Annotated in this window: 47 protein-coding genes and 1 pseudogene (2 of these 48 running past the window's edge); 12 read left to right on the forward strand and 36 right to left on the reverse strand. The window is 66.7% G+C overall.

Translation table 11 applies throughout. From position 1 onward, the window contains the following. Nucleotides 1-1182 carry the 5' end (the start) of an exonuclease domain-containing protein gene (locus ACZ9GM_RS05945; RefSeq protein WP_476037410.1) on the reverse strand. Its footprint begins 1944 nt before the window's first position, so the window shows 1182 of its 3126 coding nt (coding positions 1-1182); it begins with the start codon at nucleotides 1180-1182; the stop codon falls past the left edge of the window. Between the two features lie 117 nt (nucleotides 1183-1299). Between ACZ9GM_RS05945 and ACZ9GM_RS05950 the strand changes: the two genes are divergently transcribed. Further along, nucleotides 1300-3777 carry a DUF262 domain-containing protein gene (locus ACZ9GM_RS05950; RefSeq protein WP_291476664.1) on the forward strand — a complete coding sequence of 826 codons (2478 nt, stop codon included), beginning with the start codon at nucleotides 1300-1302 and terminating at the stop codon, nucleotides 3775-3777. Here the strand turns inward: ACZ9GM_RS05950 and ACZ9GM_RS05955 are convergent. From ACZ9GM_RS05955 to ACZ9GM_RS05970, 4 genes are all read right to left on the reverse strand, one after another. Next, nucleotides 3747-4514, reverse strand: coding sequence for a TSUP family transporter (locus ACZ9GM_RS05955; protein WP_476037411.1), 768 nt, complete (start codon nucleotides 4512-4514; stop codon nucleotides 3747-3749). The genes ACZ9GM_RS05950 and ACZ9GM_RS05955 overlap by 31 nt on opposite strands. Next, entirely contained in the window at nucleotides 4511-5782 is a 1272-nt protein-coding gene (locus ACZ9GM_RS05960) for an amidohydrolase family protein (RefSeq protein WP_291476668.1), read from the reverse strand. Before ACZ9GM_RS05960 ends, ACZ9GM_RS05955 begins: the two co-directional genes overlap by 4 nt. 89 nt (nucleotides 5783-5871) lie before the next feature. Continuing rightward, nucleotides 5872-7197, reverse strand: a complete 1326-nt coding sequence (locus ACZ9GM_RS05965; protein WP_291476669.1) for a uracil-xanthine permease family protein — start codon at nucleotides 7195-7197, stop codon at nucleotides 5872-5874. 88 nt (nucleotides 7198-7285) lie between these two features. After that, on the reverse strand, nucleotides 7286-8335 hold the full coding sequence (locus ACZ9GM_RS05970) for a LacI family DNA-binding transcriptional regulator (protein ID WP_476037412.1): 1050 nt from the start codon (nucleotides 8333-8335) through the stop codon (nucleotides 7286-7288). Between the two features lie 284 nt (nucleotides 8336-8619). Here ACZ9GM_RS05970 and ACZ9GM_RS05975 point away from each other — a divergent pair, with 284 nt between their 5' ends. Together ACZ9GM_RS05975 and ACZ9GM_RS05980 are read left to right on the forward strand one after the other, a co-directional pair. After that, nucleotides 8620-10617 (forward strand): DNA/RNA helicase domain-containing protein, encoded by a 1998-nt coding sequence (locus ACZ9GM_RS05975; RefSeq protein WP_476037413.1) that lies wholly within the window; start codon nucleotides 8620-8622, stop codon nucleotides 10615-10617. 235 nt (nucleotides 10618-10852) lie between these two features. Further along, a complete protein-coding gene (locus ACZ9GM_RS05980; protein WP_476038317.1) occupies nucleotides 10853-12724 on the forward strand; it encodes a DNA/RNA helicase domain-containing protein in 1872 nt (623 codons plus the stop codon). 170 nt (nucleotides 12725-12894) lie between these two features. Here the strand turns inward: ACZ9GM_RS05980 and ACZ9GM_RS05985 are convergent. The 3 genes and pseudogenes from ACZ9GM_RS05985 to ACZ9GM_RS05995 all read right to left on the reverse strand — a co-directional run bounded on the left by ACZ9GM_RS05985 (nucleotide 12895) and on the right by ACZ9GM_RS05995 (nucleotide 17869). Continuing rightward, nucleotides 12895-14216, reverse strand: a pseudogene (locus tag ACZ9GM_RS05985) (IS256 family transposase). Nucleotides 14217-14601: 385 nt separating this feature from the next. Next, nucleotides 14602-16347, reverse strand: a complete 1746-nt coding sequence (locus ACZ9GM_RS05990) for an amidohydrolase (protein ID WP_476037414.1) — start codon at nucleotides 16345-16347, stop codon at nucleotides 14602-14604. A 1-nt stretch (nucleotide 16348) separates the two neighbouring features. Continuing rightward, on the reverse strand, nucleotides 16349-17869 hold the full coding sequence (locus ACZ9GM_RS05995; protein ID WP_476037415.1) for a sodium/glutamate symporter family protein: 1521 nt from the start codon (nucleotides 17867-17869) through the stop codon (nucleotides 16349-16351). A gap of 176 nt (nucleotides 17870-18045) precedes the next feature. Here ACZ9GM_RS05995 and ACZ9GM_RS06000 point away from each other — a divergent pair, with 176 nt between their 5' ends. Further along, entirely contained in the window at nucleotides 18046-18966 is a 921-nt protein-coding gene (locus tag ACZ9GM_RS06000; protein WP_291473194.1) for an SMP-30/gluconolactonase/LRE family protein, read from the forward strand. Nucleotides 18967-19020: 54 nt separating this feature from the next. Here ACZ9GM_RS06000 and xylB read toward each other — a convergent pair whose 3' ends face one another. Then, nucleotides 19021-20442: a xylulokinase gene (xylB, locus tag ACZ9GM_RS06005; protein WP_291473195.1), complete on the reverse strand. Its 1422-nt coding sequence runs from the start codon at nucleotides 20440-20442 to the stop codon at nucleotides 19021-19023. Next, complete coding sequence (locus tag ACZ9GM_RS06010) at nucleotides 20442-21272, reverse strand: DeoR/GlpR family DNA-binding transcription regulator (RefSeq protein ID WP_291473196.1); 831 nt, start codon at nucleotides 21270-21272, stop codon at nucleotides 20442-20444. Before ACZ9GM_RS06010 ends, xylB begins: the two co-directional genes overlap by 1 nt. Nucleotides 21273-21434: 162 nt before the next feature. Between ACZ9GM_RS06010 and ACZ9GM_RS06015 the strand changes: the two genes are divergently transcribed. From ACZ9GM_RS06015 to ACZ9GM_RS06025, 3 genes are all read left to right on the forward strand, one after another. Then, nucleotides 21435-22790: an RbtT/DalT/CsbX family MFS transporter gene (locus ACZ9GM_RS06015; RefSeq protein ID WP_291473197.1), complete on the forward strand. Its 1356-nt coding sequence runs from the start codon at nucleotides 21435-21437 to the stop codon at nucleotides 22788-22790. Beyond that, entirely contained in the window at nucleotides 22787-24301 is a 1515-nt protein-coding gene (locus ACZ9GM_RS06020; RefSeq protein ID WP_291473198.1) for a mannitol dehydrogenase family protein, read from the forward strand. Before ACZ9GM_RS06015 ends, ACZ9GM_RS06020 begins: the two co-directional genes overlap by 4 nt. Nucleotides 24302-24476: 175 nt before the next feature. Further along, nucleotides 24477-25496 (forward strand): ABC transporter substrate-binding protein, encoded by a 1020-nt coding sequence (locus tag ACZ9GM_RS06025; RefSeq protein WP_291473199.1) that lies wholly within the window; start codon nucleotides 24477-24479, stop codon nucleotides 25494-25496. Between the two features lie 19 nt (nucleotides 25497-25515). Here the strand turns inward: ACZ9GM_RS06025 and ACZ9GM_RS06030 are convergent, their stop codons facing one another. Both ACZ9GM_RS06030 and ACZ9GM_RS06035 read right to left on the reverse strand, forming a co-directional pair. Further along, on the reverse strand, nucleotides 25516-26175 hold the full coding sequence (locus ACZ9GM_RS06030; protein ID WP_476037416.1) for a TM2 domain-containing protein: 660 nt from the start codon (nucleotides 26173-26175) through the stop codon (nucleotides 25516-25518). Between the two features lie 100 nt (nucleotides 26176-26275). Beyond that, nucleotides 26276-26872 carry an NINE protein gene (locus tag ACZ9GM_RS06035; protein ID WP_476037417.1) on the reverse strand — a complete coding sequence of 199 codons (597 nt, stop codon included), beginning with the start codon at nucleotides 26870-26872 and terminating at the stop codon, nucleotides 26276-26278. Nucleotides 26873-27648: 776 nt separating this feature from the next. Here ACZ9GM_RS06035 and ACZ9GM_RS06040 point away from each other — a divergent pair. Beyond that, nucleotides 27649-29100 carry an alanine/glycine:cation symporter family protein gene (locus tag ACZ9GM_RS06040; RefSeq protein ID WP_291473202.1) on the forward strand — a complete coding sequence of 484 codons (1452 nt, stop codon included), beginning with the start codon at nucleotides 27649-27651 and terminating at the stop codon, nucleotides 29098-29100. Nucleotides 29101-29150: 50 nt separating this feature from the next. Here the strand turns inward: ACZ9GM_RS06040 and ACZ9GM_RS06045 are convergent, their stop codons facing one another. The 5 genes from ACZ9GM_RS06045 to dxr all read right to left on the reverse strand — a co-directional run bounded on the left by ACZ9GM_RS06045 (nucleotide 29151) and on the right by dxr (nucleotide 35040). Then, nucleotides 29151-29735, reverse strand: coding sequence for a carboxymuconolactone decarboxylase family protein (locus tag ACZ9GM_RS06045; RefSeq protein WP_291473203.1), 585 nt, complete (start codon nucleotides 29733-29735; stop codon nucleotides 29151-29153). A gap of 20 nt (nucleotides 29736-29755) precedes the next feature. Then, nucleotides 29756-30640, reverse strand: coding sequence for a type I methionyl aminopeptidase (map, locus tag ACZ9GM_RS06050; RefSeq protein ID WP_291473204.1), 885 nt, complete (start codon nucleotides 30638-30640; stop codon nucleotides 29756-29758). Nucleotides 30641-30651: 11 nt separating this feature from the next. Further along, a complete protein-coding gene (locus ACZ9GM_RS06055; protein WP_291473205.1) occupies nucleotides 30652-32547 on the reverse strand; it encodes a penicillin-binding transpeptidase domain-containing protein in 1896 nt (631 codons plus the stop codon). Between the two features lie 67 nt (nucleotides 32548-32614). Then, the gene (locus tag ACZ9GM_RS06060; RefSeq protein WP_291473206.1) at nucleotides 32615-33871 is read right to left on the reverse strand and encodes a M50 family metallopeptidase; all 1257 of its coding nucleotides are present in this window, start codon (nucleotides 33869-33871) and stop codon (nucleotides 32615-32617) included. Then, the gene (dxr, locus tag ACZ9GM_RS06065; RefSeq protein WP_476037418.1) at nucleotides 33856-35040 is read right to left on the reverse strand and encodes a 1-deoxy-D-xylulose-5-phosphate reductoisomerase; all 1185 of its coding nucleotides are present in this window, start codon (nucleotides 35038-35040) and stop codon (nucleotides 33856-33858) included. The genes ACZ9GM_RS06060 and dxr overlap by 16 nt, the downstream gene beginning before the upstream one ends. Nucleotides 35041-35263: 223 nt before the next feature. Between dxr and ACZ9GM_RS06070 the strand changes: the two genes are divergently transcribed. Next, nucleotides 35264-35725, forward strand: coding sequence for a DUF2631 domain-containing protein (locus tag ACZ9GM_RS06070; protein ID WP_291473208.1), 462 nt, complete (start codon nucleotides 35264-35266; stop codon nucleotides 35723-35725). Nucleotides 35726-36163: 438 nt separating this feature from the next. On the opposite strand, the gene rlmN is transcribed toward ACZ9GM_RS06070, so the two are convergent. Then, nucleotides 36164-37276 (reverse strand): dual-specificity RNA methyltransferase RlmN, encoded by a 1113-nt coding sequence (rlmN, locus tag ACZ9GM_RS06075; RefSeq protein ID WP_476037419.1) that lies wholly within the window; start codon nucleotides 37274-37276, stop codon nucleotides 36164-36166. Nucleotides 37277-37370: 94 nt separating this feature from the next. Here rlmN and ACZ9GM_RS06080 point away from each other — a divergent pair, with 94 nt between their 5' ends. Beyond that, complete coding sequence (locus ACZ9GM_RS06080) at nucleotides 37371-37850, forward strand: lipopolysaccharide assembly protein LapA domain-containing protein (protein WP_476037420.1); 480 nt, start codon at nucleotides 37371-37373, stop codon at nucleotides 37848-37850. A 43-nt stretch (nucleotides 37851-37893) separates the two neighbouring features. Here the strand turns inward: ACZ9GM_RS06080 and ACZ9GM_RS06085 are convergent, their stop codons facing one another. From ACZ9GM_RS06085 to rpsB, 5 genes are all read right to left on the reverse strand, one after another. Then, entirely contained in the window at nucleotides 37894-38778 is an 885-nt protein-coding gene (locus ACZ9GM_RS06085; protein ID WP_291473211.1) for a phosphatidate cytidylyltransferase, read from the reverse strand. After that, nucleotides 38778-39335: a ribosome recycling factor gene (gene frr, locus ACZ9GM_RS06090; protein WP_291473212.1), complete on the reverse strand. Its 558-nt coding sequence runs from the start codon at nucleotides 39333-39335 to the stop codon at nucleotides 38778-38780. Before frr ends, ACZ9GM_RS06085 begins: the two co-directional genes overlap by 1 nt. A gap of 81 nt (nucleotides 39336-39416) precedes the next feature. After that, on the reverse strand, nucleotides 39417-40118 hold the full coding sequence (gene pyrH / locus ACZ9GM_RS06095; protein ID WP_476038318.1) for a UMP kinase: 702 nt from the start codon (nucleotides 40116-40118) through the stop codon (nucleotides 39417-39419). Nucleotides 40119-40358: 240 nt separating this feature from the next. Then, nucleotides 40359-41177, reverse strand: a complete 819-nt coding sequence (gene tsf, locus ACZ9GM_RS06100) for a translation elongation factor Ts (protein WP_291473214.1) — start codon at nucleotides 41175-41177, stop codon at nucleotides 40359-40361. A gap of 80 nt (nucleotides 41178-41257) precedes the next feature. After that, the gene (gene rpsB, locus ACZ9GM_RS06105; RefSeq protein WP_291473215.1) at nucleotides 41258-42097 is read right to left on the reverse strand and encodes a 30S ribosomal protein S2; all 840 of its coding nucleotides are present in this window, start codon (nucleotides 42095-42097) and stop codon (nucleotides 41258-41260) included. A gap of 492 nt (nucleotides 42098-42589) precedes the next feature. On the opposite strand from rpsB, the gene ACZ9GM_RS06110 reads away from it, so the two are divergent. Beyond that, the gene (locus ACZ9GM_RS06110; RefSeq protein WP_291473216.1) at nucleotides 42590-43144 is read left to right on the forward strand and encodes a M23 family metallopeptidase; all 555 of its coding nucleotides are present in this window, start codon (nucleotides 42590-42592) and stop codon (nucleotides 43142-43144) included. A gap of 18 nt (nucleotides 43145-43162) precedes the next feature. On the opposite strand, the gene ACZ9GM_RS06115 is transcribed toward ACZ9GM_RS06110, so the two are convergent. The 4 genes from ACZ9GM_RS06115 to ACZ9GM_RS06130 form a co-directional block, all read right to left on the reverse strand. After that, the gene (locus ACZ9GM_RS06115) at nucleotides 43163-44104 is read right to left on the reverse strand and encodes a tyrosine recombinase XerC (protein WP_367273298.1); all 942 of its coding nucleotides are present in this window, start codon (nucleotides 44102-44104) and stop codon (nucleotides 43163-43165) included. Nucleotides 44105-44317: 213 nt separating this feature from the next. Beyond that, the gene (gene dprA / locus ACZ9GM_RS06120) at nucleotides 44318-45586 is read right to left on the reverse strand and encodes a DNA-processing protein DprA (RefSeq protein WP_476037421.1); all 1269 of its coding nucleotides are present in this window, start codon (nucleotides 45584-45586) and stop codon (nucleotides 44318-44320) included. Next, nucleotides 45573-47150: a YifB family Mg chelatase-like AAA ATPase gene (locus tag ACZ9GM_RS06125; RefSeq protein ID WP_476037422.1), complete on the reverse strand. Its 1578-nt coding sequence runs from the start codon at nucleotides 47148-47150 to the stop codon at nucleotides 45573-45575. Before ACZ9GM_RS06125 ends, dprA begins: the two co-directional genes overlap by 14 nt. Then, nucleotides 47150-47560 carry a YraN family protein gene (locus ACZ9GM_RS06130; RefSeq protein ID WP_291473220.1) on the reverse strand — a complete coding sequence of 137 codons (411 nt, stop codon included), beginning with the start codon at nucleotides 47558-47560 and terminating at the stop codon, nucleotides 47150-47152. Before ACZ9GM_RS06130 ends, ACZ9GM_RS06125 begins: the two co-directional genes overlap by 1 nt. A gap of 191 nt (nucleotides 47561-47751) precedes the next feature. On the opposite strand from ACZ9GM_RS06130, the gene ACZ9GM_RS06135 reads away from it, so the two are divergent. After that, on the forward strand, nucleotides 47752-49041 hold the full coding sequence (locus ACZ9GM_RS06135; protein ID WP_476037423.1) for an MFS transporter: 1290 nt from the start codon (nucleotides 47752-47754) through the stop codon (nucleotides 49039-49041). On the opposite strand, the gene ACZ9GM_RS06140 is transcribed toward ACZ9GM_RS06135, so the two are convergent. The 9 genes from ACZ9GM_RS06140 to gdhA form a co-directional block, all read right to left on the reverse strand. Then, nucleotides 49025-49330 (reverse strand): DUF2469 domain-containing protein, encoded by a 306-nt coding sequence (locus ACZ9GM_RS06140; RefSeq protein ID WP_014010227.1) that lies wholly within the window; start codon nucleotides 49328-49330, stop codon nucleotides 49025-49027. The genes ACZ9GM_RS06135 and ACZ9GM_RS06140 overlap by 17 nt on opposite strands. A 10-nt stretch (nucleotides 49331-49340) precedes the next feature. Next, complete coding sequence (locus tag ACZ9GM_RS06145; protein WP_291473271.1) at nucleotides 49341-50000, reverse strand: ribonuclease HII; 660 nt, start codon at nucleotides 49998-50000, stop codon at nucleotides 49341-49343. Nucleotides 50001-50044: 44 nt separating this feature from the next. Further along, a complete protein-coding gene (gene lepB / locus ACZ9GM_RS06150) occupies nucleotides 50045-50842 on the reverse strand; it encodes a signal peptidase I (protein WP_476038319.1) in 798 nt (265 codons plus the stop codon). Between the two features lie 232 nt (nucleotides 50843-51074). After that, nucleotides 51075-51416 (reverse strand): 50S ribosomal protein L19, encoded by a 342-nt coding sequence (gene rplS / locus ACZ9GM_RS06155; RefSeq protein ID WP_291473222.1) that lies wholly within the window; start codon nucleotides 51414-51416, stop codon nucleotides 51075-51077. Nucleotides 51417-51563: 147 nt separating this feature from the next. After that, on the reverse strand, nucleotides 51564-53972 hold the full coding sequence (locus ACZ9GM_RS06160; protein ID WP_476037424.1) for a Tex family protein: 2409 nt from the start codon (nucleotides 53970-53972) through the stop codon (nucleotides 51564-51566). 30 nt (nucleotides 53973-54002) lie between these two features. Continuing rightward, nucleotides 54003-54974: a hypothetical protein gene (locus ACZ9GM_RS06165; protein WP_476037425.1), complete on the reverse strand. Its 972-nt coding sequence runs from the start codon at nucleotides 54972-54974 to the stop codon at nucleotides 54003-54005. Between the two features lie 138 nt (nucleotides 54975-55112). Beyond that, nucleotides 55113-56048 (reverse strand): tRNA (guanosine(37)-N1)-methyltransferase TrmD, encoded by a 936-nt coding sequence (gene trmD / locus ACZ9GM_RS06170; protein WP_476037426.1) that lies wholly within the window; start codon nucleotides 56046-56048, stop codon nucleotides 55113-55115. Between the two features lie 21 nt (nucleotides 56049-56069). Beyond that, on the reverse strand, nucleotides 56070-56678 hold the full coding sequence (locus ACZ9GM_RS06175) for a ribosome maturation factor RimM (protein ID WP_291473226.1): 609 nt from the start codon (nucleotides 56676-56678) through the stop codon (nucleotides 56070-56072). A gap of 10 nt (nucleotides 56679-56688) precedes the next feature. Then, nucleotides 56689-57671, reverse strand: partial view of an NADP-specific glutamate dehydrogenase gene (gdhA, locus tag ACZ9GM_RS06180; RefSeq protein WP_291473227.1) — the 3' portion only. 361 nt of this gene lie beyond the right edge of the window; the window shows 983 of its 1344 coding nt (coding positions 362-1344); its start codon lies beyond the right edge, outside the window — the gene reads right to left on this strand; its stop codon occupies nucleotides 56689-56691.

Raw genomic sequence — 57671 nt, forward strand, 5'->3', positions numbered from 1 at the left:
CTTGGAGCTGAGGGAATCCGGGTCGGCGGCGACAAGTAGGACTGACTTCTTGATCACTCCGCCGACGTCCAGGCCGGCGTCGACCGCGCGTGCCTCCCACACGGCGCGCGGGATCTCGGTCTCCCCGGTGAAGGTGATGCGATCCCCGGGGGACAGACGCAACCCGGTACCGGCCGACTGCCCGGGCCCGTCGTCACCGCCTGTGACCGGAGAATCAAGCAGTGCGTCGACCGCTGCGGCTGCGACGCCGAGGGCACGGGCCACCGCGTGCAGTTCCTCGCGCTCCTCCTCGGTGACGATGCCGTCCGCCCAGGCCAGCACTGCGAGCTGCCGGACGAAACCGGCGTGCAGGTCCAGGGCTTCGTCCCGGCCGATGCCGAGGGTGGCGGCACAGTCGGTGAGTTCACCGATCTCGTGGACGGAGAGTTCGCGGTCGAGCATCGCCGTGGCCAGCAGGTCGAGGTAGGCATCCACGTTCGGTTGTCCGACGACCGGGACGCCGGTGGCGAGCTGGTTGAGCCACCGGCCGTCCGGTGCGGTGGCCTTCGTCGTGCGGCGGTGGAGGATCGCCGGCGAATCCGAGACGTGGGACGCCGGTGCAGTCAGATCGGCACGGGATATCGACACCGGATGGACGCCCCGGAGCAACTGTGCGACGGTCTCCGGGGCACGGTGGAGATAGTGGCCCAGCAGTTCGGCGGTGGCTTCGGCGTCGCCGAGTGCGGCGTGGGCGTGGGCGTTGACGATCCCGGCTGCCGACAGTGCGGCAGACAGCCCCCGGCCGGAGCCGGGGAGCAGCCGACCGGTCAGCGTGAGTGTGCACAGGCTGGCGCCTGTGAACGGGGTGTCGGTAAGCCCCAGCCTCCCGAATTCCGCTGCGAGAAGCCGGGAATCGAAGGCGGCGTTGTGCGCGACGAAGATCCGCCCGTTGAGCTGGTCGGAGAGTTCTCCGGCGATGTCGGCGAAGGTCGGTGCGCCGACGACATCGGCGGCGCTGATGCCGTGGATCCGGGTGTTGGGGATGTCCCGGTCCGGGTTGACCAGCGTGCTCCAGGTCCCGGTGACGGTCCCGTCGGCCTCTGCGTGGACGACGGCCACTTCCAGGACGCGGTCGCGGTTGGTGAAGCCGGTGGTCTCCACATCGACCACGGCGAAGGAGAGTCCCTGATTCTCATTAGTCACAGTGAAGAACTGTAGCGGGTGGGCAGGACAGGTCGGCGTCGGTGTTCGAGGGCTGATTCCTGCTCCCCCGATACACTTGCTGACGAGTCTTTCCTGTCCACGACCTGAGGGAGCACGATGAAGGGCCAGCCGACCGAGATCTGGCAGATCTACAACAAGGCGAACTCGACCTTGGAGATCCCCGTCTACCAGCGCAACTACGACTGGGGAACGCCGCAGTGCGCTCGACTGTTCGACGATCTCGAAGCCCTCGCCCACGCTGACCGGGACAAGCAGCCCAAGCACTTCTTCGGTGCCGTTGTCGGTAAATCCGAGGACTCGTGGACCTGGATCGTGATCGACGGCCAGCAGCGGCTCACCACGATCAGTCTGCTCATTCTCGCTATCGCACACTCGGTGGCCGCCGGGGATGTCGAGGTCGGCAAAGACCCTGACCTCGGACGCAAGCTCGTCGATGACTACCTGCTGGTGGATGCCAACCCGAATAGCCTGAAGTTCAAACTCAAGCCGGTGAAGAACGACGCTGCAGCTTACATGGCACTCTTCGGCCCCGAGGACGACTTCGTCGACTCCTCCAATGTCACCGCCAACTACCGCTACTTCCGCGAACGGCTACGCACAACCGATCTCACCGCGTACCAGGTGTGGGACGCCGTTTCCCGTCTTGAGGTGATGCACCTGGACCTGGAAGCCCACGATGATCCGCAGCGGATCTTCGAGTCCCTGAACTCCACCGGACTCAACCTCAGCGAATCAGACAAGATCCGCAACTTCGTGCTGATGAACCAGAAGCTCGAGGAACAGAACCGGCTCTACGAGCAGCGGTGGAACCCGATCGAGGAGAACGTCGACTACCGCACGGACTGGTTCATCCGCTGGTACCTGACTTCGAAGACGAACAAGACGCCGAAAGAATCGGATATCTTCGAGGCCTTCAAACTCTTCGTGCAGCGCAGCGACGACTCGGTCCCGCAGATTCTCGACGACATCTACGAGTACTCGAAGAACAGTCGCGCCATCACCCACGCATCGACCGGCTTCTCGACCGTGGACCGTCGGCTCAGCCGGGCGAACCTCATTGTCGGTGATGTGGTTCATCCGTTCCTCATGCCGGTCGTCGCGGACGCCCGGCGCGGTGAAACCACTGAGAGTGACCTTGATGCTGTCCTCCACATCATCGAGTCCTACCTTTTCCGACGGACGATATGTCAGGTCGGCGCTAATGCACTGAACAAGATCTTCGCCACGGCGTACAGCGAACTCCGCAAACTCCGGACCGCCCACCAGAGTTATGCAGATCTACTCACCTGGATTCTGCGCCGTCGTGACGGTGGTTCCGGCCGCTTTCCGAATGACGTTGACTTCCGGGAGAGCTTTGAAACGCGGGACACCTACCGTCTACGACCGGCTCACCGACGGTACCTCTTCGACGTCCTGGAGAACGGTGACTCGAAGGACAACCGGGACATCGCCGACAAGATCGCCTCCGGTGACCTCACGGTGGAGCACATCATGCCGCAGACCCTCACCCGTGCGTGGGAGGAAGAACTCGGACCGGATGCCGTGGACATCCACGACACCTGGGAGAACCGTATCGGCAATCTCACGGTCACCGGCTATAACTCGGCCTACTCAAACTCGTCATTCCAGAAGAAGAAGACAATGCCTGAGGGGTTCAATTCTTCGCCGTACCGGCTCAACGCGGACGTGAAGTCTGCCGATCACTGGAACGAGGACGCTCTCCGTGCCCGGTCGGCACGGCTCGTCCACCAGGCGCTCGAGTACTGGTCTTTCGTCGACACCGATTTCCGGCCTCCTGAGGTGGTCCGTCCGACCGAGCCGATGGGGACCGACACATCGTTCCGTGGCCGCGAGGTGACAGCCTACGAGTACGGGGATGTCTCCGAGACCGTCACCGACTGGGCGAACCTCGTACCCAAGGTGCTGCATGTGCTGCTCCAGCAGCATCGTGCAGCGCTGTTGGGGTTCGCCGGAACCGACAACCTGTTGACCACGGAGCCTGCCGCGCACGAGGGAAAGCGGGGGCTTCGGGTGGCCGATCCGGGCCTCGGGGTGTGGGTCAACAATGACACCAACACCAAGGTGACTCTGCTCAGACGGGTCTTCGAGGCCCTTCACCTCGATCCCGAGGAGCTGATCTTCACACTCCGCCCGTCGAAGGATGCTGCGGCGAGTGGCGTGTCTGGCGGTTCGCTCTCCGGGGGAGACGATGGTGGGAAGGGCGATGACGGAGGTTCCACTGGTCGTTACGCTGCTCTCACCAAGTTCCGGGCGGAGATGGATGAGGACGCGGAGCTGAAACCGGAGCCTTCCGGAACCGCTGATCTCCGTACCGAGTTCTCCGGCGAATTCACTGAGTTCCGGCGGGATTCCTGGATGCAGGATCTGGGTGGTCAGCCGCTGGCTTCCTTCACCGCCGCGACACCGGTCGACCAGATGACTGCCGAGCAGGTACTGGCGGTGATTTCAGGGCTTTTCGCCATGGAGTCCATGTTCGGCGCCGGTGCGGTACACCAGTCGATCATCGACGGGTCCATGTCCGGCTATATGGATCGGTTGGCTGAACTGGGCTGACGGTAAAGAACCCCGCCCGTCACGCCACCGCCTGCACCAGCAGAACTGCACCGGAGAGGACCGAGAAGACGATAACCGCCATCCGCAGATCCAGCAATGGGAAGCGGCGGACAACCAGGGTACTGCCCACGGTGCCCAGCACGAGCGCAGGTAGCAGGACAAGGGAAGTCTCCCAGCCACCCGTCCGGCGCGGAGCCGGTGACCGTCAGCGCGACCAGGGAGACCACCTCCCCGATGAAGAAGCAGGTCGCAACGGTGGACCGCAGAACCGCCGGTCGACTGTGCTGGTAGACAAGGCCCATCGGAGGCCCGCCCACGCCCGTCGCTGTCTCGCTGATTCCGGTCACTGCGCCGGCCGCGAGGAACGCGGCCGGGGTCGGTGCGAAAGGCGGCGCGAAAAGGCTGACCAGGGCCGCGCCGATCGTCACCAGGGCGACCAGGACAGTCAGACCGGTGGTGGAAAGCACTGCCACCATCAGCAGCCCGACCAGAGTGAACACGATCCGGGTGGCGCTGATCCACGCCCCGCCCCGCCAATCAATCGACCGCCACTCCCGCAATGCGACAAATGCGTTGAGCGGCAGCATGAGTAACAGCACGATCGTCGGAACCAGCTCCGGTGCCAGCAGTGTCGCCACCGGAGAGACGATGAGTGCGAAACCGATGCCGCTGGTCCCCTGCACCAGGGCCGCGACGAAGACCACCAGGGACAGGATAACGATGGTGGCGGTGGTCATCGCTGCCCGCCGTGATGTCCCCGTCGACCGAGCCCTGCCCGCGCGCAGACCGCAGCGGACGCCGTCCTGGCGTCCGCGATGAGCTGGTCGTAATCCAGGTGGAGGAACTCCCCGTCGAGGACACGGGTCGTCCCGTCGGTGATCACCGCGTGGATCTGATCGCGGTGACCGAGACGGACCAGCTCCCAGGCGAGGTCGACCGGGCAGATGAAGTCCGGGGTGTCGAGTCGGAGCACGAGCATGTCCGCCCGGAACCCGGCGGCGATGGACCCGACCTCGTCTCCGAGGCCCGTCGCGTCCGCCCCACCAGTGGTGGCCGCCCGCAGCCAGTCGTCACCACCACCGGCGACAGGGTCACCGACCTCGATGGCGGAGGCGAAACGCTGGGCGGTCTCGGCGGCATCCATCAGGCGGAAGGCGTCCGCCCGGGTGCCGTCGGTCCCGAGTCCGGTGCGTGCACCGAGAGCGAGCATGGTCAGGGCGTCGGCGATGACATTGCCCTTCCAGGCGCTGGCGACAGGGTTATATGACCAGGCTGCACCGGAGTGTGCCAGCCGGATCTTCTCCTCCGGCGTCAGCAGCGTGGTGTGCGCGGCGAGAAGGTGCCGGTCGAGCGCGCCGGCGTCCTCGAGAAGTCCGAGAGGACGCCGCCCGGTGGCGAGAAGGGTACGTTCCACACCTGCCAGGTGTTCATTGACGTGTGTCTGCAGCACCGCGTCCTCCGCCCGACACAGGTCCGCCAGCCGCGCCAAGGTGCCTGGGGTCGCCATCTCCGGGGTGGCGACAGCGACGGAGCCGTGGACCCAGTCGTCGCCGGCGAAGCGTCGCAGGTGCTCTTCCGCGGAGGCGACCACGGCGTCAGCAGTACCCTCACCGATGTCGTGGCTGATCTTGCCCAGGACCAGCCGCACTCCGACCTTGCGGGCCTGGTCGGCGATGATGCCCGGGTCGTGGGCTGACCGGGCCCCCGCGTCGGCGACGGCGGTGAAGCCGCCGAGCAGAGCGTCCACCAGCCCAAGGCGTGCACTCACCGCAAGCTCATCCTCGTTGAGAGAACCTTCCAGCGGAACCCACACCCGACGGAAGATTTCGGAGGGTTCACCGAAGGCGTAGGGCCGACCGAGTGTCTGGGCCAGGTGCTGGTGGCAGTCGACCATGCCGGGGACGAGGGCATGGTCGCCGAGTTCCACACGGCTGTGGTCGGAGTAGATCTCCGGCAGCTCGGACTCTGGGCCGACCCACGCGAACTGCCCGTTCTCAACGACCACCGCTTGTCCGGTCAGGAATCTGTCGGCCGTCCAGGTGTGTCCTGGGGTGAGGACGTAAGAGTCCGGCAGTGAGCACAGTGCATCAGGTGTCATCGGGTGGCCTTCTTCCACAGCAGGATCAGTCCGGCGACGACCATACCGACGATGGCGGACATGGTCACGCCGTTGCCTAGCAGAAGTCGCAGGTCGGTAGGCAGGTTGAGGTAGAGAGAGGGTGCGAGGATCGGTAGCAGGCCGGCGGCGAATCCGGCGGTGGCGGTGAGGAAGTTGGCGTCGTCGGTCATGTCGATGCCCTGGAACATGCGCAGTCCGGAGACGACGATCATGGTGAAGGCGTAGACGGCGGTGCCGCCGATCACGGGTGCGGGGATGGACTGGATGAGATCGGCGACCGGTCCAATGAGGGCGATGAGGATGAGGAAGACACCGGCCAGTGCAGTCACGAAGCGACTCGTAACGCCGGTCGCCCGGACGATGCCGATATTCTCACCGCTGGTGAGCATCGTCTGGCCGCCGAACGGTGCGGCGATAAGGGAGGTGAGCGCGTCACCACGGACCGTGGCCGCAACAGTGGCGCCCTTGTCGATCTTCTTGCCGACGATGTCGGCGTTCAGGGTGGTCTGGCCCGTGGCCTCGGCCATGGAACCGATGCTGAAGACGATGAGCGGGACAGCGGCGACGATGTCGAAGGTCACCGAGCCGTAGGGCAGCCAGGTGGGCAGGCGGAGCACATCATCGGTGCTCACGGATTCGAAGTGGCCGGTTGCTGCGGCGAGGACGGTACCGACGACCATGCCGAGGAGAATCGCGACAGAGCGAAAGCGTCGGGGCAGCACGATCTGCAGGACGATGATGGCCCCGACCGTCGCGGCGGCCAGGCCGATCGCCCACAGCGGGGCTTTCTCGTCTTTGGAGATCAGGCCACCGGCGATCTTGACGACGTTTACGCCGATGACGGTGATCATCACGGCAAGCACAACCGGCGGGATGACCTTCACGATCACACCCGCCAGCGGGGAGAGTATGAGGCAGACGGCGGCGGCGATGATGACGGAACCGGTTGCTACGGGGGCGGAGTGTTCCGTGGCGATCTGGATGAAGATCGCCACGGCCGCGCCGCCGGGGAGCATGACGAACGGGAGTTTCGCGCCGAGTTTCAGCCAGCCCATGGACTGCAGGATCGATCCGATGCCGCAGGCGAGCAGGGTCACGCAGAGGACGCTACGGGTGACGTCGCCGTCGAGCTGGAGTACCCCGCTGATGAGGAAGACGGATGCGATGGGTGTAGAGATCATCACGATGACGTGCTGGAGGGCGAGAATGATCGCCCGGGGCCAGGCGGGCATCGTGTCGACGGGGTGTAGTTGGTGGCCGGTGGGTGTGTGTTGGTCCGTGCGGGCGGCTGCGGTGGACATGGTCGGTTTCCTCTCGATTGTCCTCTATCCTGGTTTAAATCGATTGAAATACACAATTCTGAGATCCGCACGCCGGAGGTGGAAGGTTTTACCGGCCCGAAACGGTGGAGGTGCCCGGCACGGTGGAGCCGCGCATGACGAGGCCCGGCTGCCGTACATCCTGACGCAGGACGCCGTCCTCCGCCCCCCCGTCAACGCTCTCGATGATGAGCTCGGCGCAGGCCTCAGCTACCGCCGTCATGTCCAGGTCCAGGGAGGTCAACGGCGGTGTTGCCCCCAGGGCGCGCGGCCCGTTGAAGTTCGTGGCGACGAGCAGGTCACCGGGCACGGCACGCCCTAGATCGGCCGCTGCATCTAGGACACCGAGCGCCAGCAGGTCAGTGGGCGCGTAGACCGCGTCGGTTTCGGGTTGGGCAGCAAGGAGTTCACGGGTTGCCGTCCTCGCCGCTGCCCGGTCGACCTGGCAGGTGGTCACCAGGTATTCCACGGAACTATCGGGGCCGGAGCCTGCTGACGTGTCACCAGTTACCTGCCGGAGATAGTTGCGGACGCTCACCGTCACGGCGTTGTCCGCCTCCCCCAGCAGCACCCCGATGTGCCGGGCCCCGACGTCCCGGAGATGGGCGAGCATCACGTCCGCACCGGAGGCACCGCGGTCGACCACTCCGTCCACCTGCAGCCCCGGCGCATCGCCGACGGCAACGGTCTTCACGCCCCTGCGGTGCAGTTCGGTGGTGAGGGGTTCCCCGCTACGCGGTTCGACGATCACGGCGGCGTCCATGTCGAGGTCGTCGAGCTGGCGGATGTCCTGCAGTGGTGGGACGAGGAGCATCGAATAGCCGCGGGCGAGAAGTAGGCGGGACAGCGGCACGGCCAGGGCGATCTGGAAGCTGTAACCGGACTCGTCACCGGCGACAGCCTCGGGCACCGTGGTGAGCAGGGCGACACAGTGGGATTTCGCCCCGCGCAACCGCCGCGCGCGAACGTCGGGCCGGTAGCCGAGTTCGTCGGCCACCTGCTGCACCTTCTCCACCGTCGCACTCGCAGGTCCCGGCCGACCGTTGAGCACCAGCGAGGCGGTGGAACGGGAGACTCCAGCGGCGGTGGCGACATCAGCGAGAGTGGCGGGGAGGTTCACGGTCGCCCAGTGTAATCGGCCCGGGGCGCTCAGCGGCCCATCAGCACTTCAGGCAACGCGGCACGAAGCTCAGCGTGGATGTCATCGAACTTGACTGTCAAACAATGAACTACCCCGGCCTTCGGGGTTCATGGTCTTCTGTTCCTCCACAAAGACATTCGCCACCATCCCACCCCCGCACCGAACCCCACTAGGTACTGTGAATCAGGTAAGAGCGACCCGACAGGCTTCCGCTGGGACATGCCTCCACGTCGCACGAGTATTCGTGCTGCCTGGAGAACCCCATGCCTCTGCTTCGGACGACTGCCGCCGAGCTCCTGTCCCGCTTCGCCAACCCGAAGGACCTCGGTGACCATATGGCCACCCAGGCTGGATACGAAGGTCTCGGTTGCTCCTCGGCTGAGCGCCGCTCCTGGGAGAACAGCATCCCCGAGCTGGCCAAGGTCCTCACCCATGCCGGGCTCGAGGATGTCGACGTCCTTCTGGAGCAGAAGCTTCCCCTGAATTCCAAGCGGGTGGACGCGATCATCGCCGGCACCAACCCGGCAACCGGGCTCCCTTCCTTCGTCGTGATCGAACTCAAGCAATGGAGTTCAGCGACTCTCTTCGAGGACGATCCGAAACTGGTCGACGTGCCCGGCACGCTCGGTGGTCCGCGCCTGCACCCGCTGCGCCAGGTTGACACCTACCGGGAACTGCTCACCAACTTCCTCACCATCTTCGACGGTCACCCTGAGAGCGTCCAGGGAGCGGTCTTCCTCCACAACGTCAGTCACCGTGCCGCCGTCGTCGAGCTGGACGACTACACCTCCGACCTGCGTTCGGAGCTGTTCACCGGTGCCGACATCGAGACCTTCGCCTCTTTCCTGAAGGCCCGCATCTCCCCCGTCCGGGATGCCTCCGTCATCGACCGTTTCATCGAATCCGCGGTCGCACCGTCCCAGCAGCTGCTCACCTCCGCCGCCGCGGAGATCCGGGACCGCGAGCAGTTCATCCTCCTCGACCGGCAGCGTCAGGCCGTCGACATGGTCCTCCACGCGGTGGAGCGTGCGGACAAGACGGACGCCAAGCGAGTTATCGTCGTCTCTGGCGGCCCTGGCACCGGCAAGTCGGTCGTCGCGCTGTCACTGCTCGGCGAGTTGGCCCGGCGGGGAAAGAAAGTCCTGCACGCCACGGGGTCTCAGGCGTTCAAACAGACAATGGAGAAGATTGCCGGCCACCGGCACCGCGCTACCCAGGATCTCTTCCAGTACTTCAACAGCTTCCTGGAGGCGGAGAAAAACTCCCTCGACGTGCTCATCGCTGATGAGGCCCACCGTATCCGGGAGACCTCCACCAACCGGTATACCCAGGCCCATCTGCGCACCGGTCGCCCACAGATCGATGAGCTCATCGATGTCGCCCGCACCCCGGTGTTCCTCCTGGACGAGAACCAGGTCGTGCGCCCCGGCGAGCTGGGGTCCCTCCACGAGATCACGGAGTTTGCCAAGTCCAAGGGCCTTGAGGTCCAGCATGTGGAGCTCACCGAGCAGTTCCGCTGCGGCGGCAGTCTGGTCTACACCAACTGGGTCGAGGAGGTCCTCGGGCTTGCCGATCCCCCGCAGGACGCCACGAAGGACGCCACGGAGGACGCCGACACCGACGGTTCCGTCTTCACTCCAGACTTCGATGTCGCAGCAGTACCCAACATCACCGTCCATGCCCTCGACCCTGAGCATCCACCGGTGTTGAAACCTCAGCATGAGGTCGCGATCTCAATCGTTGAAACCCCGGAGGAGATGGAGCGCATCCTGTCGCTCAAGGCGGCCGAGGGGTACTCCGCCCGTATCGCCGCCGGCTTCTGCTGGCGATGGAGCAAGGTCTCGAAGGGACAGACCGAGCTCGCCCCGGATGTCCGTATCGGTGACTGGGAGAAGCCCTGGAACAACCCGGAGAAGAGGAGAGTCGGCAACGCACCTCAGTCTTTCCTCTGGGCGACCGGCGACGGCGGCTTCGGCCAGGTCGGCTGCATCTACACGGCCCAGGGCTTCGAGTACGACTGGTCCGGCGTGATCATCGGCCCGGACATGGTCTGGCGCGACGGTGGTTTCCGCACGGTCCGCGCCGCCAACCTCGATCCGGCGCTGCGGAAGAAGTCACTGACCGACCACGACTTCGACGTACTGATCCGGCACGTTTACAAGGTCCTGCTCACCCGCGGGATGCAGGGCACGCTGATCTACTCGCCCGACCGGCGGACCCGCGAGGTGCTCAGACAGCTCCTCGGTCAGGGAGCCGACTGACCTGAGCCGTCGCTTCTGCCGTAGCAGGACGACGCTCCCCACATTCCGGCGTACTGCGCGCCACCTCATCTGACAAGCGACCCCGACAGGCTTCCACTGGGACACGCCTCCACGTCGCACGAATTTCGTGCTGCAAGGAGCCGATATGGCCGACCGTTCCCGTTACGTGGATTCCGCCGAGAATTTCTACAACTCCACCCGCCCCGCCGCCATCGATGACCTGATCCGGTCCATGATGAAGAAGAAGTCTGCTGCCGAGCGCATCAGCGACACCGGAGAAGAAGGATCCTGGAAGCACAGCCTCCCGCGGATCGCCGAGGTGATCCGCGATGCCGAACTGTCCAGCGTCTACGTTTCGCTGGAGTTCAACCCGCCTCAGTACGGTCACCGTCGTGCCGACGTGATCCTTTCCGGATACAAGGACGGCTTGCCCAGCGTGCTCGTCATCGAGTTGAAGCAGTGGAGCGAAGCTACCTGGGACCCCACCAACAACTGGGTCTCCGAGATCGCTGCGCGCTACGGCAAGGTCGAGCATCCGGTACGGCAGGCATTCGGCTACGCGCAGGTAGTCCAGCACTACATTGAAGGCTTCCACCCGGAGGAAGCCACCACGGAGGCCGCCGCCTACCTTCACAACGCCACCGCAGAGTCTCTCCAGTCGCTGAAGTCTGCCGGGCAGTGGTACGCCGACCGATTGTTCTCCGGCGACACCAGCGGGGACGCGGCGTTCACCGCATTCCTTCAGAAGCACTTCGACAACATCAACGGACGCGTGGTTGCCGAGGCCCTCGAGAACAACGCGCCGAAGAAGAGCAAGGACATCCTGGAGGCGGCAGGCGAGATCTTCCAGAATCCGGAAACGTTCCCACTCAGTGAAGAGCAGCGGGAGGTCGTCAACGACATCCAGAAGAAGTTCAACGACGCCCTCGACCCCCGGAATCCCAGAGGGAAGACGATCATCGTCGTCAACGGTAAGCCCGGCTCCGGCAAGACCTGGATCTGCATGAACCTTCTGGGCAGGGAAGCCGCTGCCGAGCGGCAGGTCTCCTTCGCAACGAACTCTACCTCGCTGCGCGAGACGCTGAAGAAGGTCGCTAAGCGATCGAAGGAGACAAAGCCGGTCGCGGAGACGATCACTTCTGCCCGGACCTACTGGAAGGACGAGATCTGGGACTCTCTCGATCTGTTGATCGTCGATGAGGCCCAGCGGCTCAACGAGTGGACGGTCCGCACCGGCAATGCGAACCGGAAGGACATCCAGGAGGAGCTGGAGCGCTTCAACATGACGCAGCTCCGGGAGCTGGCGAACTCCGCCAAGGTCCTGGTGCTGATGATGGATGACTGGCAGCAGACCACGGCCACCGACTACCTCACCACGGAGAAGGTGAAGGAAGTCGCAGACCTCATCGGGGCAGACTTCCAGCTCTACGAGCTGGAGGAGCAGCACCGAAGCGGTGGTTCAAAGACCTTCGAGTCCTGGGTGGACCACCTCGTCGACGATGAGCCTGCCGTGTGGCATGACGAGGAGAATTTCTGGGTCAAGGTCGCGGATTCCCCCGAACAGATGGAACAGATTCTCGCCGCGCACTCGGAGCAGGATCCACGGATCATGGCGGGCTTCTGCTGGCCGTGGACGCAGAAGGATCCGGAAACGAAGAAGTCATTCTCCCATGTCGAGGATGTCCCCTATGACATCGTCATAGGCGACTGGTCTATCCAGTGGAACCTGCCGTCGAACACCGAGGGTTACCCGAAGTCTGACTTCTGGGCATTCGAGGACAAGGGAGCGAAGCAGGCTGGCTCGATATTCTCCGGACAGGGCTTCGAGTTCGACTACTGCGGCGTGATCATGGGCCCCGATCTGCGGTACGACGCCACCCAGGCGAGGCTGAAACCCGACTACGAGGCGTCCGAGTACACGACGCTCAAGCGGCTGGCCAGGAAGCAGGAACGGGAGGGAGTACCCGGCGACACGAAGAACAGCGCTGTCCAGCGCCTGCGCAATGGCTACCGCGTGCTGCTTACCCGCGGAATGAGGGGTGTGGTGGTGTACTCGACAGATCCGGCCACTCAGCAGCTTCTCAAGAGCATCGTCAACCCGGAGTAGACAGCTCCCGAGTAGGCGATTCTTTCAGACCTGCGGTCAAGTCTCTTTGAGTGGTGTTCTTTGTCGGTCCCTGTGAACAGGGGGATTGTCAGCGACGAGTCGACCAGCTCAGCCGTCGTCGTAGACCATAGGGACCATGGGGACCGTGGGGACCGTGGGGATCACGGTCATCAAGCTCCGATCATGAACTGCACATCCGGAACCCCGACCGCGTCAGCGGAGTCGTGGACACCGTCGTCGGGGTCGTAGAGGGTGTGGGCGAGTTTCCTCATGCTGATCTCTGAGAGATACCGACGCTCACCGTACTGCCACTCCTCATGCTGTTCGGCCAGGACAGCACCGATCAGCCGGGTCACCGACGCCCGGTCGGGGAACACCTGGACAACGTCAGCGCGCCGCTTGATCTCCCGGTTGAGCCGCTCAATCGGATTGTTCGACCAGATCTTCTCCCCAGTGCTCCACCGGCATGCCGGTGAACGCGGTCAGGTCCGTTTCCGCGGCGGTGAGCATGTCGGCGACGTCAGGGCACGAGGACCTCAGTGCGGTGGTGACCTGCTTGTACTGGGCGACCAGCGCCTGCTGATCGGTCTGGGCGAATACCGCGGAGATCAGCGCGTTGATCGGCTTGGAGTGCCTTGAGCCCAACTTCTGGGTGACGTTGCAGGCGAAGTGGACCCGGCAGCGTTGCCAGCCGGCCCCGGGCAGGATCGCTGTCGTCGCGGCATTGATACCGCTGTGTGCGTCGGAGATGACCAACGCCACACCTAACGGATCGGTATCGGTGGAGACCTTCAGGCCGCGTTCACGCAGGTTGCGGAGGAATTCGGTCCAGATGTCGGTGGATTCTTCAATCGCCGACGGCCATGCCGAGGATCTCTCGACGACCCTGGGCAGATACGCCGGTGGCCACGACAACGGCCTGGGAGATGACCCTGCCGCCTTTGTTGTGGACCCCACCACCCCGGCGGACGTCGACGTAGGTCGCGTCGAGGTAGACGTAGGGGAACCAGGTGTGGGTCAACGGTCGGGTGAGGAACTCCTCGACGGCCTCGTCGATGTCGGCACAGATCCGCGAGACGGTGGACTTCGAGATTCCGGAGTCGATGCCGAGAGCTTTGACCAGGTCATCGACTTTGCGGGTGGATACTCCGTCGATGTAGGCCTGGCAGATGACCGCGTGCAGGGCTTTGTCGACCCGGCGTCTGGGCGACAGCAGCGAGGGGAAGAAGGACCCGTGCCGCAGTTTCGGGATGTTGATGTCCACATCGCCGGAGGTGGTGGAGATCTTCTTCGACCGGGTGCCGTTACGCCGGTTGTTGCGTTCGCTGGTGCGTTCGTAGGGGGCGGCGCCGATGGTGGCGGAGGCTTCGGCGTTGACGAGGTCCTGGAGGCCGGCCTGCATCAGTTCGCGGAACATGTCGTTGTGGGCGACGTTGGGATCGTCGAGGAGTTTCTGGATGAGCGTGGATACGGCAGAATGGGGTGTGGCCATCGTGGGCACAGCTCCTTTGTGGATTCTTTAGGCGGAACCTACAGAGCTTCCCGCGGTGGCCTTCACTGTGCAAGGAGACGGTGAACCTGCCGGGGGAATTGACACCACGCTAGGGGACTCAACCGTCGCATATCTGCTGTGGACGTATTCCAGACTGGTGTGCCCGTCCGTTGGATTGAATATCCACGGCGGAGCCGATTTATCGGGTCCAGATGTCACATTTCTGAAACCCGTGAGTCTGCGGTGTTACCTCGGGTACGGGGACGGCCAGCGAAGCGACGGCGCAGCAACGGCAGGGGGACCATCACCCAACCCCGCTCCGGCCCAATCCCCGTGCCCCCACCCGGCCATGGCCCCGCCCCTCAACACCCCACCCCAGCCACACCTACCCCTGCCGGTACACCTCCACCCCGTCCTTCACCGTCGACAGCACCGTCAGCCCCGCCAGATCCTCGTGCGCACAGGTCAGCGGGTCCCGGTCGACAACGATGAGGTCGGCCCGCAGCCCGGCGCGGATCCTGCCTTTGTCCGCTTCCTCGCCGTACTGGTACGCAGCTGCGCTGGTCACCGCGCGCAACGCCTCGTAACGGTCCACCGACTGCTCCGGGCCGACAAGTGTGCCCCGCGAACTCCGCCTGGTCACCGCTGTTGCAACCGAGACCGGCATGTCCGGATCGGTGACCGGCGCATCCTGGTGGAAGGTGACCGCTACTCCCCTGTCGAGGGCGGAACGCACCGGGGAAATCCGCCGACCACGCCCGGGCCCGAGGTTGCGTAGGTGGGTGTCCCCCCAGAACCAGACATGTCCCACGAAGAATGATGCGATCATCCCCAGTGCCGGCATCCGGTCCAGCTGGTCGGCGCGTACCGTCTGGGCGTGGATCATCACCGGACGCAGTGACGCCGCCCCCGGATGAGACTCCGCCACATGGGCGTAGGCGTCGAGGAACTGCTCCGAGGCGGCGTCCCCGTTGCAGTGCGCGAGCACCTGATAGCCACTGTCCACCGCGCGGGCGATGAGACTGCCGACCTGGTCGTCCGGCAGTGCCGGATAGCCGCACTGGCACCGTCCCGGTTCCTCGTGCTGGTGGTCCGCAGCAGCTTCACTTTCAGCACCACCACCCGAAGCAACCTCTTCCTCCGGCTCATAGGGTTCCGACAGCCATGCCGAGCGAGCCTGCGGCGAGCCGTCGAGGATCAGTTTGCAGCCGCCCAGCCTGACCCGCCCCTCATAGCTGCCGATGCGCTCGGGATGAGCATCGAGGACGTCCAACCCACCGGTGGTGACGATCGGGTAGGCCACCACATCCAACGCGAGATCACCGTCCTCACCGGCGGCGATCAGGGCGTTCACCTCCTCGGGCGAGGCCGCGCCCTCCTGCACCGTGGTGATGCCTCGGGAAAGGTACTCACGCTGGGCGGTGAGAATCGCCTCCCGCTGGTCCCCCGGACTCCCGGGGCTCAGCAGCGACGGTCCCGTCTCCCCGTCTCCACCGGCGGCGGCGAGTCCCTCGGCCAGCACCAGCATCGCGGAGATCTCCTCTACGTACCCGTCCGGGGTCACGCGATCGTCCTCTCGACCGAACCGGCCGCCGTCGGGATCCGGCGTTCCGGACGTGATCCCCACCAGTTCCAGCACCACCGAGTTCACCACCAGCATGTGCGAGGAGCGGTGCACGGCGATGACAGGCACCGTGGTGCTCACCCGGTCGAGATCGTGCCGGGTGGGATGCCGGTAGCCGGGCAGATTGTTGTGGTCGTAGCCCAGACCGACCACCGGCGAGGCATCCTGTGCAGGACGCCCGACAAGCCGTTCGGCCAGCGCGTCGACGATACCGTCGATGTCCGTACAGTCGCGCAGATCGACCTGGCGCGCTGCCTTGCCGTAGCTCATGAAGTGCCCGTGGGCGTCAATGAATGCCGGCAGCAGGACACGCCCCGCCAGGTCCACCTCATCGACCTCGCTGCCCGCGTCCCCGAACCGCTGCCGGGCCGTGACGAGATCACCGACGTAGACGATCCGGTCACCCTCGGTGACCACGGCCTCCACCGGGGTGGCCGGTGCCTCCCCACCGGTCGCAGCGTCCTCATCCATCGTGATGACCGTGCCGGAGTGGTAGAGCGTCGCCATGTCAGTTGCCTCCCGTCGGTGCGGTGTCGGCGGCCGGTCGGCCCACCGTGGATGCCGCGTCGACCCCGGTCTCCGGGACGTCGTCTGCGACAGCCTCCGGTGTTCCAGCGTCCTTCGGCGTCCCGGTGAGACGGTAGGACGCCCGGTCGAAGTCCCCGACCCAGTATGCCAGCAGCAGATAGCCGAGCAGACACACGGCGATGAGCACCACGGCCAACGGAGTGGACAGTGCCCCTGCGAAGACCGCCGAGACGATGATCACCACCGGAAACACCACCTGCTCCGGCAGGTTCATCAGTCCCATCTCCGCGCCGGTCGGCGTCCGCAGTGACGGGTCCACGATACGGACCAGCGCCAGCCCGGTCGGAGCTGTGCCCGTACCCGTGCCGAAGACCCCGAGAGTCCGCTCGAAATCATGGTCACTGCCGTAGTGCTTCCCGAGGTACACACTGATCAGTAGGGTGACCGCAGAGACCACGACCGTGACGACGAGGATCGGGACGATCCAGTCCACCACCACGGACAGCTGCACCGCCATGAACGCGGTGACCACGGTGAAGTCGCTGAACAGACCGGTGATCCGCCGCTGCAGCCCCGGGTCGATGATGTGGGCGGCCCCGGCCCTGCCCAACAGCCAGCGCAGCAGATAGGCGGCGAACAGACCGTTCATGAACATCATGCCGCTCATCGTCTCACCGACGAATCCGGGGATCAGTCCGAAGAGTGCGGAGATACCTGTGGCGCCGAGGTAGCAGACCCCGACGATGGACAGGGCGAAGCCGAGGGACTCGATGCTGCCGGAGAACGTGGTTTCCCGGCCCATGGATTCGGCGTCGTCCCCGGGGCCGTGGAGTCCCCGCTTCGTGAACCCGGTGATTCCCACCGTGTGGTGCGTCGCGTCACGGGAGATTCCGCGTTTGGCCAGTGGCACCCCGATGAGGAATGCGGCGAGGAAGCCGAGGGAGGCGAAGGTCAGCCCCACGCTCACCGCCTGGTCCCAGCCCTGGTCGGCGAAGATCGCCCCGAAGGTCGCGGCCTGGCCCGGCCCCTGGGCGAAGCCGAACGCGGCCATGAGCCCGTACTCCGCGGGCATGCCGAACACGCTGCCGAGGGATGCCACGACCCCGACACCGATGAGCTCCTGGACCGCGAAGAGGACGACCCAGGTCAGGCCCATGGCCCAGGCACCGCGCAGCAGCGGCGACTGGGGCACGAAGCGGCGCCGACCACGGCGACCCGTTGTTCCACTCCCCTGGTCCGGATCCGGGGACGCCGGCGCGGCGGTGAGCCCGATGGAGATGAAGGTCAGGGTGAACAGTTCGATGGTGATGTTGCCGAACAGGGTGGCGTCCACCCCGTCGATGGCCGACCCGAGGCCGGCGTTCATGACGACCGTGCCGAGTACACCGGCGATGACGATGGCCGGGACGAGATTGTTCCGGAACAGTGGTACCCACCGGCGCAGCAGCACCCCGGCGCTGCACAGTGCTCCGACGAGCGCGAGTGCGATGACCCCGCTCATGACGGCGTCGCCTCCGGATACGTGAATGTCATCGTGTGCCCCTCTCGTTGTCGGTGGGACACGGGTCGTCCGTGCCCTGCGTGAAATTCAGCGTGCCAGAGGCATCCGTCGAGACAGGCACGATACTTGCAGGATGAATCACTGTCTGGACGCGTCACGCTGCTACGCTCCATTTCATGACTGAAAGCACATCTCCGGCAGACAACCCTGCCCCCACCACCGTCGCCACCGGCATGACCTTCACCGAGTGCCCACGCTGGCACGGGGGCCGCTGGTACTTCGTCGACTTCTACAGCCACCGCGTCCTGTCGATGGAGGCCGACGGGGCTGACCTGCGCACCGAGCTCACCGTCCCCGCCCAACCGTCGGGCCTGGGTTGGCTACCGGACGGGCGCCTGCTCGTGGTGTCCATGAAGGACCGGAAGATCCTGCGCCGCGAGGCCGACGGCACCGTCGTCGAGCATGCCGACCTCAGCGACCTGGCCGCCTACCCGCTCAACGACATGGTCGTCGACGAGGTGGGGCGCGCCTACGTCGGCAACTTCGGCTTCGACCTCATGGCCGGGGAGGACGCCGCCCCCACCCCGCTCATCCTCGTCGACACCGACGGGTCGGCCCGGCACATCAGCGAGCCGCTGTACTTCCCCAACGGATCCGTCATCACTCCGGACGGTAAGACCCTCATCGTCAACGAGACCTTCGGCAACCGCGTCAGTAGCTTCGACATCCTCGAGGACGGTTCGCTGGGCCCGCGCCGCGACTGGGCGGTCTTCGGCCCGCTGTCGGAGAACCGGAACCTCGACGTCGTCGAGGCGCAGTCCGTGGTCTCCGCAGATGGCTGCGGTCTGGACGCCGACGGCAACCTATGGGTGGCGGACGCCCTGGGTGGCCCTACCCTGCTCGTCGCCGAGGGTGGCGAGATCCTCCGGCGCGTGAGCCTCGACTCCCCCGTCTTCGCCTGCATGGCCGGCGGGCCCGACGGCAGGGACCTCTTCCTCTGCTGCGCACCCGACTTCGACGAGAAGCGGCGCTCAGCGACTCCGGAGGCCACGGTCCGCCTCGCCCGGATCACCACTCCCCACGGCGGGCGTCCGTAAACCGGTCCCCGGCCCCGGCCCCCAGGCGCCGATGCGCCTGCAACAGGCCCCCGCCTACTCCAACCCCCAGTTCCACCCCGCCGTCGCGGTACGCAGGTGGGCGTAGGACCGCACCGTCCGCCCGTTGAACGGTGCGGAGGCCGGGGCCGTCCCGGGAACGGTCCAGGTCGGCGGCGCGTCCTCGCCGGAGAGCGTCCACGCCGCCTGACGGGCGGCACCCAGGGCCACGTACTCCGCAGGATCCGGGACCAGAACCTCCACCCCGAAGATCGAAGGGGCGATCGCCCGCACCGCCGCCGACCGGGCACCGCCGCCGATCAGCAGTACGCGGCGCACCTTCTCCCCCGTCGCGCCGACGAGCGCCTCCACCGCGTCCTTCATCGAGCAGAGCAGCCCCTCGACCGTCATCCGGGCGAAGTCCTCCCTGGTCGTGGCGGTGGTCAGCCCCTGGATGATGCCGGTGGCGTCCGGTCGGTTCGGCGTCCGCTCCCCGTCGAGGTAAGGCTGCAGAACAAGACCACCGGCGCCGGGAGCGGCGTCCAGCGCCAGCCGGTCGAACTCCTCCCAGTCCACGCCCAGCAGGCGGCGTCCCAGATCAAGGACGCGGGCCGCATTCAACGTCGCGACCAGCGGCAGGTACCTCCCCGAGGCGTCGGCGAAGCCGGTGACCACGCCGGCGGAATCGTGGACACTGTCCTCAACCACCGCAGACGCCACCCCGGAGGTCCCGATGGAGACACACACGTCCCCGGGACCGAGCCCCAGACCGAGGGCCGCGCCCTGGTTGTCCCCCGTGCCCGGCGCGATAACTGTCCCCCGCGCCGCAGCCCCGGCACACACCGACGCCGCGACAGTGCCCAATGCCTCGTTCGGCGCGGCGAGGTACGGCAGGTCGACGGGATGCCCCAGGGCACTCTCGGCGAGCTCCGGCAGCCACCGGCGCTCCCGGGTGCTGTAGTACCCGGTTCCGGACGCCTCCCCGTGATCGGTCGCGGTGACCAGCCCACCGGACAGGAATCGCGTGAGGTAGTCGTGCGGCAGCAGGACCGAGGCGGTGCGGGCGGCATTCTCCGGCTCGTGGTCCCGCATCCACCGCAGTTTCGTCGCGGTGATCGAGGCTACGTAGCGACTGCCCGTGAGATCGACGCAGGCCGCAGGCCCACCGAGCTCCTCGATGAGCTCCTCGGCGGCGCGGGCGGACCGGGTGTCGTTCCACAGCAGGGCGTCCCGCACGACCTCGCCTGACCCGTCCAGGGCGACCATGCCGTGCTGCTGGCCGGCGACGGCGACGGCGTCCGCCTTCTCCAGCAGTCCGGCGGTGGCGGTCTGCATCGCGTCAATCCAGGCCCGGGGATCGACCTCCGTGCCCTCGGGATGGGTGGCGCGACCCTCACCTACGACCTCGCCGGTGGCGGCGTCGACGAGCAGCGCCTTGCAGGACTGGGTGGAGCTGTCGATTCCCAGGACGAATGCCATCAGAGTTCCTTTCCGGTGGTGTCGGTGTCCCCGACGATGTGGACGTTCGCGCCGGACGCCCGCAGCCGTTCCCGGTCGGCCTCGGAGGTGTCCGCGTCGGCGACGATGTGGTCGAAGTCGCTGAGATCGGCGACCTTGAACAGTCCCGGGGCGTCGAACTTCGTCGCGTCGACGAGCAGGACCTTGACCAGGCCCAGTGCCACGAGGGCGCGCTTGGTGTCCGCGGCCTCGACGTCGGGGTGGAACAGGGCGGTGCCGTCGGCGGTGGCGCGCAACGAGGTCGTCGAGACGAAGGTGATGTCGGCGGACAGCTGGCAGAGCTGCTCATTGGTGCCGGCCCCGAGGAAGGAATCGGTCTCCGGGATGTACTGTCCGCCGCAGGCGATGAGGCGGATCCCGGTGACGCCGCTGCGGCGGGTGTGGTTGTACATCGCGGCCAGGGAGTGGGTGATCAGCGCCGAGGGGTGCCGATCCGGAAGCAGGCCGACGAGCGGTTCGAGGGTGGTCGAGTCATCGACGGCGACCACGTCGCCCTCCCCGATGAGTTCGGCGGCCCGGGTGCACAGCGCCGTCTTGGTGTCCCGGCGTAGTTGGCGGCGCTGGCCGACCGCCAGCTCACTCATCGAGGGGCTGACCGAGCGCGCTCCGCCGCGGACCCGCTCCAGCAGATGGTCTGCGGCGAGGGTGTCGAGGTCTCGGTGGACGGTCATCTGGCTGACGTCGAAGTGCCGGGCGAGTTCCTCGATGCGGGCGGTGCCGTGCCGGGTGACGTAGGCGACGATGTTCTCCCGTCGTCGGTCGGGCCCGGCGACGCTGGCGGGTTGTGACATGGGGTACACGCTACCACGGCGCCATGTGATCTGACCTCACTTTTCAACATAACCATGTGATTTTGCGTGACTTTTCCACACATACGCGGTACATTTAGCCGCATTGCGCACCAAAAGTTGTGACGTGCGCCCCATACCCTCCCCTGGAGCACAGGAGAACACATGACCTCACCACAGCCCCTCCTCGACCGGCTCGGCATACCCCGCGCCCTCATCTGGGGATTCATCGGCCTCACCCTGTTCATGATCGGCGACGGGGTCGAGACCAACATCCTCGAACCCTTCCTCCGCGACGACCACGGCTTCTCGACCTCCCGGGTCGGCACCCTCGTCACCGTCTACGGCATCGCCGTCGCGATCGCCGCCTTCTTCGCCGCCGCGCTCTCCGACCTCTGGGGTCCACGCCGCGTGATGGCCCTCGGCGCGGTCGTCTGGGTGGTCCTGGAACTCACCTTCCTGCTCGTCGCCCTGACCACCTCGAATGCCCCGCTGATCTTCATCACCTACGGACTCCGCGGCTTCGGCTATCCGCTCTTCGCCTACGGTTTCCTCGTCTGGATCAGTGCCGTGGCCCGCCCCGAGGACCGGGCCACCGGCGTCGGCTGGTTCTATGTCGCCTTCTCCGCCGGCCTGCCGACCCTCGGCGCCCTCGTCGCCACCATCTCGCTCAATGTCATCGACCTGGACTTCTACCAGACCCTCTGGGTCTCTCTGGTCCTTGTCCTGGTCGGCTCCACCATCGTCTTCGTCGGGGTCCGCGAACCCCGTGGACGCCGTCCACTGGTCGACAACCCCGAGGAGGTCAGCGCGACGCTCTCACGTGGCGTCCGCCTGCTGGTCACCGACTCCCGCTTCCGCTATGTCACCGCGATCCGCACCATCAACTCGGTGCCGACCTACGCCATGGCGGTCTTCTTCCCCGCCTACTTCACCGACGATCTCGGCTGGCGACTCGGATGGTTCCTCATCCTCACCACGGTGATCTACGCGGTGAACCTCCCCTTCAACCCGCTGTTCGGACGCATCGGTGACCGCTACGGCTGGGCGCGCACCATGTTCTGGTGCGGCGCGGTGCTCTGCGCCGTCGCACTCGGGCTGGTCTACTTCACTCCGCTCGTCGGCCAGGCGCTCGGGCTGCCCGATCCGGTGACCTACGGCATCACCCTCGCCTTCGGCGCTGTCTTCGGTATCGGACTGGCCGGGTATGTCCCGCTGTCCGCCATCGCCATCTCCCTGGATCCCGAGCACCCGGGTGCCGCGATGGCGACCTACAACCTCGGCGTCGGCGCGGCGGTGGCCGTCGGCCCCCTGCTCGTCGCTGTCTTCCTGCCGCTCGTCGGCCCCACCGGACTCACCGTCATCATGATCGGCCTCTACTTCGTGTCCGCCTGGATGTCGACCCGTCTCAAGGGCACCCAGCCCGGCTTCGACGGCACCCCCGTCCGCGTCGCCCACGCATCCGAATCCACCTCCGCATCCGAACCCTCATCCGCACCCGACAAGGAGAACATCCAGTGAGCACCCCGACCACCTCCACCCTCCCCCACCTCGGCACCGCGACCCTGGACGCCGTCGCCGCGACCGGGGCGGCCGTCCCCGCCTACGACCGGGCCGCCGTCACCCCGGGCATCGTCCACATCGGCGTCGGCGGGTTCCACCGGGCCCACCAGGCGATGTACCTCGACCGACTGATGAACCAGGGCCAGGCACTGGACTGGGGCATCGTCGGCCTGGGCGTCATGCCCTCCGATGTCCGCATGCGCGATGCCCTCGCCGGCCAGGACCACCTCTACACCCTGACAACCAAAGCACCGGACGGCATCGAGGACGCCCGGGTCATCGGCAGCATCATCGACTACGTCTTCGCTCCGGACGACCCGGCCGCCGCCGTCAACCTGCTCGCCGACCCGCAGATCCGCATCGTCAGCCTCACCGTCACCGAGGGCGGATACAACATCGACCACGTCACCGGCGAGTTCCTCCACACCTCGGAGCACATCGCCCACGACCGGGCCGAACTGCAGGCCGGACGCCACAGTGACCTGCGGACCTTCTTCGGGCTCGTCACCGCCGCCCTGGCCGTACGCCGCGCCGCAGGGATTCCGCCGTTCACCGTCATGAGCTGCGACAACATCCAGGGCAACGGAGAGGTGGCCCACCGCACCTTCCTCGCCTTCGCGGCGTCCGTGGACGCGGAGCTGGCGACCTGGATCGAAGAGAACGTCGTCTTCCCCAACTCCATGGTCGACCGGATCACCCCGGAGACCACCGACGCCGACCGCGCCGACGTCGCCGGACACGGGTACACGGATGCCTGGCCGGTGGTGTCCGAGGACTTCACCCAGTGGGTGCTGGAGGACCGTTTCACCGCGGGGCGTCCCCCCTTTGAGAAGGTCGGGGTCGAGGTCGTCGAGGACGTCGTCCCCTACGAACTGATGAAGCTCCGGCTGCTCAACGCCTCCCACCAGGGTCTCTGCTACTTCGGTCACCTCGCCGGGCACCGGATGGTCCACGAGGTGATGGCGGATCCCCGCTTCGCACGGTTCCTGCTAGCGTACATGGAGAATGAGGCGACCCCCACACTGCGTCCGCTGCCCGGGGTGGACCTGGACGCCTACCGACACACCCTCATCGCCCGGTTCGGCAATGTCGCGGTGAAGGACACGGTCGCGCGGCTGTGCGCCGAGAGCTCCGACCGGATCCCGAAGTGGCTGCTGCCGGTCATCCGGGAGAACCTCGCTGCAGGACGCCCCGTCGACCTCTCCGCGGCGATCGTCGCCTCCTGGGCGCGCTATGCCGAGGGCACCGACGAGCAGGGCAGGCCCATCACGGTGGTCGACCGGATGGCCGACCGTCTCACGGCGTCCGCGTCCCACAACCACGAGGACGCACTGGCATTCCTGCGCGACCGTGAGGTTTTCGGCGATCTGGTGGATTCCCCCGACTTCACTGCGACGTACACCCGGACACTGGCATCGCTGCACACCGACGGAGCGGAGGCGACGCTGGACATGCTGCTGGGAAGCTAGACAGTGAGGAAGTGCACAGTGTTCATCCTTGTGTGACCGGCGGCCCCGGTAGTACGTTCAGGAACGGTCACCACCCGAAAGTGAAGGAAGCATTTCCTTATCCAACGCTTCCCGATCTTCCCCATGAACGTTCTGTCCATGCCCTCCCCACACTGAAAACCCACGAAGGATCTCCGTGCTTCTCCGCTCCCTCGCCCGCTCGACCAGTCCGCTACGCTCCCCGCGCACCGGCCTCACCGCCGTCGTCGTCGCCGCCAGCCTCGTCATCGCCGGCTGTTCCTCCGACGACGACAGCGACTCCAGCTCCAACACCTCTGCCGACGCTGATTCCGGCAACGACGCCTCCGAGGTCACCATCAGCCACGTCTACGGCGAAGACACCTACCCCACCAACCCGGAGACCGTCGTCGCCATCGGCACCGCCGTCGACAACCTCCTCGCCCTCGGCATCACCCCGGACGCCATCGTCGAACGCCCCGATGACAAGGACGCCGCCTGGAAGAACGACCAGCTCGAAGACGTAGAGCGTATCCCCCTGTCGGACCAGAACGTCCCGCTGGAGGAGATCGCCGCGCTCGAACCCGACCTCATCGTCGGCGACCTCTACCGCATTCCCGAGGAGGCGTACGACGCACTGAAGGACGTCTCCCCGGTCCTGCCCGGTATCGACCAGACCGCAGACTGGGAACCGCAGCTGCAGGCGCTCGGCAAGATCTACCAGAAGGAGGACGAGGCACAGCAGGTCATCGACGACGATGAGCAGGCTTTCGCCGATGCCCGTGAAGAGCTCTCCGGACTCGAGGGCAAGACCGCCCTGACCGTCCAGGACCGTGGTGGCCAGTTCGGCGTCATCGCCGACCCGGACAATATCGCCAACAGCTTCTACTCCCGGCTCGGCATGACGCTGCCCGAGGCCTTCACCGACGGAACCCTGCAGGTCGAGAACGGCCGTGTGATGATCTCCTACGAGCGGGTCGATGACCTCTCCGCCGACTTCATGGGCATGTACGCCACCGAGGGCATGGACAAGATCCGCGCGATCGCCGGCTACGACAAACTGCCCCAGGTCGAGTCCGGTGCCGTCGTCGAGGACGACAAGTCGGTCATGGCCGCGCTGAACATCCCCTCCTCGCTGTCCAACGCCTGGCTGCTGGACACCATCAAGGACCAGCTGAAGATCGCGGCGGAGGCCTGAGCCCCAGGCCTCTTCCTGGTTACTGGACGAGGCGTCCTTCCTGGTCGAACTGGTAGGTGCGCGCACCGGAGAGAATCATGATGAACTCGACGAACGCCCAGATCGCCACGGCGGTGATGAGGAGTCCGGCGGCGATAAGCAGCACGACACCGAGGCCGATGAGGCCGTCATTGTCGTCGTAGCGGTAGTAGCCGTAGCCGGAGGACGTGGTGACCCAGTCACTGTTGGCGTCGATACCGGCGCCGATACAGACGAAACCGACGATGAGGCCGACCCAGCCCACCACGGTCATGACCAGCTGGGCGACGGCCTTGCCCGTCTTGCCGAAGTAGAAGTTGTGGGCACCGAGGCTGCCGAGGAAGAACGCCAGCAACGCGCCGACGATCTTCGTCTTCGGGGAGACCGGGACATTCGGTGGGAAACCGGGCCCCGCGTAGCCCTGAGCGGGGTACGCGCCACCGGGGTACCCGGGCTGTGCGTAGCCGGGAACGACGTAGGCGTTCTGCGGGTAGGCACCCTGCTGGGGATAGCCGGCCTGCTGCGGATAACCGCCGGGGTTACCGGACTGCTGGTCAGCCTGGAAGCCCCCCTCGTTCTGCACCTTCTCGAACTCGTCGGAGAAGGGCGACTGCGGGAACTGCTCGTCGTCCCGGTTGGTCGACGGTCCTGGATCAGTCACGGTGGGCTCCTCTGGGGTCACGTGGGTTCACTGCGGCGGGAAACGTGCGATGTGCCCGCTCATCGTAACGGATGGCACCGCCCCCCTGGGCCAGCATCGTCTAACGCAGCACAAGACCCTTGTCGTCGGTGGCGTACCCGGCCGATCCGGTGAGGATGAGGATGAACTCGACGAAAGCCCAGATGCCGATCGCGGGGAACAGGACGTAGAGCGTCCCGAAGATCATGATGAGGCCCATGGCGAAGAGAGCTTCGTTGCCGTTGTCGTAATAGTAGGAGGAGCCGGTGTCGTAGTTCGCGGCGAGGATGATGCCGACGACGATGAAGATCCAGCCGAGGATCACCAGCAGCAGCTGGGCCAGGGCCTTGCCGTTCTTGCGGAGATAGAAGTTGTGTCCGCCGGCCCAGCCGAGGAAGAACGCCAGCACCGCGGCAGTGGTCTTCGACTTCTCTGAGAAGCCGGGGTGCCCCGGGTACATGCCGTAGGCCGGGGCTGCAGCGTACTGGGGATACTGGCCGTACGGGGCATTCGGGGCATAGGGCGGGTAACCGGCGCGGACGCCCTGCGGCGGGTACTGCCCGTAGGCCGGCTGCTCCGGATACTGACCGTACTGCGGGTACTGGCCTGCCTGGCCTGCCTGGCCACCGTCGTCGGCCGGCCGACCGTCACTGCTGTTCCAGGTGCCCGGATCGGTCACGCGGTTCCTCCTGTGGTCCGGCACCGGCCGATGGGGGGGGGGAGGCCGGCGCGATTGACCTGTAGCTTAGCGTCCCGGACTTCCGCTGAGAGTCAGCGCCACGTCAACCTCTGCTGACTGATCGCAGATGACGGATCCACCGTCATCACGAGGTGCTCGGGAACTGGCCCTACCCGGTTCAGTTGTAGTGCCGACAGGTCGCCCAGATCGACCCAGAGCGACTTCCCGCCACTACAACCGAACATGAAGAGGGTGGCAGAGGTGCGCGAACAGCGGCAGAGATGCTCATCGTCTCAGCGGGCTCCGGCCGACCGGAGAACCTGCCCTGCTGCACGGACCACCGCCGACTGTCCGGTCTACCAGACCGGGCCCCGCGACACAGCGGGAAAAGACGCACACTCTGTCGTGTAGCCCCGTTGACCCCCGTCGTTGACCCCCGTCGCCGCCGGGCGACAACCGAAGAAGAGAGGGCCGGGAAACCCGACCCTCTCTCCACATTCGTCAACCCCCTACCAAGGAATCATCCGAAAGGAGCCACCCGACCTCACGAGCCAGGCACTCAAGAAACAGTCTACACATATCTCCCCCTCAGTGCAGAGCGGCATTGGACACAGTTATTACCACATAGTCATTTATGAAAGTGACACCGTCTCACCCCCGGACCATCCCCCGTCTCCCCGCCGGAAAACTCCCACTGCCAGCGAACTGACAGAATTTCCATGTTTTTAACAGGTGTACGCTCCTTACCGCGCGAACGCCCTATACGCTGTCTGCTCATGGACACACTCAATGACTGGCTCGGCGACGCCGACTCCTTTGTCTGGGGCCCCTGGTTCCTCATCCCCCTGCTGCTCGGCACCGGCCTCATCCTCACCATCCGGCTGAGGGGGGTGCAGTTCCGAAAGCTCTTCCCTGCCCTCCGACTCGGCCTCCTCGACCGCAACGACGACGGCGGCGAAGGTGACATCTCCCAGTACCAGGCTCTGACCACCGCCCTGGCCGCCACCGTGGGCGTGGGCAATATCGTCGGTGTCGCCACGGCGATCTCGATCGGTGGCCCCGGCGCCCTGTTCTGGATGTGGATCACCGGTCTGCTCGGCATGGCGTCCAAGTACTCCGAGGCGTTCCTCGGTGTCCGGTACCGCATCGCGGACGCCAAGGGCAACATGTCCGGCGGCCCGCAGCGCTACCTCGAGCGCGGCATCAAGGGTCCCCTCGGCAAGTTTCTCGCCTGGTTCTTCGCCATCGCCGCGGTCATCGCGTCCTTCGGTATCGGCAACATGACCCAGGCCAACGCGGTCTCCGCGAACCTGGAGGAGTCCTTCGACATCGACCCGACGGTCTCCGGCATCATCATGTTCATCTTCATCGGTGCTGTCCTGCTCGGCGGAATCCAGTCCATCGGCAAGGTCACCTCGGCGTTCGTCCCGCTGATGATCGTCATCTACATCATCGGCGGCATCGTGGTGCTGTGCATCAACGCCGGCGAGATCCCCCACGCCTTCGGCCTGATCTTCTCCGACGCTTTCTCTGGGACCTCCGCGGTCGGTGGATTCGTCGGCTCCGGCATCCTCCTGGCCCTCCAGATGGGTGTCGCCCGCGGTATCTTCTCCAACGAGTCCGGCATGGGTTCCGCCGCTGTCGCCGCCGCGGCCGCGAAGACCACTCACCCGGTCCGCCAGGGCCTGGTCTCCATGACCCAGACCTTCATCGACACCATCATCGTCGTCTCCTTCACCGGTCTGGTCATCATCAGCTCCGGTGTCTGGGATCAGGGCGAGGACCGCGCCGGCCTGATGACCTCCGACGCATTCAAGGAGGCCCTCCCCGGCGACTGGGGTGGCCACATCGTGACCATCTCCATCGTCTTCTTCGCCTTCTCCACGATCCTCGGCTGGTCCTACTACGGTGAGCGCAACGCCCAGCGCATCTTCGGTTCCCACGCCACGGTCCCCTACCGTGCGATCTTCACCTGCGTGGTCGTCGTCGGTGCCACCATGGAACTCGACATGGCCTGGACCTTCTCCGACCTCGCCAACGGCCTCATGGCACTGCCGAACCTCATCGGTCTGATCATCCTCTCCGGACTCATCGCCCGCGAAACCAAGGCCTACCTGGACTTCGACCCGGAGCTCAAGGCGTCCGCCAAGGATGTCGAGAAGTTCCTCATCGACTCCAAGTCCACCTGGTCGATGCACAGTGCCATGGACAACCAGTCGATGCGCTGACCGTCAACAACTGACGCCAGAATCTGAGAGGCGGTGACCGGGTTTCCCGGTCACCGCCTCTCGTCGACCGGGGTGCGCAGCACGGTCAGCGCGGTGGCCAGACCCGCGTAGTTCGTCACCAGCATCACCAGTGCCACGCATTCCCGGTCACTGAGGAAGGATGCCAGGCGCCCCCACGCCGGGTCGGAGACATCCCCGAACTGGACGATCTCGTCGGCGACGTCGAGCATCGCTCCGCGTCGACCGTGGAATCCGTGACGTCCCGGTTCCCAGCCCTCGTCGATCCTGGTCGCCGCGGCGATGTCCCCCTCGATCAGCCCCGCCTTCTTCCCCAGTGCGGTGTGGTGGTCCATCTCGTAGTCACCACCGGAGTTGCCCTTCAGCGCGGCGACCCGCAGGATCACCAGCTCCGACTCCGCCCGACCGAGCGCCCCGAAGGGCATCATCGTCGCCGAGTACGCCAGCCACGGTGGCAGCATGCGCCGCACCCGGCCGATGGTGGCGAAGACTCCGAGGGACTTCCTGCCCTGGACCCTCGCCCCGATCCGCTCGACGGCGTAGTTCAGTGGTCCGAGTTCACGCAGCCCCGGCCGCTTCTCCCCTGGACGTCGTGGCTCATCCCGTGAAACAGTCATGCCCCGACGCTACCGGAGACTTACTTCTTCGTCTGGTCTTTCTCCCCCTCGCGCAGGGTGAGCACGTCCACGCCGTCCTCGGTGACGACCATGGTGTGCTCCCACTGGGCGGTCCACTTGTGGTCCGTGTTCTGCACGGTCCAGTCGTCGTCCCAGATGGTGTAGTCCAGAGCGCCGAGGTTGAACATCGGCTCGATGGTCAGCGTCATCCCCGGCTCCAGGACGGTGTTGTACGCCTCTTCGTCGTGGTGGACGATGATCAGTCCGTTGTGGAAGGTCGGGCCCACACCGTGTCCGGTGAAGTCGCGGACCACGTTGTAGCCGAAGCGCTTGGCGTAGGCCTCGATGACGCGGCCGATGATGCTGACCTCGCGTCCCGGTTTCACGGCCTTGATGCCGCGCCACATGGCGGTGTAGGTCCGGTCAACGAGCAGCTGGTGTTCCTCGGAGACCTCACCGGCGGTGAACATGGCGGAGGTGTCGCCGTGCACACCGTTCTTGTAGGCGGTGATGTCGATGTTGACGATGTCGCCGTCCTGGATCACCGTGGAATCCGGGATTCCGTGGCAGACGATCTCATTGAGGCTGGTGCACACGGACTTCGGGAAGTGCCGGTAGCCCAGAGTGGAGGGGTAGGCGCCGTGGTCGCACATGTACTCGTGGGCGATCCGGTCGATCTCGTCGGTGGTCACACCGGGGGCGACGGCGGCACCTGCGGCAGACAGGGCGTCCGCGGCGATCTTCGAGGATTCACGCATCGCCTCGACGACCTCGGGGGTCTGCACCCACGGCTCACCGACGTTCTCCTGCACCTCGTCCTTCCAGGCGTACTCGGGCCGCTCGATGCCCGAGGGAACGGTACGGACAGGGGTGGGGACGCCGGGGGTCAGTGGTGCTCTAGTCATGGGCACCGAGCCTACTCGCCGTCGAGTGCGGCGAAGAACTGCCGGGTCACCTCGACCGAATGCTCGGATCCACCGCCGCCGACAATGAGGGTGGCGAAAGCCAGGTCATCCCGGTAGCCGGTGAACCAGGCGTGGGAACCGCCGTTGAACTCCGCCTCACCGGTCTTGGCGTAGATCTCGCCGGACCCGGAGATCGCCGAACCGGAACCGCTGGTCACCACGGCGCGCATCATGGACCGCAGGTTGTCCAGCACCACCGGGTCGAGGGGTTCACCGGGCTTGGCGTCCTTCCCGTCGGCGTCCTTCGTCGCACCCGCCTCGGTCTGCAGCAACGTCGGGACCGGAGTGCTGCCGTTGGCGGCGGTGGCCGAGACCAGGGCCATGCCGAAAGGGCTGGCCAGGTCGAGGCCCTGGCCGTAGCCGGCCTCGGTGCGGTCCAGGGGAGTCTCCCCCTCGGGCACGGACCCGGTGATCGTGGTCAGCCCGGGGATCTCGTAGTCGCGGCCCAGGCCGAAGCCCTCGGCGGTCTCCTTGAGCTTGCCCTCGGGCAGGTTCGTGGAGACCTCGGCGAAAGTGGTGTTGCACGACTGCGCGAAGGCGTTGGACAGTGTGGTGTTCCCCAGGGAGAACCCGTTGTAGTTGGTGACGTTGCGGCCGTAGAGGTTCAACGTCGACGGGCAGCCGACAATCGTCCCCTGGTCCAGGCCCTGCTCCGCCACACCGGCGGCCGCGGTGATGATCTTGAACGTCGAGCCCGGCGGGTACTGGCCGGACAGCGCGAGATCACCCTCCTTGTCCGCCTCCGGGGTCTGCGCGACGGCGAGGATCTCACCGGTCGACGGACGCATGACGACCATCATCGCCTTGTCCTCGGCACGGGTGTCCACCGCCTGCTGCGCGGCATTCTGCACCTTCTTCGACAGGCTGACCTTCACCGCAGACGCCGGGGACGCCGCCGAGGAGTCCACCGTGCCGACCGCAGCACCACCCGAGGTGGCCTTGACGATCTCCCAGCCGTCGTCGCCCTTGAGGTCATCACCGACGAGTTGGGAGACACGCGACATGATGTCCGGTGCGAAGCCCGGGTCCGGGCGCACCATCGCCGGTTCGTCGTTGAACTCCACCCCGTCGACCTCACCGAGGATGTCCCGGACCTGCGTGCCGACCGGGTCGGCGAGGACGGCGACGGAGTAGACGCCACCTTCGACCCGGGCGTCCTTCGCCACCTCGTCGGGGTTGATGGTCGGCACCGACTCGTCGCGGGAATGCGCCGATTCAAGGGCGGCGTTGATCTTGCGCATGGTGGACTGCAGGTCGGTGAGGCTGTCGTACTTGTCGGTGTCGACCTTGATCCGCCACTGCAGCCCCGGGGTGAGCAGCACCGCCCCGTCGGAGCCGACGACATCGGCGGTCGTCGCCTCAACCTTGCGCAGTTCAAGGTGCTGGCCGTTGCCGAGATCGGGGTGCAGGACCGAAGGCACCCAGCGCACCGACCAGTCGTCACCGGTCTTCGTGGCGGTGAGGGTGGCGTCGTAGGTGAAGTCGCGCTCGCCAGGCAGGTCCCAGTCGAGGGTGTAGGACGCGGTGGCAACCTGCCCGTCCGTGCTGACATCGTGCAGCGTGGCGTCCAGCGACTCGGCCTGCAGGCCGTTCCAGGTGGCGTCGATGTCGGACGCCGCGTTCTCCGTTGCGTCCGTGGCCCCGGACGCGCCGTCGACGTCGCGGTCTTCGAGAGCGTGGAGGAAATCACCGACGGTATCGTCGGCACTATCGGGACGCGGGGTGCAGGACGCCAGGCTCACCACCAGTCCCAGAGAGACGACGGTGGCGGCGACAGGAGCGGCGACCGTGGTCGTCAGGGCACGGGCCCGCCGACGGTTGCGGCGGGGAAAGCGGGTAGGGCGCATGCTCACCGAGATTACCAACGGGTCGCCGTGACCTCGGGATACCGCGCCGGTGGGTCCGGTATGGGCGTCAGAACAACTGCACCGGGTTGATCACGTCGGCGACGATGACCGTGAGACCGAAGACAAGGAGGATCGCGGCGACGGCATAGGTCACCGGCAGCAGACGGGTGTAGTCGGCCGGGCCGCCGGGTTCCAGGCCCCGACGACGGCGGAACCAGTCACGGATCTTCTCGTAGACGACGACGATCGCATGGCCACCGTCCATCGGGGGCAGCGGCACAAGGTTGAAGGCGGCGAGGAAGAAGTTGAGGTTCGCCAGCAGCAGCAGGAACGCCATCCACTGGTCGTGCTGGACGAGCTCGCCGCCGGCGCGGGACGCCCCGACGACACTCACCGGCGAATCATCGGCACGGTCGGCGCCGAAGATGGACTCCACCACCGGCCAGTACCGTGCCGGCAGGTCGACGAGCGCCTTGGCGGTCTCGGTGACGATGTAACCGGAGTAGTGCACGGTGCCGGGGATCGCGGTGAGGACGTTGTAGTCCACCAGTTCCGCGTTCGGGTTGTCGATCCGCATGCCGATGGCACCGGTGAGCACGGCGTCGCCGGACTGCGTCTGGCGTTCCACGACCTCCACCTGGAGGTCAAGGCTGATCTCCTGACCGTTGCGCTCGACGGTGGCCGGGACAGTGACCCGGTCGCCGGCGACGGCGCCGCCGGAGGCTGCGTCAGACCCGACGGTGTCGAGCTCCTCGACCATCGCCGGGAAGTCATCGACATCGACCCCGTTGACGGAGGTGACCTCGTCACCGACCTTCAGTCCGGAATCCGCGGCCGGACCCGCGCCCTCGCAGTGTCCTGCACCGTCGTCGGCCTTCGCGTCCTCGATGCTGGTCGGGGTGCACATCGTCTCCGCGACGACCGCGGGTGCCGGGTCATTGGAGGTCTGCGGCAGGCCCCAGGTCACGGCGACGCCGAAGATGATCGCCATGGCCAGCACGATGTTCACCGCGATGCCGGCGAGCATCACGAGGATGCGCTGCCAACCTGGCCGGTCGACCATGAGGTACGGCTTCTCGTCCTCGGTGTACGGGTCAAGGGCGGTCATGCCGGCGATGTCGCAGAAACCGCCGAAGGGTACGGCCTTGAAGCCGTACTCGGTGTGCCCCTTCTTCTTCGACCACAGGGTGGGGCCGAAACCGATGAAGTAGCGGCGCACCCGCATGCCGAAGCTGCGGGCGGCGACCATGTGTCCGGCCTCGTGCAGGGCGATGGACGCGGCGATTCCCACCGCGAAGAGGAGGACGCCTATCGCGTAAGCCACGACGCCATCCTTTCGTGTGCGGCGGCGCGGGCGGCACGCTCAGCCTCCAGCACATCGTCGAGGTCACGGGGTCGGGTGGTGAAGCGCGAGCAGTCGTCGAGGACGGCAGCGACGGTATCGACGATCCGCGGGAAGCTCAGTGTCCCGGCGAGGAACTCGACGGCGGCTTCCTCGTTGGCGGCGTTGTAGACCGCGGGCATGCAGCCCCCGGCCGAGACCGCGTCACGGGCGAGCCGGACGGCGGGGAACACGGCGTCATCGAGTGGTTCGAAGGTCCAGGTGGACGCCTCGGCGAAGCTCAGCGGTGTCTTCGCACCGGGCACGCGGCCCGGCCAGCCCAGTGCCAGGGAGATCGGCAGACGCATCGACGGGGTGGACGCCTGGGCGATGGTCGCACCGTCGGTGAAGGTGACCATGGAGTGCACGGTCATCTCGGGGTGAACAGTGACCTCGATCTTCTCCGCGGGCACATCGAACAGCAGGGATGCCTCGATGACCTCGAGCCCCTTGTTCACCATCGTCGCATTGTTGAGGGACTTCATCTGACCCATCGACCAGGTGGGGTGGCACTTGGCGTCCAACGGGGTGACCGGTTCGAGCTGCTCGCGGGTCCAGCCGCGGAACGGCCCGCCGGAAGCCGTGAGGACCAGGGACGCCACCTCCTCGCGGATACCGGCACGCAGACACTGGGCGATGGCGGAGTGTTCGGAGTCCACCGGCACGAGCTGGCCTTCCGAGGCGGTGTCCAGCACCAGATCGCCGCCGGCGACGAGAGACTCCTTGTTCGCCAGGGCCAGGCGCGCGTCCCCCTGGAGTGTGGCGAGGGTGGCGTCGAGGCCGAGCGATCCGACGAGGGCGTTGAGGACGACATCGCAGCCGTACTCCCCCGCCTCCTCGACAAGGGTGCGGGGCGAACGGGTGCCGCGGATGACGTGTCCGTCGAGTTCCCGGTCGAGCATGTCGGCTGCGACATCACTGGCCACCGCGACATGCGAGGGGTCGAGACCGAAGCTCCGAACCTGGTCGAGGAGAAGCTCCGGACGGGACCCCTGGGCGGACACACCGACAAGTTCGAACTGGTCGGGGTTCTCCGCGATGATGTCCAGGGCCTGGGTGCCGATGGATCCGGTGCTGCCGAGCACCACTACACGCGTTTTCACCCGGACCATTGTTCCACGGATGGCTGCCGGGAACCTGTGAAGGGGGCAGGTTGGCCGGTTGCCGCGCCGCTCTCCCCGGGGTTCTCCCGACTGTTCCCCGTGGTTCCCCGTGGTTCCCCCGTGGTGCCCCCGAAACGCCGGGTGGTGTTCGTTCCCGGGCCCGTCATGTGTAACAATAGGGGCACTAAATCTGGCAGGTGACTACTGCCACGTACTTCAGGAGGATCTCGAAGTGGCTGACCACGGCACTAAGGTCGAAGTGTACAACGGCGTTTCCACGGAGGATGAGCCCTCCGCCGCCTGGGGCTGGCACCAGTTCCCGCGCAAGACCACGATCATCATCGGTTACGTCGCCGGAATCTGCATGTTCGGATTCCTCTTCGGTAACCACCACGGCAAGGTCGAGGACATCTACATCGTCGTGATCGGCCTCGCGATCCTTCTCGGTGTGACGCTCTACGCCCGCAAGTCTTCCCCGAACTGGAAGCCCCGTGCCGCCCGCACGACGGTGACCTCCCACAACAAGCCGGTCGGCCACATCGAGCCGGTCTGGACCGAGGACCAGCGCAACCTCACCGGTCGCTACGCGGACCTCACCACTGCCGAGCTGCGTTCCTGGAACCTCCCCGGCGTCGGTGTCGACGGTGTGGAAGACGTCCCCACCCCGCCGCACGGTCTGGCCCACCACAAGTAGGCCCCGGATAGGCCGGTCGGTTCTCCGTCACCGGCCGGACCCCGTCACCCCGCCCGCTGCACTCCGCAGCCGGCGGGGTTTTTCGTGTGCCCCAGCCCCCACGACCAGACCTTATGGCTCTGTCCTGTACGGAAGTAGTGTCCACAGGTCGCTCCTACAATGCCCCGGTACGGAAGTAGTGCCGACAGGTCGCCCGGAGTCAGAGTATTCGCCCCCTCGGGACTACTTCCGGACACAGTGGACGCTTCCGGACACGGTGGACGCTTCCGGACACGGTGGGCTGATGGACCGCTTCCCCGACCCCGGATGCGGAATATCGCACCTGCCGATCACTCACTTCAGGTAAGTGTCCTGGTCACCTCGAGCGCGATCCAGGGGCAGGTGCGATACTCCGCTGTGCCAGCAGCATTCAGAGCAGCCGATGTCCGGGACGGACTACTACCGCTCCTCGGCGGCGAGCTGACCACAGGCCGCGGCGATCTCCTGGCCACGGGTGTCTCGCACGGTACAGGCCACACCCTGCTCATTGACGCGACGGACGAACTCGTCCTGCACCGGCTTCGGCGAGGCGTCCCACTCCGACCCCGGGGTCGGATTCAGCGGGATGACGTTGACGTGGACCTGGTTGCCCAGCTTCTTCTTGAGCCGCTTTCCCAGCAGGTCGGCACGCCACGGGTGGTCGTTGACTTCCTTGATGAGCGCGTACTCGATCGAAACTCGGCGTCCCGACTTCTCCGCGTAATAGGCGGCGGCGTCAAGCACCTCCTCGATGGACCAGCGGTTGTTGACCGGGACGAGGGTGTCGCGCAGTTCATCGTCCGGGCAGTGCAGGCTGACAGCCAGGCGCATGTGCATGCCCTCGTCGGCCAGTCGGCGGATCGCCGGGGCGAGGCCCACGGTGGAGACGGTGATATTGCGCTGGGAGATACCGAAGCCCTCCGGCGACGGCGAGGTGATCCGCTTGATGGCGGCGACGACGCGCTTGTAGTTGGCCAGCGGCTCGCCCATGCCCATGAAGACAATGTTCGACAGTCGACCTTCGCCACCCTCGACATCACCGTCGCGCATGGCCTTGGCCGCGGCGCGGACCTGCTCGACGATCTCGCCGGTGGACAGGTTGCGGTCAAGTCCGCCCTGGCCGGTGGCACAGAACGGGCAGGCCATACCGCAGCCGGCCTGGGAGGAGATGCACAGCGTCGCCCGGTCGGGGTAACGCATGAGCACGGACTCGAGCAGGGTCGAATCGTGCAGCTTCCAGAGGGTCTTGCGGGTCTGTCCCTCGTCACAGGAGATGTGACGCACCGGATCCATCAGCGTGGGGAACAGGGTGTCCTTGACCGTGGCGCGGAGATTCTCCGGCAGATCGGTCATCGCCGTCGGGTCGCCCTCGAGGCGGCCGTAGTACTGGCGGGCGATCTGGTTGGCGCGGAAGCCAGGCAGGCCGGCGTCCTTGACGGCGGCCTTGACCTCGTCGTCGGTGAGGTCGGCCAGGTGGGTCGGGGGCATGCCGCGGGTCGGGGCGCGGAACTGCAGTTGTACGGGTTCAGCCATGATTGGCCCATTATTGCACCTCACCGTGGGTTCGGACACATCGTGGGATGTGCCGCACACAGCGGACCCCGCAGGACGCCTATGATGGGGCGCCATGAAGAACAAGGACCAGGAGCTGCCCGAGGGCCAGCCCACCGACGCTGACTTCACCGACTCCACCGTCTCCGCAGGGTCTCCCGACTCCCCGGAGTTCCTCGACGGCTCCAGGCCGCAGGACGCCACCGACCGGGACGCCACCACCGACCTGGCCGCCACAGACGCCTCTGGGGCGGAGGCACCGGAGACCTCTGACACCGAGGATGCTACGCCTGTGCCGACAGGCCACGACGTGACCCGCACAGTCGCGGGGTCGACGTGGGTGGCTCTGATCATCGGTGCGGTGATCCTGGTTCTGCTGCTGGTGTTCATCCTGCAGAACGGTGACAGCACCGAGCTCAATGTCTTCTTCTGGACCTGGAACTTCCCGATCGGGGTCGGGATGCTCATCGCCGCGGTCGGTGGCGCACTGGTGGCGGCGAGTATCGGTACGGTCCGGATTTTCCAGCTGCGCCACCAGGTCAGGAAGGGAAAGTAACGCCCCTGCCCCGGGCGTCACGCACGGGTGTCACGCACGGGTGTCAGGACAGGGCGCTGAGCATGATCCAGGTCAGCATCGCGGCGGGCAACATGCCGTCGATGCGGTCCATGATTCCGCCGTGTCCGGGGATCATCGCAGACATGTCCTTGATGTCCAGGTCCCGCTTGAACTGCGACTCCACCAGGTCGCCCAGGATCGCGCACAGGGACAGTCCGGCGCCGAAGCCGAGGCCCAGCAGATAGTGCACCGGGTCGTCGTACTTCAGCAGGGTGACCATGACAATCACGCCGACGACCGAGGCGAAGATCACGGACCCGGCGAAGCCCTCCCAGGACTTCTTCGGGCTGATCGCCGGTGCCATGGGGTGGCTGCCGAAGAACACACCCGAGGCGTAGCCGCCGACATCGGAGGCGATGACGCAGAGCATGAACGAGACGATGAAGGCCCAGCCGGAGACGTCGTCGCGGGAGATCAGGGAGAGCATAGCCCCGAACCCTCCGCACAGCGGGATCCAGACGAGCACGAAGACGGAGATGCCGGCGTCCCGCAGCCAGTTCTCGGGCTTCACCGTCCGTCCGTGGTGGAACAACCGGGCGACGACGGTCACCAAGGCCGACACCCCGAAGGCGGAGAGCAGACCGGTCGCGTTGAAAGGCCAGGACAACCAGATCATCGCCTGACCGCACAGCAGCAGGACGGGGAACTGGACGTCGTAGCCGTTCTCACCGAGGCGTCTGGTGACCTCCCAGGTCGCCAGGCCCATGGCCACGGCGATGAGCGGGTACCAGGCGTAGGGGATCACCAGACAGGCGATCACCAGCGCGCCGAGCCCGACGCCGACACTGATGGCGACGGGCAGGGACCGTCCGGCGGAGTTCTTCGGCTGCGGAAGGTGGATCCGGCCGGAATCAGGATGGGAGTCCACTAGACCTCCATCAGTTCCTTTTCCTTCGACGATACGACCTCGTCGACCCGGGCGACGTAGCCCTGGGTGATCTTGTCCAGCTCCTTCTCGGCTGCCTGGACCTCATCCTCGCCGGCATCGCCGTCCTTCTGGATCTTCTTCAGGGCGTCCATGCCCTTGCGACGGATATTGCGGATGGAGATCTTGGCGTCCTCCCCCTTGCCGCGGGCGACCTTCACGAGATCCTTACGACGCTCCTCGGTGAGCTGCGGGATGGTGACGCGCAGCACCTGGCCGTCATTGGTGGGGTTGACGCCGAGGTCGGAGTTGCGGATCGCGTTCTCGATCTCCTGCATGACGGACATCTCGTAGGGCTTGATGATGAGCATCCGCGGCTCCGGGACGCTGATCGTGGCCATCTGGGTGATCGGGGTGCGCATGCCGTAGTACTCGGCGAAGACGCCGTTGAACATGGCCGGGTTGGCGCGACCGGTACGGATGGTGGTCAGATCCTCCCGCACATGGTCCACGGAACGGCTCATGTGGTCTTCGGCGTCGAGCAGGGTGTCGTCAATCATGGGATGGTCCTCGTCCTCGGTAAGATTTTCTACGGTGAATGTACCAGGTTGCCGGGTTCTCCCCGGCCGGAAGTGCGTCCGTCAGCCCTGTGCGGAGGGGGTGGAGACCAGGGTGCCGATGCGCTCACCGGCCACCGCGCGGGCGATGTTGCCCTCGGTGAGCAGGTTGAAGACGAGCATCGGCATCTCGTTGTCCATGCAGAGGCTGAAGGAGGTGGCGTCGGCGACCTTGAGGCCGCGCTCGATGACCTCGCTGTGGGTGATCTCGGTGAAGAGCTCGGCCTCCGGGTTGGTGCGGGGGTCGTCGGAGTAGACGCCGTCGACCGCCTTGGCCATGAGGAGGACCTCACAGCCGATCTCCAGGGCGCGCTGGGCGGCGGTGGTGTCGGTGGAGAAGTAGGGCAGGCCCATGCCGGCACCGAAGATGACGACGCGCCCCTTCTCCAGGTGACGCACGGCGCGCAGCGGCAGGTAGGGCTCGGCGACCTGCGCCATGTTGATGGAGGTCTGGACGCGGGTGTCGATGCCCTGCTTCACGAGGAAATCCTGGAGAGCCAGGCAGTTCATCACGGTGCCCAGCATGCCCATGTAATCCGAGCGGGCCCGGTCCATGCCGCGCTGCTGGAGTTCGGCACCACGGAAGAAGTTGCCACCGCCGATGACCACGGCGACCTCGGCGCCGGTGCGGGCGACCTCGGCGATCTGACGGGCGACATTCTCGACGACGTCCGGATCGACGCCCACGTTGCCACCACCGAACATCTCTCCCCCGAGCTTGAGCATGACCCGCTTGAAGCCTGGTCGTCGTTCGGAATTCTCGCTGGCAGTCACCGTGGGGTCTCCTTGGGGATCGAGGTCAGGATTGTGGGTAGGGCACATAGTCCGGTCGCCCAGTCTAGCCTGCCGCCGACCCACCCGTGCGACCGCCACCGGGGTTTCCGTGCATCCCTCACCGCATACGACAACGCCCGCCGCCCCCGGGTTTCCGGGTGGCGGCGGGTGTGGCGGAGAGCCGTCAGCGAACTACTGCTGGCCGACCTCGAAGCGGACGAACCCGGTGAGGGTCACGCCGGCCTCGTCGAGGACCTGCTTGACGGTCTTCTTGGACTCCGTGACGGAGGGCTGGTCCAGGAGGCAGACATCCTTGTAGAAGCCCTTGAGGCGGCCTTCCACGATGTTCGGGATGATCTTCTCCGGCTTGCCCTCTTCGCGGGCGGTGGCGGCGGCGATCTCGCGCTCCTTGTCCTTGACCTCGTCCGGGATCTCGGCGTCGGTCAGGTACTGGGCCTTGAGCGCGGCGACCTGCATGGCGGCGCCCTTGGCGGCAGCCTCGTCGTCACCGGTGTAGGCGACGAGCACACCGACGGCCGGCGGCAGGTCGGCGGAACGGTGGTGCAGGTAGACGGCCACGTTGTCACCCTCGAGGGTGACGGCGCGACGCAGCTGCAGCTTCTCACCGATCTTGGCGGAGAGCTCGTCGAGAGCCTCCTGGGCGGTCTTGCCGTCGACGGTGGCGGCGGCGAGCTCCTCAGCGGAGTTGGCCTTGGCCTCGGCGGCGGCCTCGGCGACGCGGTTCGCGAAAGCGATGAACTCGTCGGTCTTGGCGACGAAGTCGGTCTCCGAGTTGATCTCGACCATGGTGGCGCCGGAAACGGCGATCAGGCCCTCGGCGGCGGTGCGCTCAGCGCGCTTTCCGACGTCCTTGGCGCCCTTGATGCGCAGGATCTCGACGGCCTTGTCGAAGTCGCCCTCGGCCTCGTCCAGAGCCTTCTTGCAGGCCATCATGCCGGAGCCGGTGAGCTCACGGAGCTTCTTGACATCAGCAGCGGTGTAGTTCGCCATGTGCGGCGATCCTCCTTGTACGTGGTTGGAAGGTCGGGGTGACTGGTTTGTCCCCGACCGGTACTACCGGGTGGGGGGTACTACTCGGCGGAGGGGGTGGCCTCTTCGGCCTTGACCTCAGCCTCGGCGATCTCGGCGGCCTTCTCGGTCTCGGCCCGCTCGGCTTCGACGACGATCTCGGCGACCTCGGCGTCACCGGCGGTCTCCTTGGCGGCGGCGGCCTGACGCTCGGCGCGGACCTTGCGGCCCTCCTCGACGGCGGAGGAGATGACAGAGGTCAGCAGGTTGGTGGCGCGGATGGCGTCGTCGTTGCCCGGGATCGGGAAGTCGACGACGTCGGGATCGCAGTTGGTGTCCAGGATGGCGACGACCGGGATGTTGAGCTTCTTGGCCTCGGCGACCGCGATGTGCTCCTTGTTGGTGTCGACGATCCACAGAGCGGAGGGGACCTTGGACATGTCGGCGATACCGCCCAGGACGCGCTCGAGCTTGTTGCGCTCGCGGGTCAGCATGAGGACTTCCTTCTTGGTGCGACCGGCGTAGCCGTCCTCGGCGGACTCCATGGCCTGGAGCTCCTTGAGGCGGTGCAGACGCTTGGCGACCGTCTGGAAGTTGGTGAGCATGCCGCCGAGCCAACGGTGGTTGACGTAGGGCATGCCGACTCGCTCGGCCTCGGAGGCGATGCCTTCCTGGGCCTGCTTCTTGGTGCCGACGTAGAGGATGTTTCCGCCGTGGGCGACGGTCTCCTTGACGAACTCGTAGGCCTCGTCGATGAAGGTCAGCGTCTGCTGGAGGTCGATGATGTAGATGCCGTTACGGTCGGTGAAGATGAAACGACGCATCTTCGGGTTCCAACGACGGGTCTGGTGACCGAAGTGGACGCCGGCGTCCAGCAGTTCGCGCATGGTGACAACAGCCATGTTGTGTCAGGGGAGCTCGCTGCCGTGGGGCACTGTGACAGTGCCTGGCGCCTCTCCCCTTCCTCGCTTTCAAAAGTTTGGGGGTGACGGTTTTCTCGGCCGGGTACGCCGCGTCCTCGTGACGTGGTCGTACATCGGCTGACCTGGCAGGTATCCCGGATTGTCCCCGCCCAGTAAACCCTCCTTGAAGCAGGAGGGCACCGTTGACGGACGGGCCTTGTTCGGATCACGCTGAACCTGCGCGATGTCAGTACACCTGGACCTGTGTCCGTGATTGGTGCGGTACCTGCGCCGACCGGCCTCTGCGTGTGAGGAGACGACCTGCGCGACAGTCCCGCCGACCACCGGCCGGGCATACTGCAGGGTGCGACATTACCTGGCTTCCCGCGATTAACCAAGTCCCGGTGACTGTCCTGTGGACGACGTCTCAGCGGTTGTCCACATTTCGCTGACCCCCTGGTGACGGGGGACGGCGGCCGCGACGATGGACGGATGACAACGAAGACAGTCGACACCGTACCTCGGCTCGCCGCTGCACTCCTCAGCACCGCACTGTCCGTGGGCCTCACCACCGTACCGACCGCCGCCGCGCCCGAGTCTCCACCGGGCTCTCCACCGGGCGCGAATCATCTGCGTCCGGCGCCCGGTGCAGTCCTGGTGCCGGCGGACATCCCCGAACAGAACTGGCTGCCCGGCCACCGCGGCGTGGATCTGGACGCCTCGCCCGGGCTACCGGTCCGGGCCAGCGCCGCGGGCACGGTGCGCTTCGCCGGGGTGGTCGCGGGGACGCCGACCGTGTCCGTCGACCACGGGAACGGCCTGCGCACCACTTATGAGCCCGTACTCGCCCAGGTACGCGCCGGTGAGCAGCTGGGTCGTGGCGACGTCCTCGGCGTGCTGGCCGGCAACTCCTCACTGCCGGAGACCGCCCGGCGTGATCCGGGCCTGCACTGGGGTGCGGTGCTCGGCCCACCTGCCGAGGACGCCGAGCACTACATCGACCCGATGACGCTGCTGGGCCCCGTGCAGGTCAGGCTCTGGCGCTGAACACCCTGGAGCCCTGACTCAGTCCTGGGACCCGGACCGCGGATGCGCCTGCTTGTAGACCGCGCGGAGCCGTTCGGTGCCGACGTGGGTGTAGATCTGCGTGGTGTTCATCGAGGTGTGCCCCAGCAGCTGCTGGACCACGCGCAGGTCCGCCCCACCGTCGAGGACGGCGGTGGCGGCGGAGTGCCGCAGTCCGTGTGGGGCGATCTCGGGGACGCCGGCCCCTCCGGTGGCCCGGTGGACGACGGTGCGGACCTGTCGGACGTCTATGCGTCCTCCCCGGGCACCGAGGAACAGTGCCGGTTGTGCTGCCCGTATTCCGCCGGTCGTCGGCAGCATCCCTGGGCGCACCGCCAGCCATTCACGCAGTGCGTTCTCCACGGTCGGGCCGAAGGGGACGACGCGGGTCTTGTCGCCCTTGCCGACCACCCGGAGACTGCGGGCGCCGGGATCGCCGTTACCACCCAGATCGTCGACATCGGCACCGGCGAGCTCGGAGACGCGGATACCGGTGGCGTAGAGGACTTCGAGCATCACCCAGTCACGGATGTCCTTCGGGGTCGGGCCGGTGTCGCCCTCGGTGGGTGAACGGTGGGCATGTGCCCTGGCCTGTTCCAGGACGCCGCCGACCTGGTCCTCCCGCAGCACCCGGGGCAGGGTGCGCGAGGTTTTCGGGGTCTGCAGTCCGGCGGCGGGGTTCACCTGCAGAGCCCCGGTGTGGACGAGCCAGGCGCCGAAGCCGCGCAGACTGGAGGCGATGCGGGCGAGGGTGGCTTTCGCGTCCCCGTTCTCCACGGCCCAGTCCAGGACGTCGCGGCAGTGGTCGAGGGTGAAGCCGTCGAGAGTCCCGACCCCCTCGAAGGCGGCACGCAGGTCAGCCCCGTAGGCGCGGACAGTGTTGGCCGAGCGCCCTTTGACCAGGTCGAGGTACTCCAGGTAGCCGTCGATGGCCCCGGCCATGTCGCTGCTCCCACTGGAACTCATGTCATCACAGTAGACCACTGATGCAGTCGGGATCGCCGTACCACCGTCGGAGGTTGTCCTCTCCGGTGTCGTAGCGGGTACTCATCAGCCCTCAGCCCTCCTTGACCTCGGCGTCCCTGTCATCCCTGGGTGTCGTATCCGTCGTAGATCATCCCGGTTGTGCTTCCCGGTTCTCTCCCCCCATCCCCGTCACCTGTCGTTCTTCACCCACCGGTCACCGTTGCGCACGACGAGGCCCGTCCCCTCCAGTTCACCGACGGTGCGCACCACCGCCGCGACCGGTAGTCCGATCTCCGCGGCGATCTGGTCGAGGTGCCCGGTGTCGTCGGTGGCGATCCCGCAGGCGTCGAACACGGCGAGCTGGTCCCGGCTGAGCTGCTGGACGGGGCTGGCGGCGAACTCCAGGTCGAGCTGCCTGTCCGGGTCCACGGAACCGATCGGCTCGATGATCTCCCGGACTTCCGCGGTCGTGGTGACCAGCGTCCCCGCACCGTCCCGGATCCGCTTGTGACACCCGACGTACTCCGCACTGTCCACCGGCCCGGGCAACACCATCACCGGCCGGAGCATCACATCGGCCCAGTTGGCGGTGTTCACCGCACCGGAGCGGTGCCCGGCGGCGAGCAGTACCGTCCCACGGGTCAGGGCGGCGACGAGCCGGTTGCGGGTGAGGAACCGGTAGCGGGCGGGACGGGTCATCGGCGGGTACTCCGTGACGACCAGTCCGGTCTGCGCGATGCGGCGGAACAGGTCCTCATTCGACCGCGGATAGATCTCCCCCGGTCCACTGGCCGCCACGGCCACCGTCGCACCGGAGGCCTCCAGGGCACCGCGGTGGGCGGCGGTGTCGATCCCGACCGCCCCGCCGGACACGACCGTGTAGCCGGCCCCGGCGAGCTCCCCGGCGAAGCGGTGGGTGGTGCGGTTGCCGTAGGACGTCGACGACCGTGTCCCCACCAGAGCCACACTGCGCTCCACGGTGGACGCCAGCTCCGCCGGTCCACGTCCCCACAGGGCGAACGGCCGGGCCGCACGGCGACGGACCCCCGGCGCGTCCCCGGACTCCCCCGGCACCGCACCGCCGGAGAGCACCGGCCCGTCCAGGTCACCCGTCGCCCCGAAAGACTCCTCGAGCCGACGCATCGGCCACTCCGGGTCGTCCGGGGTGATCAGCCGCCACCGGTTGACCCGCGCCCACTGCAGGTCCGCCTCCGCCTGCTGGCTGATCTGTGCGGTCTTCTCCGCGGTCAGCCCCTGCAGTCCCGCCGGCAGCGAGACATCCCCCTGCCGCAGCATCTCGACCAGCCGGATCACCCGGGCGGGTGCGGTGGTGTCCCCGTCCGGCCACAGCAGCCGCACCACATCAGTGCGGGACGCCTCCACCAGGCGTCGCAGTACCGCCCAGGCCAGCAGTCGTTCCGGATCCCGCTCTGCCCTGGCCTCGTCAATATCCACCACGGTCACTGTCCTGCCCCTCCACTGTCCCGGTGAACATGTCCACCGCGTCCATCACGTCCCCGACCCCCGGCCGGTCCTTTCCTGCGAGATCCGCCAGCGTCCACGCGACGCGCATACTCCGGTCCACCCCACGCTGCGACAGCACCCCGCGGCGCAGCTGGTCCTCCAGGACCAGCATCGCGGCGTCCTCGGCGGGGAACTCCCGGCGCAGCACCGGGCCCGGCACGTCCGCGGTCGTCCGCCAGGACGGGTCGTCTCCCCTCCCCGACCAGCGGGACGCCGCCCGGGCCCTTGCGGCGGACACCCGCTCACGCACCACCGCCGAGGATTCCCCGGTCTCCCCGGCGACGGATGCCGCCCGGTTACCACCGGTGGTGGCGATGATGTCGATCCGGTCACGCAGCGGACCCGAGATGCGCTGCAGGTAGCGGTCGCGTACCCCGCCCCGGCAGAGGCACTCCGCAGATTCCTCTGCCCCGCACGGACACGGGTTCGAGGCGATGACCAGCTGGAACCTGGCGGGAAGCACGAGGGTACGGCGCACCCGTTCCACCGACACCGTGCCGCGTTCCATCGGTACCCGCAGTCCCTCCAACACACTCCGTGACACCTCCGGCGCTTCGTCGAGGAAGAGGACGCCGTGGTGGGCCAGACTCACCGCCCCGGGTCGGAGGCGCCCGGATCCACCACCGGTCAGCGCGGGCAGGGTCAGTGACGGATGAGGTGCCACGAACGGCCTGGTCCGCCGCCAGATCCCGGCGAGATCGCCCTTCTCCGCGGCGACGGAGTGCACTGCCGCGGCCTCCAGCTGTTCCTCGTCGTCCAGCGGCGGCAGGATCCCCGGCAGCCGCTCAGCGAGCATCGATTTTCCGGAACCCGGCGCACCCGACAACCACAGGTGGTGCCCGCCGGCCGCGGCGGTCTCCAGGGCACGGCGGGCCACCGACTGTCCGGTGACCTCACACAGGTCGGGAACTGTCGCCCCGGTTCCCGCCGCAGGCTCCGGCGCGATGAGCCCGGGCTCCTGTCCCACAGCCCAACCCACCAGCTGAGTCAGGTGTTCCAGCCCGCCGACCCGGATCCCCGGCACCCGTGAGGCTTCGGCGAGGTTGTCGACCGGCACGGCGAGACGCCCCACCCCGGCTTCCCGCGCGGCCAGCACCATCGGAAGGACGCCAGGCACACCACGTACCGTGCCGTCGAGCCCCAGTTCCCCGACCACGGCGGCGTCGGCGAGGTCGTCCGGGTGGACCACCCCCTGGGCAGCGAGGATCGCCAGCACCATCGGCAGGTCGAAGCCGGACCCGGTCTTCGGCACCGACGCCGGGGACAGACTCACCACCACCCGCGACTTCGGCCACTGCAGTCCACTGTTGATCACCGCGGAGCGTACCCGGTCGCGGGCCTGGACGACGGCGGCATCCCCCAGTCCGACGATGTTCATCCCCGGCAGCCCGCGGCTGATGTCGCAGTCGACGGTGACGGGGATCCCGGTCAACCCGTCGAGCCCCACGCTGCGGGCCTGCCCCACCCGCACCAGCGAGCGGTTGCTGACAGTGGTCATCACTCCACCCCTTCGTAATGGGTGAGCTCCCCGGCGGTGATGTCGAGAACGTCGAAGCGCAGGGTGCCGGTCCGGTGCTGCGGGTTCCTGTCGAGCCACCGGGTGGCGGCGGCCCGCATCGCCCGCAGTTTCGCCGGGGTGACCGCCTCCGCCCCGACGCCGTAGCGGTCGTCGAGCCGCCACTTCACCTCGACGAAGACAAGTGCCGGATGGTCCGGGTGGTCAGGTGGGGTGTGCAGGATGATGTCCACCTCGCCGCGGGTGGTGAAGTAGTTACGGTCCAGCAGAACGTAGCCGCGGGCGGTGAACCAGGCGGCGGCCTCGTCCTCCCCGGCGGCTCCGACAGTGCGCAGGTTACGGGAGCGCGACGGGTTGATCGGGTCGCGTGCATCAGAAGTGTCTCGGGTCATGGAGGAACTGTGGCACAGTACCGGGACGTTCCCGCCGTGGAAAAAGACGAAAGCCCAGGACCCTGTGGATAACTCGACCCCTGTGGACAAACTTCTCCCGGGCCGGTTGTCCCCTCCTGTTCCCCGCGGTAACCACGGTGAACTAAGGTGAGGCTCGCCATTTTCTGCCCCGCCCCGCACACAGGAGTGACATGACGACCACCGTCGGCGAAGACAGTACCGACAGCACAGACGCACAGATCCGGATCCTGCTGACCGTCACCTTCATCACCATCCTGGCCCAGATGTCGCTGAGCCCGGTGATCGCCCCGCTGGCCCGCAATGTCGGTCTGGCGGACTGGCAGGTGGGTGTCACTCTCAGCGCCGCCGCCCTGATGGTCGCGCTGACCAGCCCCGCCTGGGGACGCCGTTCCCAGTCCGCCGGCCGACGCAGCGTCCTCACCGCCGCACTGTCCGCTGCGGCGGTCGCCACCGCCCTGTTCGCCCTTGTCGCCGGACTCGGCATGACCGGCGTCATCGGCGGAGTCGGACTGTTCCTTCTCTTCCTCCTGCTGCGCGGTGTGTTCTTCGGGGCGGCAATGGCCGCGGTCCCGCCGACCGCCCAGGCCGCCATCGCCGATGTGACCACCGCCGCCGACGGCACCGTGGACAGCGGTGCCCGGGTGAAGGGTATGGCCAGACTCGGAGCGACCCAGGGTGTCGGTCAGGTCGTCGGTTCGGCGGTCGGTGGACTGCTCGCGATCTTCGGACTCATGGTTCCCCTGGTCGCTGTACCCGTGCTCCTGGTCGCCGCCGTGGTTCTCGTGATAACCCGGCTGCGGCCCCAGGCGCCCACCGAGTTGATGAAGCGTCCCTGCACCGTCCGGCCCACCGACCCGCGCGTCCTGCCGTTCCTGCTCTGTTGTTTCGGCATGTACCTGGCCCTCGGCTTCATCCAGATCATCATCGGGTTCCTGGTCCAGGACCGGCTCGATGTCACTGATGACCGGGCCGGACTGCTCACCGGCCTCGCACTGCTGGTCGCCGGTGCCGGGGTGGTCGTCTCCCAGGCCGTCATCGTGCCGCGCAGCGGATGGGGCCCGGGGACGCTGCTGCGCGTCGGGGCGTCCACTGCGGCGGTCGGTTTCCTCCTGCTGGCCCCCGCCGTCTCCTCGGTCCCCCTGACCGCGGTCCTGCTGTACGTCGGTGTCGGCGTGGTGGCCCTCGGTATGGGCACGGCGACGCCCGGGTTCACCGCCGGTGCGAGTCTCCAGGTCACCCCGGCTGAACAGGGCGGGGTGGCCGGTCTGGTCACCGCGTCCATGGGTCTGACGATGGTGATCGCCCCCACCGCCGGTACCCTGCTCTACGAGCTCGGCGGATCGGTCCCGGTGATCGCCGGAGCCGTCGTCACGGCGCTCGTCGCCGTCGGGGCAATGGTCAGTCCGCGGCTGCGCGCGGCGTCCTCCCTGAAGGCGCCGGAATCTACTCCGGCAGCCTGAGGTCAGGCTTGTCGAGTTCCTCGATGTTGACGTCCTTGTAGGTGATCACCCGGACGTAGCGGACGAACCGGGCGGGACGGTACATGTCCCACACCCAGGCATCCGACATACGCACCTCGTAGTAGACCTCGCCGCCGGAGTTCCGCGGGATCAGCTCGACCGCATTGGCGAGGTAGAAGCGCCGCTCCGTCTCGACGACGTAGCTGAACTGACTGACCACGTCGCGGTACTCGCGGTACATGGACAGCTCGACATTGGCTTCGTAGTCCTCAAGATCCTCGGCACTCACGGTGTACGGATCACCCCTTCTGCTGGGTCGGCTGGGTCTGTTGGCTTTCACGCCACCGCGCATGTGCGGCGGCCACGTTCGAGTAAGTGTATCGGTGTTCCGGGGTCCCGCCGAGCAGGCACACCGACTCCATGTGCGCGGCGGTCCCGTAGCCCTTGTGCCCGGCCAGGCCGTAGCCGGGGTACCGAGAATCCAGGTCGACCATCATCCGGTCGCGGCTCACCTTCGCCAGCACACTCGCCGCCGAGATACACCGGCAGATCAGGTCCCCCTTGACCACCGGCAGGTGTGGCCGGGTGAAGCCGTCGATCTTCATGGCATCGGTGAGGATGTAGCCGGGACGCACGTCCAGCCGCGCCACCGCCCGGCGCATCCCGCCCAGGTTGGCGTGCTGGATGCCCCACTCATCGACGTAGGACGCAGGGACGTGCACGACCGCATAGTCCACGGCCAGATCCACGATGATGTCGAAGAGCCTGTCCCGTTTCTTCGCGGTGAGCTTCTTCGAGTCCGTGAGGCCGTCGAGTTCCGGCAGCGGCCCCGGCGGGAGGATACAGGCGGCGATGGTGACCGGTCCACAGCAGGCGCCGCGTCCTGCCTCGTCGACGCCGACGACCGGGTCGAGTCCGGCTTTGTGTACGGCCCATTCGAGGGTGCGTCCCTCCGGCATGGAACGCACCGGGTGCACCTCCACTGTCGCGCTCACCGGAGCACCTACTTCTGGATGTCGGGGTCGTCGACGCTGCCGAGCCGGCTGAGCGGCCAGACCTTGCCCTCGACCTTGCCGACGACATTGTCGACCGGAACGGTGCCCTGGAGTTCGTCGCCGAGGTGGTAGCGGGAGTCGCCGGAGTTGGTGCGGTTGTCGCCCATCATCCACAGGTTGCCGTCGGGGACGGTGACCGGACCGAAGTAGGCACCACCGCAGACGTCGGAGCCGGTGACCGGGTCGACCGGGTAGGCTGCCGGGTCCTGGACGTAGGAACTGTCGACCTCCTTGCCGTCGACCATGATCCCGGGGTCACCCTCGAGGCACTGGACGGTCTGACCACCCGTGGCGATAACACGCTTGACCAGGGTGTTCTCATCAGGCGCGAGGATGCCGATATAGGACAGGCCGGTCTGGATCCCGCGGGTGACGCTGTTGTCGGAACGCTGGGAGACGTACCTGTCGTTCCAGGAGTCCGGGCCGACGAAGACGACGACGTCCCCCGGCTCCGGGTCGCCGCCGAACCGGTAGGCGAGCTTGTTGACGAAGATGCGGTCACCGGTACAGCCCTCACAGCCGTGGAGCGTGGGCTCCATCGACTCCGAGGGAATCTGGTAGAGGCGTCCGACGAAGGTGTTGAACAGCGCCAGCAGCGCCAGAGCGACGACGAGGATGATCGGGAACTCGACCCACCAGGGGTACGTCCGCTTCTTCCCCCGTCGCTCCTCCTCCGCCCGCCGACGGACGGCGACCTTCTCCTTCTCCGTCAGGGGTCGGTCGGTCGCTGCTGACGATGCTGGCACCGAATCACCGGAGTCACCGGCGGATCCCGGGTGAGAATTGCTGGCGTGGGTCACGTAAATGACAATATCAGCCGACTCTGTCAACCCCCTGTATGCGAGGCAGGACCGGCGGGTCAGAGCGGGATTGACGCGGACGGGTATGACAGAACCCCGCCCGGCGGATGTCCGTTTTCAGGACGTCCTGCCGGACGGGGTCTGTACAGAAGGTGCTCGGTCGAAGACCCGGTGGCGCCTAGCGGCGCTCCTTGATCTTGGCCTTCTTGCCACGCAGCTCGCGCAGGTAGTACAGCTTCGCGCGACGAACCTTACCGCGGGTCAGGACGTCGATGTGGTCGATGTTCGGGGAGTGGACCGGGAAGGTACGCTCCACGCCGATGCCGAAGGAGATCTTGCGGACGGTGAAGGTCTCGCGGATGCCGGAGTTCTGGCGGCGGATGACGACACCACGGAACACCTGGATACGGCTCTTGGAGCCCTCGATGACCTTGACGTGGACGTCAAGGGTGTCGCCGGGACGGAAATCCGGGATGTCGGAACGCAGCTGAGCGGCGTCGACCTTGTCGAGATAGTGCATGTGGCACTCCTGTTTCTTTTCGATCGGACAGAGGACTCACGACGCCACCGGTGTCCACCGGCGGTCGGCGCGTTCGTGCCCACACCATTGAGTTTTCGTGCGCATGACACGCAACCGGTCAAGTATGCCAGCGGGTGGAGGTCGGGATCAAATCTTCCCTGCCCGACGCAGTGCGTCCGCCATCGAGCCGGACGCGGCGGGGGCCGCTCCCCTGCCACCCTGTCGACCGCCCTGTCGACCGCCCTGTCGGCCGCCCTGGTTCTGTCGACCCTGTCCTCGCTGGCCGTCGCGGCGTCCACCGCCGTTGCCACCGTTGCCACCGTTGCCGCCACGACCACCGCGGCTACGCTGCGCCGGCTTCCCGGGCTCATCGGTGAGCCGGAGAGACAGCCCGATGCGCTGACGCTCCACGTCGATCTCCATGACCTTGACCTTGACGACCTGACCGGTGCGGACAATCTCGTGCGGGTCGTTGACGCGCCGTTCAGCCATCGCCGAGACATGGACAAGGCCGTCCTGGTGCACTCCCACGTCCACGAAGGCGCCGAAGGCGGCGACATTGGTCACCGTGCCCTCGAGCACCATGCCCGGGGTGAGGTCGGAGATCTTCTCGATCCCCTCTGCCAGGGCGGCTGTCCTGAACTCCGGACGCGGGTCACGGCCCGGCTTGTCCAGCTCGGCGAGGACGTCGGTGACGGTGGGTACGCCGAAAGTGTCGTCGGCGAAATCCTCCGGACGCAGCTCCGACAGCACCCGGGTGTTGCCGATGAGCTCGGCCACGCCCACCCCGGTGCGCTCGGTGATCCGCCGGACCAGCGGGTAGGCCTCGGGGTGCACCGCGGAGGCGTCCAGTGGGTCGGTCGCACCGCGGATCCGCAGGAAGCCGGCGCACTGCTCAAAGGCCTTCGGTCCCAGCCGGGAGACGTCCTTGAGCTGACGGCGGGAGGTGAACGCGCCGTTGTCCTCACGGTGGTGGACGATGTTCTCCGCGAGGGTGGCGGTCACCCCGGCGACCCGGCGCAGCAGCGGTGCCGAGGCGGTGTTGACGTCCACGCCGACGGAGTTCACCGCGTCCTCGACGACGCTGTCGAGGCTGTCGGCCAGCATGACCTGGTTGACATCGTGCTGGTACTGGCCGACACCGATGGACTTCGGGTCGATCTTCACCAGCTCGGCCAGCGGGTCCTGGAGCCGGCGTGCGATGGACACTGCACCACGCAGCGAGACGTCCATGTCGGGGAACTCCTCGGCGGCGAGCTCGGAGGCGGAGTACACCGAAGCACCGGCCTCGGAGACGACGACGGGGGTCGGACGCCGGCCGGTGGCGGCGGAGACCTTCTCGGAGATCTCACGGGCCAACTTCTCGGTCTCACGGGACGCGGTGCCGTTGCCGACGGCCATGAGGTCGACGCCGTCCTTCGCACAGATCCGGGCGAGAGTGTCGACAGACTGGTTCCACTTGTTCTGCGGCTGGTGCGGGTAGATGACGACGGTGTCGAGGACCTTGCCGGTCGGGTCGACCGCAGCGCACTTCACACCGTTGCGGTACCCGGGGTCCAGGCCCAGGGTCGCACGCTGTCCGGCGGGTGCGGCGAGCAGCAGGTCGCGCAGATTACGGGCGAAGACATCGACCGCCCCGGCGTCCGCCTTCTCCTTGAGACGCATGCGCACATCCACACCGGAGGAGATCTGCAGCTTCGTACGCCAGCCGAAGCGGACGCACTCGGCACGGAACTTGTCGGCGGCGTCCCCCTGCGGCTCAAGACCACGGGCATTGGCGATCATGCCCTGGTAGATCTCATCCTCACCCGGGTCGAGGGTGAGCTGGAGGACGCCCTCGGATTCACCGCGCAGCAGCGCGAGGATGCGGTGGGACGGCAGTGCGGTGAAGGGCTCGGAGAACTCGAAGTAGTCGCGGTACTTCTGGGCCTCGGTGGAGTTCTGCTTCCCCTCGACGACACCGGCGGTCATCGCGCCGGTGGTGTAGAAGCGCTCGCGCACCTCGCCGACCAGGTCGGCATCGGTGGAGATCTCCTCCAGGACGATGGCACGCGCACCGGTGAGCACCGCCTTGGCATCATCGAATCCCTCGGTGATGTAGGACGCCGCCAGCTCGGCGGGATCAGTGGTGCAGTCGCCGAGCAGCAACTCGACCAGCGGCTCCAGACCGGCCTCCCGGGCGATGGTGGCCTTGGTGCGGCGGGTGGACTTGAACGGCAGGTAGAGATCCTCCAGCCGGGCCTTGGTCCCACAGCCGAGGACGAGGTCCCGCAGGTCGTCGGTGAGCTTTCCCTGCTCCTCGATCGCGGCGAGGACCGTGGCCTTACGGGCCTCCAGTTCCCGCAGGTAGGTCAGCCGGGTCTCGAGGGTGCGCAGCTGCGCGTCGTCGAGACCTCCGGTGACCTCCTTGCGGTAGCGGGCGATGAAGGGCACGGTATTACCCTCATCGAGCAGGTTCACGGTGGCCGACACCTGCGACTCGGAGACCCCGAGTTCGCTGGCGATCGTCCTGATCACTGCTGTGGTCATCTGTCCGTTGATCTCACGTCCGGTCATTCGGACCACTGTAGCCGGGGCACTGAGGGGTCAGAACGGGAGGCCGGTCTCCCCCGCCGGCTTCGCCGTGGCCGCCGCCTCAGCCTCCGCCTTCTCCTCCGCCTTCTCCTCCGCCTTCTCCTCCGCCTTCTCCTCCGCCTTCTCCTCCGCCTTCTCCTCCGCCTTCTCCTCAGCCTTCTCCTTGGCCTTCTTCTTCGCCGCACGTTCGGCCCGGCGCTTCGCCCGCTTCCCGGCGTCCTCCCGTGCCTTGACCGCGGCTGCCTCACGCCGGCGGTCCGCCTCCTCTTCCCGCTCCAGGGACTGCTCCCGCAACCGGCCCAGTTCCTCGACCACCGCGTCCGCCGCCCGGTCGACGATGTCGCGGAGTTTGTGGACGGTCACCGACGGCGACGGGGCGACTGTGCGGGAACCGTCGACCGAGGACAACCGTCGCGGGGTGGACCGCAGCCAGTCGATGACCTCTCGTTCCACGGCCTGGTCGATATGGGAGCAGCGCCCGTTCTCAGGCCCGGGCAGCGGGTGGTCGTACTTGTTGTACGCCTCCTCGTGGTGGCGCTCACTCCACCGGTCGTCATGGTCCTCCTCCCCCGTCCAGTCCGGCACCGGTTCCCCTGCCTCGGCCGCCTCGTGTGCGACCTTCAACCGTTTCTCGCGTTCGGCCTTCCGTTCCTCTCTCCGGAGGATCTGGTCGTCGATCTCGGTCCGCACCCCGGGATGCCGGTCCAGCCGACGCCACACGGTGTCGAGGTGGTCGATGGTCATCCGGCCGTCGGCCAGTGCCTCGGAGTACAGCACCGGCATCCGCCAGGACATCTCCGTGGTGTGCCGGAACCGTGCGACATAGGCCGTTCCCCGGCCCCGCACCGCCTGTTCCAGGGCTGACCGCTCCACCGAGGAGCGGTCGCTGACGTAGGCGTCCGCCATCCGCAGTTCTGCACGGTTGAGCGGGTAGACGGTGATCTCCTCGATGGTCGGATGGTCGACCGGGTTCTTGTACAGCATGGCTGGGCCCCTCCCCGCCCCCTGCCGGACCGTCCGGTTCCCGGGGCGTGGGAGCCGACACTAGCCTGCCGGGAGGACGCCACCATCGGCCTCAGACCTGAAAGCCCAGGACCCTGTGGATAACCCGGGGGCTGTGGACTACTTTTTCTGTGCCGGATCCGACCAGGTCACAGCCTTGTCAAGGTCACGGAGCGTGGCCCGGTCCTTCTTGTCCAGCTGGCCGGTGGCCTCCTGCGCCTCGACCAGTTCCGGACGTACGCTGAGGGTCCGGTGCAGTGACTGGTCACGACGCCACCGGTCGACCTTCGCGTGGTTGCCGGAGGTGAGAACCTCGGGTACCTCCAGATCCCGCCAGACCCGCGGCTTGGTGTAGCTCGGGCCTTCAAGCAGGCCGTCCTGGAAGGAATCCTCCTCGTGGCTGGCCCGGTTGCCGAGGACGCCGGGGATCAGCCGCACCACGGCCTCGGCGATGACGAGCACCGCAACCTCGCCACCGATGAGGACGTAGTCACCCAGTGAGACCTCCTCGACCCGGTAACGCTGCTCCGCGTCGGTGAAGACCCGCTGGTCGATGCCCTCGTAGCGGCCACAGGCGAAGACCAGCCGCTGCGCCGAGGCCCACTGCTGCGCCATCTCCTGGGTGAAGGGACGTCCGGCCGGGGTCGGGACGATGAGGACGGGGCGGTCGGGGCGGTCGTCATCCTGCGGCTCCCCCGCGGCGTCCTTCGTGGTCTCCTGCGCTGTCTCCTGCGCTGTCTCCTGCGCTGTCTCCTTGCCGGCGCGGAGGCCGGACCGGACATGCGGGGACGCCGAGGCCAGCAGTGCGTCGTCAGCGACCGGCCCTGTCAGGGCAGCGACGTCGTCGAGCGCCGGACCCCAGACCTCCGGCTTCATGACCATCCCCGGGCCACCGCCGAAGGGCGTGTCGTCGACGGCCTTGTGCACGTCATGGGCCCAGTCACGCAGATTATGGACGCCGACCTCCAGGATGCCCCGCTCAATGGCACGCCCCAGCAGCGCATGCCGCAGCGGGTCGAGGTACTCGGGGAAGATGGTGACGACGTCGATACGCATTGCACCGATCATAGTGACCGGTCACTGCAGTTCGAGCAGCCCCTCCGGCGGGGTGACGACCAGTGCGCCGTTGTCCACGTCCACGATGGGGACGATGGCGTGGCGGAAGGGCACCAGGATGGTGGCCCCGGCGGTGGGGAGGTCGGTGTCGGCGTCCACCGCGATCTCCAGCAGGGTGCCCGCCGGGCCGTGGGTCACACCGGCGACCTCGCCGATGTCGACCGGCGCGGGCTCCGCCCCCTCGTAGGCGCGGGCGTTGGCGGTCTCGGCGTCCACCGGGCCACAGTTGAGGACGCGCAGCCCCTCGAGCTCGTGGTCGTAGTAGCCCTCGTCGTCCTCGTCGAAGACCGGCGGGGCGAAGAAGCGCATACCGCGCAGAGACTCCGCGGCTGTACGGTCAGCGACCTCCTCGAAAGTGACGAGCAGGCGACTCTGGTGGGGCCGCACCGACTTCACCGTGAGAGTGGTCTCCTTGCCGGAGCGCCCTCCCCGTGCACTTCCCCCCTGGCGCCCGGTGAGTGCCGTACCCACGGCGAAGCGGGTGGACGGGTCATCGGTCGTGGCGTCGACGACGAGTTCGCCGCGCACACCGTGCGGCTTGATGACCCGTCCGATCTGCAGTTCTGTCATGCACTACAGACTAGATGACGCCCTGGGCGATCATCGCGTCGGCGACCTTCTTGAAGCCGGCGATGTTCGCGCCGACGACGTAGTCGCCTTCGACACCGTACTCGCCGGCGGTACGCGCGGTGTTCTTGAAGATCTTGCGCATGATGTCCTGCAGACGCTTGTCGGTGTACTCGAAGGACCAGGAGTCACGGGAGGCGTTCTGCTGCATCTCCAGGGCCGAGGTGGCGACACCGCCGGCGTTGGCGGCCTTGCCCGGGGCGAAGTCGATCTTGCGCTTCTGGAAGACCTGGACGGCGTCGTGGGTGCAGGGCATGTTCGCACCCTCGGCGACGTACTTCACACCGTTGTCGGCGAGCATCTGGGCGGACTCGCCGTCCAGCTCGTTCTGGGTGGCACACGGCAGAGCGACGTCAGCCTCAAGCTCCCAGATGTTGCCGCCCTTGTGGAAGGTGGCGCCGGAAACTTCCTTGGCGTAGTCGGACACACGCAGGCGACGGACCTCCTTGATGTCCTTGAGCAGCTCGACATCCACGCCGTCGGGGGTGAAGACGTAGCCGGAGGAGTCGGAGAAGCCGACGACAGTGGCGCCGAGCTCCTGGGCCTTCTCGATGGCGTAGATGGCCACGTTGCCGGAACCGGAGACGATGACCTTGGAGCCGTGGAGGCGCTCGTGACGGGCCGCCATCATCTCCTGGGTGAAGTACACGCAGCCGTAGCCGGTGGCCTCGGTGCGGACGAGGGAGCCACCCCACTGCAGGCCCTTGCCGGTCAGGGTGCCGGACTCGTGACGGCCGGTCATCTTGCGGTACTGACCGAAGAGGTAGCCGATCTCACGGCCACCGACTCCGATATCACCGGCGGGGACGTCGGTCTTGTCGCCGATGTGGCGGTGCAGCTCAGTCATGAAGGACTGGCAGAAGCGCATGATCTCGAGCTCGCTGCGGCCCTTGGGGTCGAAGTCGGAGCCACCCTTGCCGCCGCCGATGGGCAGGC

It is taken from the genome of Corynebacterium sp. UD i78 (assembly GCF_056280545.1).

What these genes read in the sequence shown, in the direction of transcription:
- ACZ9GM_RS06115 (WP_367273298.1), bottom strand. Translation starts at nt 44,104, where the DNA reads ATGGCCGGGGCCATCGACGGCTACCTGGAGTACCTCGACCTGGTCAAA.
- map (WP_291473204.1), bottom strand. Translation starts at nt 30,640, where the DNA reads ATGACTAGAGCACCACTGACCCCCGGCGTCCCCACCCCTGTCCGTACC.
- ACZ9GM_RS06015 (WP_291473197.1), top strand. Translation starts at nt 21,435, where the DNA reads ATGACCTCACCACAGCCCCTCCTCGACCGGCTCGGCATACCCCGCGCC.
- dxr (WP_476037418.1), bottom strand. Translation starts at nt 35,040, where the DNA reads ATGGTCCGGGTGAAAACGCGTGTAGTGGTGCTCGGCAGCACCGGATCC.
- ACZ9GM_RS06045 (WP_291473203.1), bottom strand. Translation starts at nt 29,735, where the DNA reads ATGACTGTTTCACGGGATGAGCCACGACGTCCAGGGGAGAAGCGGCCG.
- ACZ9GM_RS05950 (WP_291476664.1), top strand. Translation starts at nt 1,300, where the DNA reads ATGAAGGGCCAGCCGACCGAGATCTGGCAGATCTACAACAAGGCGAAC.
- ACZ9GM_RS05980 (WP_476038317.1), top strand. Translation starts at nt 10,853, where the DNA reads ATGAAGAAGAAGTCTGCTGCCGAGCGCATCAGCGACACCGGAGAAGAA.
- rpsB (WP_291473215.1), bottom strand. Translation starts at nt 42,097, where the DNA reads ATGGCTGTTGTCACCATGCGCGAACTGCTGGACGCCGGCGTCCACTTC.
- ACZ9GM_RS06000 (WP_291473194.1), top strand. Translation starts at nt 18,046, where the DNA reads ATGACTGAAAGCACATCTCCGGCAGACAACCCTGCCCCCACCACCGTC.
- rlmN (WP_476037419.1), bottom strand. Translation starts at nt 37,276, where the DNA reads ATGGCTGAACCCGTACAACTGCAGTTCCGCGCCCCGACCCGCGGCATG.
- ACZ9GM_RS06125 (WP_476037422.1), bottom strand. Translation starts at nt 47,150, where the DNA reads ATGACCACTGTCAGCAACCGCTCGCTGGTGCGGGTGGGGCAGGCCCGC.
- frr (WP_291473212.1), bottom strand. Translation starts at nt 39,335, where the DNA reads ATGATTGACGACACCCTGCTCGACGCCGAAGACCACATGAGCCGTTCC.
- ACZ9GM_RS06160 (WP_476037424.1), bottom strand. Translation starts at nt 53,972, where the DNA reads ATGACCGGACGTGAGATCAACGGACAGATGACCACAGCAGTGATCAGG.
- xylB (WP_291473195.1), bottom strand. Translation starts at nt 20,442, where the DNA reads ATGGCATTCGTCCTGGGAATCGACAGCTCCACCCAGTCCTGCAAGGCG.
- ACZ9GM_RS05965 (WP_291476669.1), bottom strand. Translation starts at nt 7,197, where the DNA reads ATGTCCACCGCAGCCGCCCGCACGGACCAACACACACCCACCGGCCAC.
- ACZ9GM_RS06055 (WP_291473205.1), bottom strand. Translation starts at nt 32,547, where the DNA reads ATGCGCCCTACCCGCTTTCCCCGCCGCAACCGTCGGCGGGCCCGTGCC.
- trmD (WP_476037426.1), bottom strand. Translation starts at nt 56,048, where the DNA reads ATGCGTATCGACGTCGTCACCATCTTCCCCGAGTACCTCGACCCGCTG.
- pyrH (WP_476038318.1), bottom strand. Translation starts at nt 40,118, where the DNA reads ATGCTCAAGCTCGGGGGAGAGATGTTCGGTGGTGGCAACGTGGGCGTC.
- rplS (WP_291473222.1), bottom strand. Translation starts at nt 51,416, where the DNA reads ATGCACTATCTCGACAAGGTCGACGCCGCTCAGCTGCGTTCCGACATC.
- ACZ9GM_RS05955 (WP_476037411.1), bottom strand. Translation starts at nt 4,514, where the DNA reads ATGACCACCGCCACCATCGTTATCCTGTCCCTGGTGGTCTTCGTCGCG.
- ACZ9GM_RS06135 (WP_476037423.1), top strand. Translation starts at nt 47,752, where the DNA reads ATGACGACCACCGTCGGCGAAGACAGTACCGACAGCACAGACGCACAG.
- ACZ9GM_RS06110 (WP_291473216.1), top strand. Translation starts at nt 42,590, where the DNA reads ATGACAACGAAGACAGTCGACACCGTACCTCGGCTCGCCGCTGCACTC.
- ACZ9GM_RS06080 (WP_476037420.1), top strand. Translation starts at nt 37,371, where the DNA reads ATGAAGAACAAGGACCAGGAGCTGCCCGAGGGCCAGCCCACCGACGCT.
- ACZ9GM_RS06130 (WP_291473220.1), bottom strand. Translation starts at nt 47,560, where the DNA reads ATGACCCGAGACACTTCTGATGCACGCGACCCGATCAACCCGTCGCGC.
- ACZ9GM_RS06145 (WP_291473271.1), bottom strand. Translation starts at nt 50,000, where the DNA reads ATGCCGGAGGGACGCACCCTCGAATGGGCCGTACACAAAGCCGGACTC.
- ACZ9GM_RS06175 (WP_291473226.1), bottom strand. Translation starts at nt 56,678, where the DNA reads ATGACAGAACTGCAGATCGGACGGGTCATCAAGCCGCACGGTGTGCGC.
- ACZ9GM_RS05990 (WP_476037414.1), bottom strand. Translation starts at nt 16,347, where the DNA reads ATGGCGACGCTCTACCACTCCGGCACGGTCATCACGATGGATGAGGAC.
- ACZ9GM_RS06040 (WP_291473202.1), top strand. Translation starts at nt 27,649, where the DNA reads ATGGACACACTCAATGACTGGCTCGGCGACGCCGACTCCTTTGTCTGG.
- ACZ9GM_RS05975 (WP_476037413.1), top strand. Translation starts at nt 8,620, where the DNA reads ATGCCTCTGCTTCGGACGACTGCCGCCGAGCTCCTGTCCCGCTTCGCC.
- ACZ9GM_RS06165 (WP_476037425.1), bottom strand. Translation starts at nt 54,974, where the DNA reads ATGCTGTACAAGAACCCGGTCGACCATCCGACCATCGAGGAGATCACC.
- tsf (WP_291473214.1), bottom strand. Translation starts at nt 41,177, where the DNA reads ATGGCGAACTACACCGCTGCTGATGTCAAGAAGCTCCGTGAGCTCACC.
- ACZ9GM_RS05995 (WP_476037415.1), bottom strand. Translation starts at nt 17,869, where the DNA reads ATGAGCGGGGTCATCGCACTCGCGCTCGTCGGAGCACTGTGCAGCGCC.
- ACZ9GM_RS06010 (WP_291473196.1), bottom strand. Translation starts at nt 21,272, where the DNA reads ATGTCACAACCCGCCAGCGTCGCCGGGCCCGACCGACGACGGGAGAAC.